This window comes from Amycolatopsis sp. NPDC051106, assembly GCF_040682775.1.
In the GTDB taxonomy this organism is placed as follows: domain Bacteria; phylum Actinomycetota; class Actinomycetes; order Mycobacteriales; family Pseudonocardiaceae; genus Amycolatopsis.
Genome location: NZ_JBFBBQ010000005.1, coordinates 167,286 through 216,490 on the forward strand (window position 1 = coordinate 167,286; position 49,205 = coordinate 216,490).

A 49,205-nucleotide genomic window follows, 5' to 3' on the forward strand; every position below is an offset into this window, starting at 1 on the left:
CCAGCACGCCCGTGAGCTGGCCGGCCTCGACCACGCCGAAGTGGCCTCGGCGGCGCGGGAGCTGCTGGCCGCTTCGGCGTTGTCCAGCACGGCGCTGGGAGCCGAGCTGGCGCGGCGGTGGCCGGACCGCGCTCCGGCGTCCCTCACGCACCTGGCGCGGGGCCGGCTGCCGCTGGTCCAGACGCCGCCGCGCGCGATCTGGGGCAAGGCGGGGCAGACGACGTACGCGTGTCTCGACGAGTGGGTGGGCGCGCCGCTTCCCCCGCCTTCGCCTGCTTCGCTCATTTCTCGGTACCTGCGGGCGTTCGGGCCGGCGACGGTGGCCGACGTGCAGGCGTGGGCGGGCATCACGCGCCTCGGCGAGGTGGCTTCGTCGATGGACCTCCGGCGGTATCGCGACGAGGACGGCCGGGAGCTGCTGGACCTGCCGGAGCTGTCCGTGCCGGACGAGGACGTCCCGGCGCCGCCCCGGCTGCTCGGGCCGTTCGACCAGCTGATCCTTTCGTACGCGGACCGGACGCGGGTGATCTCGGACGACTACCGCAAGCGCGTCATCACCCAGAACGGCCTGGTCAAGGGCACGCTGCTGGTCGGCGGCCAGGTACGCGGCTTCTGGGAGATCACGAAGACGAAGAAGACGGCGGCCGTCGACCTGTTGCCGTTCGAAAAGCTGGCGAAGCGCGACCTCACGGCGTTGGAAAGCACCGCCGGCCGCCTGCTGACCTGGGCGGAGCCCGGCGCGGAGACCCGGGAGGTGCGCGTTCACCCGCCGGCGTGACGGGCTGGCCGGAATTCTCGATCGAGTGACCGTTCGTGGCCTGTTGTCACAGGCGTCCGCTGCGTAGCTTTTTCGCATGAGCAGTTCGGCGAAGGGGCCATCGGTGCTGATCGTGGGCACCGGGTTCGGCGGTATCGGGACGGCGATCGAGCTGAAGCGCGCCGGGTTCACCGACTTCACGATCCTGGAGAGCGCGGCCGAGCCCGGCGGCGTCTGGCGGGACAACACCTACCCCGGTGCCGCATGCGACATCCCGTCGCCGCTCTATTCGTACTCGTTCGAGCCGAACCCGCGCTGGCCGAAGCGGTTCTCCTACCAGCCGGACATCCTGGCCTACCTGCGGCGCGTCATCACGAAGTACGGGCTCGAACCGCACATCCGGTACCGGACCGAGGTCACCGGGGCCGCGTTCGACGAGGAGCGCGGCGTCTGGCGCGTCGAGACCCACGGTGGCGAGACGTACGAGGCCACCGTCTTCGTGCCCGCCGTCGGCCAGCTGTCACGGCCGGTGCTGCCCGACATCCCGGGCCGCGAGAGCTTCGCCGGCGACGCGTTCCACTCGGCGCGCTGGGACCACGACGTCGAGTTGGCCGGCAAGCGCGTCGCCGTCATCGGGACCGGCGCCAGCGCGGTCCAGTTCGTGCCCGAGCTGCGCAAGCACGCGAAGCACGTCACGGTCTTCCAGCGCACGCCGCCGTACGTCATGGCGAAGTCCGACCCGGCCTACCGGCGCTGGCAGCACTGGCTGTTCGAGCACTTGCCGCCCACGCAGCTGCTCGGCCGGCTGCGGATCTTCCTGCTCGCCGAATACGCGACGTACGCGATGACCAAGCACCCAGTGCTGGCGAAGATGTTCGAGCTGCGGACGGCGCAGCTGCGGCATCGTCACATCAAGGACCCGGAGCTGCGCGCGAAGCTCAAGCCGGCCTATCCCCTGGGCTGCAAGCGGATCCTGTTCACCAACGAGTACCTGCCCGCGCTGGCGCAGCCGGACGTCGACGTCGAGACGCGGCGGATCTCGTCGATCACGCCGCGGGGCGTGCGCGTCGAGGACGGGACCGAGCTCGAGGCGGACGTCCTGGTCTACGGCACCGGGTTCGCCGCGACGGAGTTCCTCGGCCGGATGGACGTCACGGGCCTCGGCGGCCGGTCGCTGCGGGACGCCTGGGCCGGCGGCGCGCGGGCGTACCTGGGCATGGCCGTGCCCGGGTTCCCGAACATGTTCTGCGTCTACGGCCCCAACACCAACCTCGGCGCCGGGTCCATCATCTACATGATCGAGCGGCAGGCACGCTACATCCGCCAGGCGGCCGAACAGCTTTCGCGACCCGGCGTGTCCTATGTGGACGTGCGCGCCGACGTCGAAGAGCGTTACGACACCGAGGTGCAGAAGCGGCTGGGCGACAGCGTGTGGAGCGCCTGCACGAGCTGGTACCGGCAGGCCGACGGCCGGGTGACGACGAACTGGCCGGGCCTGGTCACCGAGTACGACCGCCGGACCCGGCGGCTCGACGTCGCGGACTTCCGGGTGGTGGCGTGATGGACTACGACGTCCTGGTGATCGGTTCGGGCTTCGGCGGGAGCGTCACGGCGCTGCGGCTGACCGAGAAGGGTTACCGCGTCGGCGTGCTCGAGACCGGCCGCCGGTTCGCCGACGACGAGTTCGCGAAGACGTCGTGGCGGCTGCGGAAGTACCTGTGGGCGCCCGCGCTGGGCTGCTTCGGCATCCAGCGGCTGACGCTGCTGAAGAACACGTTCGTGATGAGCGGCTCCGGCGTCGGCGGCGGTTCACTGGTGTACGCGAACACGCTGTACGAGCCGCCGGACAAGTTCTATGCCGACCCGCAGTGGGCGCACATCACGGACTGGAAGGACGAGCTGGCGCCGTACTACGACCAGGCGAAGCGGATGCTGGGCGTGGTCGAGAACCCGGCGACGACGGCCGCGGACCGCGTGCTCCAGGACGTCGCCGAGGACATGGGCATCGGGCACACGTACCGCCGCACGCCGGTCGGCGTCTACTTCGGACAGTCTGGGGTGGACCCGTTCTTCGGCGGCGCCGGTCCCCTGCGGTCCTCCTGCACGCTGTGCGGCGAATGCATGACCGGGTGCCGGGTGGGCGCGAAGAACACGACCGTGAAGAACTACCTGTACCTGGCGGAGAAGGCAGGTGCTTCGGTACACCCGCTGACGACGGCGATCTCGGTACGGCCGATTCCCGGCGGGTACGCGGTGGACACGCGGCGCACAGGCCGCCGTTCCCGCCGGACGTTCACGGCGACGCAGGTGGTGTTCTCGGCGGCGGCTCTGGGAACGCAACGGCTGCTGCACCGGATGCGGGACAACGGGACGCTGCCCGCGCTGTCACCCCGGCTGGGACTGCTGGCCCGCACGAACTCGGAGGCAGTGCTGGCGGCGCGGTCGTTGCGGCCGGACACGGATTACACGCGCGGGGTAGCGATCACGTCGTCGATTCACCCGGACGAGGTGACGCACGTGGAGCCGGTGCGGTACGGGCGCGGCAGCAACGTGATGGGCCTGATGGCGACGGTGCTGGTGGACGGGCAGCCGGGCCGCCGGCGCTGGGTGCTGGGGCTGCGGGAACTGTGGCGGTCCCGGCGTGACCTGCTGCGCATCCACAGTCCGCGGCACTGGTCGGAGCGGATGATCGGGCTGCTGGTGATGCAGACTTTGGACAACTCCGTGACGACGTACACGAAGCGGGGCTTGTTCGGCCGCCGGATGACGACCCGCCAGGGCGCGGGATCGCCGTCGCCGTCGTGGATCCCGGCGGGGCACGAGGTGACGCGCCGGGTGGCCGCGAAGATCGGCGGGCTGCCGCAGGGGGCGTGGACGGACCTGGCGAACATCCCGATCACGGGCCACTTCATCGGCGGCTGCACGATCGGGGACTCGGCTTCGTCGGGGGTGATCGATCCCTATCAGCGGGTGTACGGGTATCCGGGACTGCACGTGGTGGACGGGTCGGCGATCTCGGCGAACCTCGGGGTGAACCCGTCGTTGACGATCACGGCCCAGGCCGAGCGGGCGATGGCGTTCTGGCCGAATCTCGGTGAGGCGGATCCGCGGCCGGTGTTGGGGTCTCCGTACCAGCGGGTGGCGGCGGTGATGCCGAAGAACCCGGTGGTCCCGTCGGAGGCCTCGGGCGCCCTGCGGTTGCCGATCACGCCGGTGTAGCAGTTCGCGGTCTCCCGACGACTCAGGGCAGGTGAACCGGCCGGAAGGCCGTGGCCTGTCCCCGAGAAGACCGGAGGGCCGGAAAGTGACCGTCGCCCGTGACCGCAGAACCGAGAACCCACCGCCCCGCCGCTCCGAGGAGAAGTGGAAGACCGCCGGCCAGATCCTCGCAGTCGTGTCCGGCCTGCTGACGGTGGCCGCCAGCCTGCTGACCCTGCTCACGGTGAACGCCAACCACGAAAAGAGCCTCGCCCAGTCGACCGCCGCCGACCGAGGCAGCCAGCTGACTTCGGCACAGCAGGAGATCAGCAGCCTGCGGCAGCAGACGTCCCGGCCGAGCACCACCGCCGCATCCGTCACCGCCTCGGCACCGGCCGGTCAGCCGGAGCGGCACCACGGAAACGTCAGCATCGCGCGCGATTTCACGGTGGACCTCGACAGCCCCGCGTCGGATCCGCAGTGGGGCACCACCGGCTCCTTCACCGGGAAGAACGACCTGAGCTTCAACGGTCGCGACTTCGGCTACGTCGGCTGGAGCACGACCGTGAAGCTCCCCGCCTCGACCATCGGCAGCTACGACTCGTGCCGAGACGAGACCGGATACGAAAACGGCCGCTACCCACTCGACGACCTGACGGCCGGACAGGGCTACTGCGTCAAGACCTCCGACGGGCGATTCGCGGCAGTCGTCCTGACCTCGGCGAGCGCGACGAAGGTCAGCTTCGACGTCACGACTTACGAGAAGTGAAGAGCGACCGGCCACAATGTCCCCATGTGGAACGAGCCCGGGCTGACCGTGCTGGACAAGGACGACAAGATCGCGGTGACCGGCGCCGTCCCGCCGCAAGGGGTGGTCGCCGTGGCCCGGATCGATGGTGCCGCCGCACGCGGTGAGGACGACTTGTTCGGCCAGTTCTCGGACGCGCTGCGGTTCCCGGCGTACTTCGGCTGGAACTGGGACGCCCTCTCCGACTGCCTGCGCGACCTGAACTGGCTGCCGGCGGACCGGTACCTGGTCGTCATCGAGGAGCCGGCGAAGCTGCTTACCGGTGACGCGGAAGGCCGGCGAATCCTCTTCGAAATCCTCGGGCGGGCCTCACGGGAGTGGGCGAACCCGCTGGGCAAGCCGCGCAACGCCGGGATGCCGTTCCAGACGCTCCTGCTCGCGGCGGAAGCCGACGTCGAAGAGCTGCGGCGCGAGCTGAGCGCGTGAAGAGGCCCTCCCGGCCGCGCTTCCGGGAGGGCCTTCCTCAGCGCACGGTCACGGCAGGCCCGCGAGCCCCGCCGAGACCGTGTTGGCGAACGCGTACCCGTTCGACGCGTCCCAGTTGATCGACCACGTCATCGCGCCGCGGATGGCCGGGTACGTCGTCGACGGCTTGAACGAACCGCACGAGGTTCCGCGCGCCAGGCAGTTCAGCGCCGACACCGTGTTGGCCGGTGCCTGGTAGCCGCCGCCCGCTGCCTGCGAGGACGCCGGGAGGCCCAGGCCCACCTGGTCCGCGCGCAGGCCGCCTTGGAGCTGGATGCAGGCCAGCGCCGTCAGGAAGTCGACCGTGCCCTGGGCGTACACGCTGCCGTTGCAGCCGAGCATCGTGCCGGAGTTGTAGTACTGCATGTTGACGACCGTCAGGATGTCCTTGATGCCCAGCGCCAGCTGGAAGTAACCACCGGAAGTGGACTGCATGTCGATCGTCTGCGGTGCCATCGTGATGACCTTGCCGCCGCCGTTGTAGATGCTGCGCAGCGCCTGGCCCATGTACGTCGCGTTGATGCCGTTCTCGAGGTCGATGTCGACGCCGTCGAAGCCGTAGTTCGAGATCAGCGACTTGATGCTGTTGGCGAAGTTGTTCGCCGACGACGAGTCGCTCACGCTGATCGTGCCGTTCTGGCCGCCGACCGAGATGATGACCTTCTGGCCGCGCGCCTGGACCGTCTTCACGTCCGCCTTGAACTGCGCGTCCGTGTAGCCGCCGAGCTGCGACGACAGGCCCGAGTCGAGCGTGAAGCTCACCGCGCCCGGCGTGCCCGTCGCGTCCGCGAACGACACCGCGATGATGGTGTACTTCGTCGGGACGTCGGCCAGCTTCAGCGCCTTGGCGCCGTTGTAGAAGTTCTGCCAGTAGCCGGTCAGGACGTGCTTCGGCAGGTCACCCTGGGTCGGCGGCGTGGTGGTCGTCGTCGGTGGGGTGGTCGTGGTGGGCGGAGTCGTCGGAGTCGTCGGCGTGGTCGGCGTCGTCGTCGGCGGGGTGCCCGGGCCGTCGAGGCTGACGTCGTCCGCGTAGTACGTCGGCTGGCCGTACCAGCCGTGCAGGTACACCGTCAGCGACGTGCTCGAGCCGGTCGTGAAGCTCAGCGACAGCTGCGAATAGCCGCTGGTGCCCGGCGTCCACGTGCTGGTCGTCGCCGAACCGGAAACGCCCAGGTAGACGTAGCTGCCCTGGACCCACGCCGAGAGCTTGTACGCCGTGTTCGCCGAGACGGTGAGCGTCTGCGAGCACTGCGCGTTGTCCGACGACGTCGGCGTCGCGCTCAGGGCGCGGCTGCCGCTGTGGACCGGGGTGCTCACCGCGGTCGGCACCGCCGTGCACGTCCAGCCCGAGGCGCCGGACTCGAAGCCGGGATTGGCGAGGATGTTGGCCGCCGAGGCGCTCCCGGCGAGGACGAAGGTCACGCCGAGACACAGTGCGACCGCGGAAAGTAATGACAAGAGAGCGAGACGGGCTTTGGGGACCACGGGGCGACCTCCACTGGTCGTGAGGCAGGTCACCACAAAATGGACTAGACCAATCTGATTGTCAAGGAGCCCCATCCGAAAGTCGGGGTGGTCGGAACGGCAGAATGGGACGATCGGATCCACCAGAGGGCGAAGCAGGAGCGTGTTGCAGTGAGCGTGTCGGTCGAGCAGAAGATCGCCGAAGAACTGGGCGTGCGCGAAGGACAGGTCAAGGCCGCCGTCGACCTGCTCGACGGCGGCTCGACCGTGCCCTTCATCGCGCGGTACCGCAAGGAAGTCACCGGCATGCTCGACGACGCGCAGCTGCGCACGCTCGAAGAGCGCCTGCGCTACCTGCGGGAACTCGACGAGCGCCGGCTCGCCGTGCTCGAGTCCATCCGCAGCCAGGGCAAGCTGGACGAGGCCCTCGAGGCGTCGATCCTCGCCGCGGACACGAAGTCGCGGCTGGAGGACATCTACCTCCCGTTCAAGCCGAAGCGCCGCACGAAGGCCATGATCGCGCGCGAAGCGGGGCTCGAGCCGCTGGCCGACGGCCTGCTGAACGACCCGACGACGGACCCGCAGGCCGCGGCCGCCGTGTTCGTCGACGCGGACAAGGGCGTCGCGGACGCGCAGGCGGCCCTCGACGGCGCCCGCTCGATCCTCGTCGAGCGCTTCGCCGAAGACGCCGACCTCATCGGTGACCTGCGCGAGAAGATGTGGAGCCAGGGCCACCTGGTCGCCAAGGTCCGCGCGGGCAAGGAGGAGGAAGGGGCGAAGTTCTCCGACTACTTCGACTTCTCCGAGCCCTACACCAAGCTCCCCTCGCACCGGATCCTCGCGATGCTGCGCGGCGAGAAGGAGGAGGTCCTCGACCTCACCATGTCGCCGGACGAGCCCACCGACGAGCCGCAGGTCGGCCCGACCGACTACGAGACGCGCATCGCCGCGAAGTTCGGCATCACGCAGCAGGGCCGGCCGGGTGACAAGTGGCTCGGCGACACCGTCCGCTGGGCGTGGCGCACCAAGATCCTCCTGCACCTGGGCATCGACCTGCGGATGCGGCTGCGGCAGGCGGCCGAGGACGACGCCGTGCGCGTCTTCGCGGCCAACCTGCGCGACCTGCTGCTCGCCGCGCCGGCCGGCACCCGCGCCACGATGGGCCTGGACCCGGGCTTCCGCACCGGCGTCAAGGTGGCCGTCGTGGACGCGACCGGCAAGGTCGTCGACACCCACGTCATCTACCCGCACCAGCCGGCGAACAAGTGGGACCAGTCGATCGCCGAGCTCGCGGCGCTGGCGGCGCGGCACAAGGTCGACCTGATCTCGATCGGCAACGGCACGGCGTCACGCGAGACGGACAAGCTCGCGATCGAACTGATCAAGAAGCACCCCGAGCTGAAGCTGACGAAGGCGATCGTGTCCGAGGCGGGCGCGTCGGTGTACTCGGCGTCGGCGTTCGCTTCGGCCGAACTGCCGAACATGGACGTCTCCCTGCGCGGCGCGGTCTCGATCGCGCGGCGGCTGCAGGACCCGCTGGCCGAGCTGGTGAAGATCGACCCGAAGTCGATCGGCGTCGGGCAGTACCAGCACGACCTGTCCGAGGTCTCGCTGTCGCGTTCGCTCGACGCGGTGGTCGAAGACTGCGTGAACGCGGTCGGCGTCGACGTCAACACGGCGTCGGCTCCCCTGCTGACCCGGGTCTCGGGCATCACGACGGGGCTGGCCGAGAACATCGTCTCCCACCGCGACACGAACGGGCCGTTCCGCTCCCGGATGGCGCTGAAGGAGGTCGCGCGGCTCGGCCCGAAGGCGTTCGAGCAGTGCGCGGGCTTCCTGCGCATCCCGGACGGCGACGACCCGCTCGACTCGTCGTCGGTGCACCCGGAGGCGTACCCGGTGGTGCGCCGGATCCTGTCGAAGACGGGCACGGACCTGCGGTCGCTGATCGGCAACACGCGGACGCTGTCGTCTTTGAAGGCATCGGAGTTCGTGGACGAGACGTTCGGGCTCCCGACGGTGACGGACATCCTGGCCGAGCTGGACAAGCCGGGCCGCGACCCCCGCCCGGCGTTCAAGACGGCGACGTTCGCCGAGGGCGTGGACAAGATCGGCGACCTCAAGCCGGGGATGCGCCTGGAGGGCGTGGTCACGAACGTGGCGGCGTTCGGGGCGTTCATCGACGTCGGGGTGCACCAGGACGGTCTGGCGCACGTTTCGGCGCTGTCGAAGAACTTCGTGAAGGACCCGCGCGAGGTCGTGAAGCCCGGCGACATCGTGAAGGTGAAGGTGCTCGACGTCGACGTGCCGCGGAAGCGGATTTCGTTGACGCTGCGCCTGGACGACGAGCCGGGCGCGCCCGCCGGCAACCGCGGCGGTGGCGGTGGCGGTCGTGACCGCGGCCAGGGCGGCGGCGGTGGCGGCGGTCAGCGTCGCGGCGGTTCGGGCGGCGGCGGTCAGCGCGGCGGTTCCGGCGGCGGCGGTGGCCGGGGCGGCAACTCCGGCTCTGGCTCTGGCTCTGGCGGCAGCGGCTCCATGGCGGACGCGCTGCGGCGGGCGGGATTCGGCAAGTAGGACCTGGTTACCCACAGGCCGGCGGAGTTGTGGACAACTTCGCCGGCCTGTGGCTTTTCCCCGGGTTTCGTCAGCGGGCGGCGATAGACTGGAGCCGGGACGTCCCCCTGGGAGTGGCGGGGGTGGGGCAGGTCCCGGTTCAGCCGCCTGGCTTCTGCCGTTGCCGTGCAACGGATCCAGCCCACTTGACCGCGCCCGCGATCCGGACGTCGCGAATGACTCGTTCAGGACGCCAGGAGCGCCCGATGACTCCATTCGCGACACCCAACCCGGCGAAGCCGGGGTCGGTGTCGCCTCCGCCTCGGCAGAGGGCCGTCTCGATCGCCGCAGCGGGATTCGAATGTCTTGAATGAGTCATTCAGGTCTTGGGAGGTCTTGAATGACTCATTCAAGACGTTTGCCCAGGGCGCCACACCCATCGACCGGCGCCGGGAAGCCAGGCCGGGCGACTTTGCCGGACCCCTGCCTGGGAGTGGCGGGGGTGAGGCCGGTTGGCTGCCAGCTTCAAGCCGGTTTCGACGAGGAGCCAGCCGAGGCGTTGCCGTCGCGTTCCCGGGCGGCGGGGGCGGTTCACCCGGGCCGCTACCCCTCTCAGTTCGGTTTCTCGTTCGCGGACCAGGTCTTCCGCCATCAGGAAGTGCACCACGTTCGTCCCCCTCATTCGGACTTCGATGTGCCGGGTTCCTCGGGTTGCGCCTGCCACGGGAACGCCGACCAGTGCGCGATCACGTTGTGGTCGCCCGGCCGCGCGTCGCGGCGGTAGCGGTCGATCACCGCGTCGATCTCGTCGCTCATCGCCAGCGTTTCCTCGGGCGTGAGAGACAGCCTCGCGTCGCCGAAGACGGCCTTGTCGTACCACTGCTCCGTCCACCGCGGGAGCTCGCTCACGAACCGCGACTCCGCCTGGTAGCGCTGCTCGATCACGGACCGCAGGAACATGTCCAGGGGGCCGGCGAGGTCCGGGTCGCCGATGAAGTCGGCGGCCCGCATCCGCGTTGTCTCCTGCGCGGAGCGCCACCAGCGTTCGCGCTTGTTCCCGCGTTCGCTGTCTTCCTCGACCAAGCCGGCTTCGGCCAGCTGGCGCAGGTGCCAGCTCGTGGTTCCGGAACTTTCGCCGACCCGCTTCCCCAGCCCCGTCGCGGTGGCGGGGCCGTCCGCCTGCAGCAGGTCGAGCATGCGCATCCGCAGGGGGTGGGCCAGCGCCCGGAGCATCCGCGCGTCGATCGGGCTTGACGACTCGGTCCGGCGATCCCTGGGCATGCCGCCACCCTAGACCGCAGAGAGCCCTTTGCAAAGAGCCCTCTGCGGTTACCGCACGAGGAGGTGTCACCCGCACTGCAGCGTGCACCGCACGCGGTCGAAGCGCCCCGCCTCGAGGTCTTCGGCCCGGATCATCCAGTACAGCATTCCGGCGTCGCCCCAGATCATGTCGGCTTCGTCGTCGCTGTCGATCTGGGCGAGCAGCACCCAGCGGGCGGCCTCTTCGACCCGCAGCGGGTCCCGGTAGTCCCCCACCACCTCCGCGGCGATCTCGTTCTCCACCGCGCCCTGGATGGGCGCGGCGAACCCGCCGACCTGGTGGTGTGGACCCTTCTCGTGCAGCTTCCAGACGAGATCGTCGAACACGCCGGCACCGAGGAAGTCCGGCGGGCGATCCGCCGCCACGGCCGCCTCGGCGAGGGAGTCTCCGCTCGAGATCTCGGTCTGGTCGAGCAGGATGTGCTCACGTCCCGGGGCCGTGGCCACGACCTCGCCGTACAGGTCCCGGGCCGGATAGGGGTCGAGACCTTCGGGCGCCTTCCGCTCCACGACCGGCACCCCCGCCGGTACGAAGACGACCTGGGCGCCCTCGACATCTTCGAGCAACGGCCAGTCGTCGTCGGCTTCCCGGCGGAACCCATCGAAGTAGAAGAACAACAACGTGCCTGCCTCAGGCAGCGGGACGCTCAGGGATTCACGAGGCAGCGCCGCACAGTCCACCGCGGCCAGGAAGTCGAGCGGTCCCCGCCCGGGCCACTCGGGCCACTCCAACCCAGCGGGCATGACCGGAGCACCGCCGAGCCATCCCACGCGCGGCCCCGCCCCGGCGGAAACCAGCCGGATGCCCGGCCGGACCAGCTCGATCCACTTCGCCGCCACTTCGGCGGGCAGCCGTTCGTGGGCGAGGGTGCTTAGTCGATCTCTCCATGGCGTCACGGGCACATCGTGGCAGGGGGCACCGACAAAAACGGCTCAGCGCAGCGCGGCCAAACCGACCGCGAACAGCACGGCCGGCACCACCGCGGCCGCCGAGCTGATCAGCCCGGTGCCGCCGCGCCAGCCCACCGGGGACGTGTCGAGCACCATCCGGCGCACCAACGCCGCCTCGACCACCGCGGCCAGCAAAAACCCGAATCCCACACTGAAGATCGCCGACGCGCCGACGAAGAACAGGCCTGATGTCGACGCCGCGCCCAGTGGGGCCGCGATCTCCCAGCGGACCAGCCCCGCCGCCACCGCGAGCAGCGCCAGCAGCAGCACGAACGCCACCAGGAAGCCGATCCGCGCGGTCGTCTGGTGCTGGGCGTGCGCGAACCACCAGAACCCCGCGTCGAGGACCAGGACCACCGCGGCGAGCGCCAGGAACCCGGCGCGGAACTCACCCTGGCGAGGGCTCATGACGGCGGTGGCGTGGACCGTTCGCCGGCGAACCGCACCTCGACGCTGCCCAGCGCGCCGAAGTCCGCCATGACGTGGCCGCCCGCGTGGATCGGGCACGGTGGGGTCGCCGTCCCGGTCGTGACGACGTCGCCCGGGCGCAGCGAACGGCCGTGACGCGCGAGCTCCATCGCCAGCCAGTGCAGCGCCAGCCGCGGATCGCCGAGTACCAGGCTGCCGCTGCCGCGGGAAAACTCTTCGCCGTCGGCGTGCAGGACGACCGCCTGCCGCGGCAGCTCGAGGTCGCGCCAGCCCGGCACCGCGCGCCCCTCGACGAAGCGGCCCGCGCACGCCACGTCGGCCAGCAGCTGCGGCCCGCCCGCGTGCTGGTGGTCGGTGTAGCGGCTGTCCGGCATCTCCAGCGCGAGGAACATCGTGTCGACGGCGTCGAGCACTGCGGTCAGCGACGGCGACAGGCCCGGGTCGGCCTTGAGCCGGAAGGCGAACTCGGGCTCGGCGACACCCATGGTCATCGTGTCGGCCGGCACCGGCTCGCCCTCGGCGTGGCGGAACCGCTCGAACATCACGCCCGGCAGCGGGCCCGGGACGTCGAGGTACTGCCGGGCGTACGCGGTGGTCGCGGCGATCTTCCAGCCGGACACCGGGCCGGCCAGCTCGGCGAGCGCCGCCTGCGCGGCCATGCCCTCGGCGGCATCGCGCGGGCGGGCGTCGTCCGGCAGCCCCTCGAGGCGTTTCCCGGTCCGCCACGCGTCCCAGATCAGCTCCGCCGCCCGCTCTCGGTTCACGCTCCTGATCTTGCCAACCGGAAGACCGGGTGTCGATCGGCTTCCGCGGCGAAGGCTTCGGCCGCGTCGCTGAGCTTCGCGTCGAAGAACGGCGCCGTCACGGGGATCTTGCGGACGTACGCGCGCAGGACCGGGCCGGCCGTCGCGGCGTCGGCCTCCTCGACCGCCCACGTCTCGCGCGTGCGGCCGCGCCTCAGCCGGGCGGTGGCGTCGGCGCGCAGGTTGTGCACCCAGCCGACCTGCCCGTACGGCGAGACGAGCCAGCGGTCGCCGCCGACTTCGAGGACGTTGACCGGCGTGGTCCGGTTGCCGCCGCTCCGGCGCCCCCGGGTGGTCAGCAGGTACCCGGTGCTCCCGGTGATCGGGATCCCGCGCTCCAGCAACGCCTTCACGACCACGTTCGCGGCTTTCCGCGTCACGCCGAGCCGATATTTCCTGGCCATCACGGGTGCATAGCGTAGACCCCGGAGAGCTCCCGGACCCGCGTCCAGACGTTCTCGAAGCGCTCGGCGTCCACCACCGGCTTGCGCAGCGCGGCCAGCGCGATGGCCTGCTGGGCCTCCGTCGAGCTCGCCTTGCCGTTGAGATCGACCGCCGCGGCGCTGAAGTCCTGCACCAGCACGGCGAAGATCTGGTCGACGACTTCGGTGTCCAGGCCGGTGATCCGCGCCTGCTCCAAGATCAGCTGGCCGTACACGATGAGCGTGAACAGCTCGGTCAGCGCGAGCCCGAAGTCGAGGTCGGCCTGCTGCGCCTCGTCGGGCGCGGCCTCGGTCAGCAGCTTGACCAGGTAGCCCGCCTGCTCGGTGAACAGCGCGACGTTCGGGATGTCCGCGGCTTCGGCGTACGCGGTCTTCCAGTCGTGGAACCGGACCTTCGACAGCCCGCGCGCCGGGCCCTGGCGGAAGAGGAACTCGTCGTCCGCGGCGTCGGTGCGGGTGCCGACCGGCGCGTACTCCTGCGGCGCGAAGAGGTACGCGGGCATGAACTTGGCGATCAGCGCGAGGTTCACCGCCACCGTGCCCTCGAGCTTGGGCAGGCCGTCGATGTCGTTCTTGGACATCGCCAGGTAGGTGTCGGCCTCGAAGCCCTTGGCCGCGACGACGTCGGCGACCAAGCCGATCACCTTCTGCGCCTCGGTGGTCACCTTCATCTTGGTGATCGGGTTGAACAGCAGGTAGCGGCGGTCTTCGGGGTTGGCGCTGCGGAAGTAGTCGACGGCGCGGTCGGAGAACAGCTTCATCGCGGTCAGCCGCGCGTAGGCCTCGACGAACTCGCGGCGCACGTGCGGGAAGTCGGTGACGGGTTTGCCGTAGAGGACGCGGTTGTGCGCGTGCGTGATGGCCTCGTACAGCGAGTGCGTCGCCATGCCGATGCCGCCGAAGCACAGGTTGAACTTGCCGATGTTGACCGTGTTCAGCGCGGCGCTGAACGCCTCGGCGCCGACGTGCAGGATGTCGTCGGCGTGCACCGGGTAGTCCTCGAGCCGGAACTCGGCGACGTACATCTGCGACGGCACGACGTTCTTGACGACGTGGTAGTTCGGGTGCTCGGAGTCGGCGTAGAAGAAGACGTACTGGTCGGGGCCCTCGACGCCGTCGATGCGGCCGAAGACCGACACCGTGCGCGCGCAGTTGCCGTTGCCGATGTAGTACTTCGAGCCGGTCGCGCGGTAGCCGTCACCGTCGCGCGTGAGCACCAGGTCGGACGAGTAGATGTCGGCACCGTGGTCCTTTTCGGACAGTCCGAACGCGCCGACACCGCCGGCGTCGAGGGCGGCGGCCGCACGCTCACGCGCCGCGGAGTTGCCGCTCTGCCACACCGGGCCGAGCCCGAGGATCGTGACCTGCCACGGATACCAGTAGTTCAGGCCGTAGAACCCGAGGATTTCCGACAGCGCGGCGACGCGGGCGGTGTCCCAGCGCTTGTCCGGGTTGCCGCCGGCGTTCGCGGCCGGCGTCAGGAAGGTCGAGAACAGGCCTTCCTTGCCCGCGAACTCGAGGAAGTCCGCGTAGAAGGTGCGGGCGTGGTAGTCCTCGGTGAGCTTCGCCTTGCCCCGCTGCTCGAACCAGTCGATGGTCGCCCGCAGCAACCGGCGCGTTTCCGCGTCGAAGTGGGCCGGGTCGTACTCGTGCGGATTCAGCAGCATGGGGTGAGCCTCCTCGATTACCGACGGGTAACTTAGCAAGCCCCCTAGAGTGCGGGCAATCTCACTGGGGGTACGTCACCCCGACCGGCTACACTGATCTTGCGGGCCGCTCAGTTCTGCCTCGGCCCGCTGCTGTTGTCGACTACCACGCGCCGCGGCCGTTGACCGGTCTGCGCCGGGCAGGACAACCCTTCTCAGGTAACGGAGACCAGGGCGCGCGTGCGCCCGCATGCACTTATGACGACTTTCGCTGAACTCGGCCTGCCCACCACCATCGTGGACGCGCTGGCCGCCCAGGGCGTGACCGAGCCCTTCCCCATCCAGGCGGCGACCCTGCCGCACACCCTCGCCGGGCGTGACGTGCTCGGCCGCGGCCGGACCGGCTCCGGCAAGACCTACGGCTTCGTGCTGCCCCTGCTGGCCCGTCTCTCGGCGGGCCCGACGCGGCGCAAGCCGGGCCGTCCGCGCGCGCTGATCCTGGCGCCGACCCGTGAGCTCGCGACGCAGATCGAGGCGTCGATCCTGCCGCTGGCCAAGCCACTGGGCCTCAAGGCCACGACGATCTTCGGCGGTGTCTCGGCGAACCCGCAGATCACCCGGCTGCGCGACGGCGTCGACATCGTCGTCGCCTGCCCTGGCCGGCTCGCCGACCACATGCGCTCCGGGCACGTGAAGCTCGACGCGATCGAGATCACCGTCCTCGACGAGGCCGACCACATGGCCGACCTGGGCTTCCTGCCCGAGGTGCGCCGGATCATGGACGCCACGCCGTCGCGCGGGCAGCGGATGCTGTTCTCCGCGACCCTGGACAACGGCGTCGACGTGCTGGTCAAGCGCTTCATGAACGACCCGATCACGCACAGCGTCGACTCGGCGCAGTCGCCGGTCTCGACGATGGAGCACCACGTGCTGCACCTCGAGGAGACCCACCGGCTGCCGGTGCTGGTCGACCTGACCGCGGCCCCCGGCCGCACGCTGGTCTTCACGCGGACGAAGAGCCGCGCGAAGGCGCTGACGCGCAAGCTCGTGGCGTCCGGCGTCCCGGCGGTGGAGCTGCACGGCAACCTCGGCCAGAACGCGCGGACGCGCAACCTCGAGGCGTTCTCCTCGGGCGCGGCGAAGACGCTGGTCGCGACGGACATCGCGGCGCGGGGCATCCACGTCGACGACGTCCGCCTGGTCATCCACGCGGACCCGCCGGTGGAGCACAAGGCGTACCTGCACCGCTCGGGCCGCACGGCACGCGCGGGCGCGTCCGGCACGGTCGTGACGCTGATGACGGACGCGCAGGTCCGCGACGTGCGCGACCTGACGCGCAAGGCCGGCATCAAGCCGACGACAACCCAGCTCGGCCCGGGTCACCCGCTGCTGGCGGAGCTGGCCCCGGGTGAGCGCTCGTTCACGGCGTCGCCGAAGCGGCCGCCGGTGGACGACCGGCCGAAGAAGGTCTCGGCGACCGGCGCGGCACCGGGTTCGGGCCGCGGCCGGCGGGGCGCTCCCGCCACGCCGAAGGAGAACCGCGGCGGACAGCGCTCCCGGGCAAACGGCCAGGCGCGGCGCGACGAGTCGCAGCAGCCGCGGTCGGAGCGTCAGGGTTCGGGCCGGTCGGGAGCCGCTTCGGGCGGTTCACGGCGGTCCGGTGCTCCGGCGGCTACGGGCGGCGCTCGCCGCTCCGGTGCCCCGGCCGCTTCGGGCGGTCGCCGCGCGGGCTCCGGCTCGAGCGGTGGCGCCGCGGCGTTTTCGTCCGGCACCCGCGCGGGCGGGCGCCGGGGCCGCTGATCTGTCCTGCGAACGAACGAACGACGCGACCCCGGGCCCACGGTCCGGGGTCGCGTCGTCTCCGGACTCCGCCAAGGGGGCGGGTCCGCGGAGCCCGTGCCATGCTCTCGTGATGGAAGACACTGACCTGGTGCAGACCGGCATCGGCCTGCTGGCGTCGGTCTACCGGCTTCGCCAGAACCTCGAAGAGGGCGGCGAGCCGGGCACGAGCGGCTACCCCGAGCTGCTCGAAGGCGCGCTCGAGTACACCTCGACGACCGTCGGCGAGCTGGCCCAGCGCCAGGAGGCGATCACGCGGGGGCTGCTGATGGGGTTCGTCAAGGTCGTCGAGGCCTACGAACGGGAGAACCCCGGGCCGGACGTCCTGCAGCTGCTCCAGCAGCTCTCGCTCGAGGTCGCGGTGGAGTGAGCTAGAGCGACGCGGTCAGCCCGCGGGCTCGCAGCACCGCGCGCTCCAGGGGCCGGAACACCAGCAGTTCGATCCCGATGCCGACCAGCAGGATCAGGAAGATCGCCGCGATCACCGTCTCGATGCTGTTCAGCGACGACCCCTGGTTCAGGTACGCGCCGAGCCCCACGCCCAGCTGCGGCGACAACGCGATCAGTTCCGCGGCCATCAGCGAGCGCCACGAGAACGCCCAGCCCTGCTTCAGCCCGGCCAGGAACCCCGGCAGCGCCGCGGGCAGCAGGATGTGCCGGGCCGACGAGAACCGGTTCGCACCCATCACCTGCCCGACGCGCGGCAGGATCGGCGGGATCTGGTCGATGCCGGACACCAGGCCGTTGGCGATCGACGGCACCGAGCCGAGCAGGACGACGAAGTAGATCGCGCCGTCGTTGATGCCGAACCACAGGATCGCGGCCGGCACCCACGCCACCGACGGCAGGCTCTGCAGCCCGGTCAGCAGCGGCCCGATCGCCGCCCGGACCACGCGGACCTTCGCCACGACCAGGCCCAGCGGCGTGCCGATCACGACGCCGGCGACGAAGCCGAGCGCGGCGCGGTGGACCGACGTCCAGACGAAGCCGAACACCTGGCCGTCGACGACGCGGCTCCAGAACTCGTCCCACACCGCGAGGGGCGCGGGCAGCTGGGCCTCCGACCAGAACGCCGCCGCCCACAGGACCTGCCAGACGACGATCAGCAGGACGAGCGCGCCGACGGGCGGCAGGAAGCCCCACGCGAACCGGTTCCAGAAGCCCGGGCGGCGGTCGCCGGCCGGGGCGTCGAGCGAGTCCAGTCCGGCGCCGACCGCGTCGAGATCGGCTTCTGCGGGCCGGTCAAGCTGCGGCATGGGTGCTGATCACCTCGCGCAAGTGTCCGACGATTTCTTCGGTGAGCTCCTCCGCGTCGGCCAGCGGCACGTCCGTCCACTCGCGCACGACCTTGCCCGGCCGCGACGACAGCAGGACGACGCGCTGCCCGAGCCGGACCGCCTCGCGCACGTCGTGGGTCACGAACAGCACCGACGTGCCGGTGCTGCGGTAGACGCGCAGCAGCTCGCCCTGCAGGACGTCGCGGGTGATGGCGTCGAGCGCGGCGAACGGTTCGTCCATCAGCAGCAGCGCCTGCTCCGGGTCGCCGCCGACGCGCAGGGTCGCGGCGAGCGCGCGGGCCAGCGCGACCCGCTGCCGCATCCCGCCGGACAGCTCGTGCGGCCGCTTGCCGCCCGCGTCGGTGAGCCGGACGAGTTCCAGCAGCTCGGCGGCCTTTTCGCGGCGCTCGGCGCGGCCGAAACCCGCCAGCCGCAGCGGCAATTCCACGTTGCGGGCCGCGGTCAGCCACGGCATCAGCGCGGCCTCCTGGAACATGACCGCGGGCCGCGAGGTGTTCAGCGTGATCTTCCCCGCCGACGGCGCGTCGAGCCCCGCGACCAGGTTCAGCAGCGTGCTCTTGCCGCAGCCGGACGCGCCGAGCAGGCAGACGAACTCGCCGGGCGCGACGGTGAGGTCGACGCCGTCGAGCGCGACGACCGCGCGGCCGGCCGGGCCGAACGTCTTGCGGACGCCGTCGAGCCGGACCGCGGTCGCGCCGGTGAAGCTGCTCCGGCCGGTCGGGAGGGTCGTGGTCATCGCGGGCTGCCTCTCCGGATCACTTGGCGAGTTCGGGAGCGTTCACGGCGGGCTGGTTCTTCTCCTTGAGGACCTCGTTCAGCGGACCGAAGTCGGCGAAGCCCTTCAACGCTACCGCCGACTTGACCACGCCCGCCGTCACCGAGTCCTGCGCGAGCTGCGGGAACTCGGCCGGGATCGGGTCGGTGGTCAGCTCGATGCCGGAGAACGCGCGGTCGATGACCCCCTGGCTGAGGCTGCTGCCGGCCAGCTCCTTGAGGGCGCCGTTGACGACGGTCTTCGCGTCCGCCGGGTTGGCCTTCGCCCAGTCGATCGCGGCCAGCTGGCCCTTCAGGACGGCCTTGACGGTGTCCGGGTGCTGCTGCAGGAACTCGCTGCGCACGATCACGACGGTGGTCGGGAAGCGGCCGCCCGGCCACAGGCTCTTCTCGTCGACGAGGACCTTCGCGCCGGCGTCGAGCACCAGCCGCGAGGACCACGGCTCGGGCAGCCAGCCGCCGTCGAGCTCGCCCTTCTTGAAGGCGTCGAGCGTCTTGGAGTTGTCCAGGTTGGTGATCTTGACCTGGTCGGTCAGCTGCTTGCCGGCCAGGAACTTCTTGAGCGCGACGTCCTGGGTGTTGGCCAGCTGCGGCGTGGCGACCGTCTTGCCCTTGAGCCCCTCGACGCTGGTGATGTCCGGCTTGACGACCAGCTGCGCGCCGCCCGAGACGGCGCCCGAGACCAGCTGGATGGTGCCCTTGGACTTGGTGAAGGCGTTGATCGCCGGGCCGGAGCCGATGAAGGCGATGTCGAGCGAGTTGCCCAGCAGCGCGTTGACCTCGTCGGGGCCCGCGTTGAACGTCTGGGTGGTGAGCTTGGTCGAGCCCAGTTCCTGTTTGAAGAAGTCTTTCTTGACGCCGATCAGCGCGGGCGCGTGGGTGACGTTCGGGAAGAACCCGAGCCGCACCTCACCGGCCGCGCCGGCGTTCGCGGCCGGGGCCGTGGTGCTCTCCGCGGCGCGGGAACAGCCCGCGAGCACGCCCACGACGGTCAGGGCGGCCAGCGCCGAGGCCAGGAAGCGGGTTCTGTGGTGGGTGCGCACGTCGGCGTCGCCTTTCGGAGGTCGGTGTCGGGGCGAGGTTCGCACGGTCACCCACTAGGGCGCATAGCCATCCGCATCTCGGGAAATCCGGTGAGATTTCTTGACATCGGAAGCCGCTTGCGCCTATGGGCGACGCGGGATGGTCCCGGCATCTGAAACGACTGGGCGGTTTGGGCAACCCGCCGCGTCACCCGGACGTGGTACAGGTGACGACGGATTCGGGAGGGAACATGACGAGCCGACGGGGCCAGGGAGCCACCGGCGTCCGCGTGGCGCTGGTCGTGCTGTTCATCGGAATGGGCCAGGCGACGTTCGAGTGGTTCAGGTCGCTCGGGATGGACACGGTGACCAGCCTGGTGGTCTGGGCGATCCCGGTCTTCACGGGAGCGGCGGTGACGCTGGTGCTGTGGCTGGCGTCGGACCGCGCGTTCTCCCTGCGGAACTGGCTGCCGGTGGCGGTGAGCATCCCGGTGTACCTGGGCGGGGCGTTCGGCCTGGTCACGGGCGAGGCGACCCTGGTGGCTTCGATCGTGACGGGGGTCGGGCTGGGGATCGCGGTGGTGGCGGTGACGGGATTGCTCCGGTCACGGCGGCGCGAGGAGCCGGTGCGCCGCTAGCGCCCCAATGTGGCGTTCGGTGCGTTCAACGCACCCAATGTGGCGTTCGGTGCGTTCAACGCACCCAATGTGGCGTTCGGTGCGTTCAACGCACCCAATGTGGCGTTCGGTGCGCTGGACGCAACCAACGCCACATTGGGGTTGTTTCATCGTGGTTTGTGCTGGTCGGGCGCGTTTGGTGAAGTGTGGTAATGCTCAGGCCCGACCGGGCCGGGCACTGTCGCGCACGCTCTGCTCGTGCTGGGTCAGCACGAGCAGAGCCCGCAACAACGTCGTGGCGTGACGGGTGTCGAGACGGAGCCTGTCGAGGATCCGCCAGGACTTGAGGGCGGCGAAGCCGCCCTCCACCGCGCACCGCATCGCCGCGAACACCGCGTTCGCCTGCTTCTGAGCCTCGGTCAACGACCGGCGAGCCTCGGCCTTATAGGGCGTGAGCACGATCTGTTCACACCGACCACCACACAGGTCACACGCGCGGGTGGTACGGACGTCTTTGTGCCAGCCCTGGAAGCCCTTGTCCCCAGCCGGGGACAGACCGTGGACGTGCAGACGTTCCCGGATGCCTAGCCGGCGGCCGGCGGTGATGTCGGCGGTCCTGCCGGGCAACGCCGCCGAGACCCACAACAACCGGCCGTTCTCATCAGTCAATGCCAGCGCGAGCAGACCGTGCTGTTTGTGTTTGCCGCTGTAGTTGGCGCGGTTGGCCCGGCCGGTGCGGCGGCGGGTGCGGATCAGGGTGCCGTCCACCAGCACCACCGCCGCGCCCCGGGCGGCCAGGCGGCGCAGTACACGACCCAGCCGCGCTGAGCGGGCGGCGAGCAGACCGATGACTTCCAGCACCCAGCGTCGCACCGTGGCGGCCGAGACACCCATACCGGCTCCGAGGTGGGCCAGGCGTGGGTCGTGGCGCAGCACCGCCAGCACCACCAGCGCCTGCTCGGCCGGGCTGGCTTTGCGCCAGCGGGACCGCAGTCGTGCCCGGTGGGCGCGGACGAGTTCGGCGACCATGGCCAGGGTCTGTCGGGAGAGGGGAAGGGTGACCTGGTAGGAAAGGGAGCTGAAGCCCTCGGCGGGTTGTTGACTCACATCTCGATCGTGCCGAGGGCTTCACCTGTTTCCGGGTCACCACGCTGGTCCCGCCGTCACGTCCTCCCGCACCAACCGAACCGGCCCTGTCGCACCGCCCCGACCAGCCACAACCACGATGAAACAACCCCATTGGGGCGCTCGGTCAGCGGCGCAGGAGCAGGGACACGTCGCCGAACTCGTGCCACAAGTAGCGGCGCTCCACCGCCGCGTCGTACGCGCGCTGGACCAGGTTCCTTCCCGCCACCGCCTCCAGCAACAGCAGGTGGGATGCGTCCGGTGCGTGCAGGCCCGTGATGATTCCGTCCACCACTCGCGCCGGGCGGTCCGGGCCCAGGACCAGGTTCGTCCAGCCCTCGGCCGCGCCGTCCGGGGCTGACTCCAGGGCCCGGGCCACCGTCGTGCCCACCGCGATCACGCGGCCGCCTCGCGACCGCACCCAGGACACCAGCGCCGCCGTCGTCGGCGGGACCCGGAACCGCTCCGCCTGCGGTGGCTCGCCCGCCTCCGGCGAAGACACCCCCGTGTGCAGTACCAACGGCGCGAACAGCACGCCGTCCGTGACCAGGCGGGTCACCAGCGACGCAGAAAACGGCCGCGCCGCCGAGGGCATCTCCGCGCTGCCCGGTTCGCGGGCGAACACCGTCTGGTAGTCCGACAACGGCCACTCACGCGGCACGTACCCGTACCGGATCGGCCGACCCGCCGCCGAGAGGAAAGCCAACCCCTCGACCGACACCTCCGCCCGCCACAGCCGCGCGTTGCCCGGCGCGGCCGGAGCCACCAGCGTCAGCGACGCTCCCCCGGGCAGCTCCAGCCGCTCCCCCGGCCGGCCGTCGAGCAACGGCCCCCCGGGCGCGCGCAGCTCGACGACCCACGAGCCGTCGTCCAGCGCCGTCGAGAAGTGGACGACCACCGGGCGTCCCCCGCGCACCGCGTCGACCGCCGCCGGCAGCGTCCCCGATGTGTTCACCACCAGCAGGTCCCCGGGGCGCAGGTGCGAACCCAGGGAAGAGAACACCGTGTGGTGGACGCCCGCAGGCGACGCGACCAGCAAGCGGACCTCGTCCCGCGCCAGGCCGCGCGCCTCCGGTGGGGCCGAGGCCGACAGCTCGTCCGGCAGGTCGAACCGGATGTTCATGCGCTCACCAGCAGGTCCGCCGCCCGGTAGCGGCCGCTGGGCGGACGTTCGTCCAGCAACCGGAGGAACGCCGGGACCGCGGACGACGGCAGCGGCCGGTCGGAGATGTCCTCGCCCGGGAACGCGCGCTGGTGCATCGCCGTGCGCAGGTCACCCGGGTCGACCGCGTACACCGCGAGGTCCGGGTTCTCCGCGCCGAGCACCGCCGTGACCTGGTCGAGCGCGGCCTTCGCCGAGCCGTAGCCGCCCCAGCCTTCGTACGCTTCGACGGCGGCGTCCGAGCTGACGTTGATGATCGCGCCGCGAGAAAGAGCCGGCAGCAGCAGCTGCGTCAAAGCGAGCGGCGCGAAGACGTTCACGCGGTAGACGTCTTCCAGGTCCGCCAAGGGATAGCTCACCAACGGCGGCAGCGGGCTGACGCCCAGGGAACTCGCGTTGTTGACGAGCAGGTCCAGGGAAGGACAGGCGTCGGCCAGTGCAGCGCGGTGGGCCGGGTCGGTGACGTCGCCGGGGACGGCCGTGAAGCCGATCTCGTGCGCGGCCGAACCCAAAGCGGCCGCGTCCCGGCCGTCGCCGATGACTGTCCACTTGCGACTCACCAGCGCGGCGGCCAGGGCTCGGCCCAGACCCGCGGACGCACCGGTGACGAGTGCGGTTGGCATGGTTCCTCCTTCGAGGGGTACCACGCCATCGTCAAACCTCTACATTACTCGATGTCAACCGAAGCCCGGCCGCGCAGCAGGAAGTACGCTGCCAGCGAAACGACCAGCCCGACGTAGTACGCGAGATCCGCGCCGTGCAGCGCCGACGCGACCGGTCCGGTGTAGAGGGACGTGTTCATGAACGGCACCGCCGCCCCGAACCCCACGACGAACGCCACGAGCGCGGCCCAGGGACGCACGGAAACGGCCGCCAGGACGTCGACGCGCCGGCCGCGGCGGGTCCGCGCGAGCCAGTCCGGGATGACGACGCCGAGGAACGGCGGGATCCAGTAGCTGACGAACAGCAGCACGTTCTGGAACTTGGCCGCCAGGTCGCCGCTGTGCATCCAGAGGATCAGCGCGAACGCGAGCACCGTGACGACCACCGCCGACACCGGGCGCCGCAGCCGGACCCCGACGGTCTGCAGGGCCAGCGAGCCGCTGTAGTCGTTCATCGCGTTCGACGACACCGCCGCGAGCGCGATCACCGCCAGCGCGAGCGCGCCCAGGAATCCGCCGCCGAGCAAGGCGGCGACCCCGGGCGCCGTCTGGTCACCCAGCGACGAACCCAACGCGAGCCCGAGGCCTTCGCCGATCGCGTACGACGCCGTCAGGCCGAGCAGCGTCGCCCAGAACACCGAGCGCGACGACGTCGCGGCCGGCAGGTAGCGGCTGAAGTCCGAGGCGTAGGGCGCCCAGGAGATCGCCAAGGACAGCGTGATCGTCGTGAACAGCACGACACTGCCCGCCAGGTCGGCGCCCGAGGCCGTGTCGGCGGTCGCGATCGGGTGTCCGGAAAGGACCTTCACGGCGAGCGCGGCGAACGCGAGCACCAGCAGCACGCTCATCACCGCCTGGACGCGGTGGATCAGGGCGTACCCGAAGACGCCGAGCGCGCACTGCAGCACCAGCACGATCAGCACCGCGGCCCAGAACGGCAGCCCGGTCAGCTCGGCCAGCGCCTCGCCGCCGAACAGGCCGACCAGCGCGTCCCAGGCGATCGAGCCGAGCCACTGGACGAGCCCCGGCAGCACGACGCCGCCGCCGAAGGGCAGCCGGGCGAGCGGCAGCTGGCCGGTGCCGGTGCGCGGTCCCCAGGTGGACAGGTACGCCACCGGCAGCGACCCGAGCACGGTGCCGGCGAGCATCGCGGCCAGGCCCGTCCAGAACCCGAGGCCGTACGCCGCGGCGAGCGTGCCGGTGAACACCGCCGTCATGGTCAGGTTCGGCGCGAACCACACGCTGAACAGGCGCCACGGCCGCCCGAACCGGTTGCCCTCCGGCACCGGCGCGATGCCGTGGGTTTCGATCGCCAGGTCACGACCGCCGGTGGGCATGCGCCCGCCGAAGACCTCCGCACCCAGTCCGTTCATGTGCTGCCTCCTGTCCTGATCACCCTAAAGCGCGCCCGCGTGGTGTAACGCGACGGCCCGAACGGGCGAATCACGGTTGGCCGTTGCCGGACCGCGTTGCTCACCCGCCAGGATTGCCCGGCGAGGCCACCGGGAGGGTTGCGTGGTCCAGCATCCGCGGACGCTCGCGATGACCGGCCTGCTGGCCGCCGGTTTCGCGCTCGGCGTCACGACGTCGACCCTCAAGGCGGCCGACGGGTCCCACTCCGCGCTCGACACGGCGCTCAGCACCGCGACGGGGTTCCTGTTCCTGCTCGCCGGCGCGGTCGCGCACGTGCGGCGCCCGGCGAACCCGATCGGCGTGCTCATCGCGCTCGCCGGCGTCGCGGTCTTCCTCGAAGACCTGCAGTTCGCTCGGGACCCGGTGCTGCACGCGATCGCCGTGCCGCTGCGCGCCGCGGCCGGCCCGGTGATCGCGCACCTCGTGCTCGCCTTCCCCCACGGGAAGCTCCGGTCGCGGTCGGAACGGCTGCTCGTCGCCGCGTCCTACCTGGTGGCGTTCGGCTTGGGGTTGCTCGGACTCCTGGCCCGCGACGACCCGCGTGGCCTGCCGGCGGTTTCCGCCCGCGTGCTGGAGCTCGCGGCCACGGCGATCGGCGCCGGGGTGATCGCCGTGCTGCTCCACCGGTGGCTGACCGGAGGGGCGCCGCAGCGGCGGCTGCTGTCGCCGGTGCTCGTCATCGCGCTGTCCGGCGCGCTCGCGTCGGGGGCCGGCACCGCGCTCGGCGACGGCCACCCGCTGTCGGAACCGCTGCTGCAGGTGTACCGGGTCCTGTTCTGCCTGTGGCCGCTGGCGTTCCTGGCCGGCGTGCTGCGGGCCCACGTCGGCAACGCGGAGATGATCCGGCTGCTGCTGGAGCGCGACGGCACCGGGCTGGCGGCGCTGGTGCAGGACGACGAGGTGTGGAAGGACAGCCGGTCGATCGACGCGCTGAACGCGGCGGCCGGGCTGGTGCTGGACAACCAGCGGCTGACGGCGGAGCTGGAGCAGCGGCTGGCCGAGGTGCGGGCGTCGCGGGCCCGGCTCGTCGCGGCGGGCGACGAGGAGCGCCGCCGCCTGGAGCGCGACCTGCACGACGGCGCTCAGCAGCGGCTGGTCAGCGTGGTGCTGCTGCTGCGGATGGCGGGCCGGCGGTACGGCGCCGCGCTGCCGGCGGAGGTCCGGGCGCTGCTGTCCGGCACGGTCGACGAGCTGCAGACCGCGATCACCGAGCTGCGCGAACTGGCCCGCGGCATCCGCCCGGCGATCCTCACCGAAGCGGGCCTGGTCCCGGCGGTGCGCTCGCTGGCCGACCGGATCCCGATGGAAGTGGCGCTCGCGGTGGGCACGGTGCCCCGGCTGGACGCGGCCGTCGAGGCGACGGCGTACTTCGTGGCGTCCGAGGCGCTGACGAACGCGTTGAAGCACGCGGAGGCGGACCACGTGGACGTGCGGATCGCGGTCGAGGGGACGGAGCTGCGGGTCGAGGTGACCGACCCGGGCGTCGGTGGCGCCGACGTCGAGGGCGGCACGGGCCTGGCCGGGCTCCGCGACCGCGTCCAGGCCCTCGGCGGCGAGCTCGAGGTCCGCAGTGACGCCGGCGGGACGACGGTCCGCGCGGTCATCCCGCTCGCCGAGACCCCCGGAAAGCCGTGAAGGCCTCCTTACCGGCCGACGAAGCCGGTAAGGAGGCCTTCACGGACCTTGCTGCTAGACGAGCAACAGGAACAGCAGCCCGTTGGGCGTGCCGAGACCCGTCACGTCGTCGTAGCCCGGGGTCGTGTGGATGGTCAGACCCTGGTAGTCGAGCGTGCGCACCGAGGTGAGCAGGCCGTCCGAAGCGTCGACCGAGTTCGCGTAGTCGACGCGCTCCACGGCGGCGTCCACGTGCTTCACGTCGCTGATCGCCGGGGTGCGGGAGGTCAGCTTGTAGATCACGGGGTTGATGAAGCCGTGGTGGAAGTGGTCGAAGCTGTCGGCCACCGCCATGATGCCGGCGAACACCGGCGACGCGAGGCTCGTGCCGCCGATCCGGTACTGGTCGTAGTAGGCGCCGTCCGGGAAGGTCTGCGTCTGGCCGACCAGGAAGCCGGTGTTCGGGTCACCGATCGCCGAGATGTCCGGCACCACGCGGCCCTTGTTGTTCCCCGTCTGGTTCTTCTTCGCCAGCGCGTCCGGCACGACGCCCTTCTGGTAGAAGGGCTGCGCGAACAGGCGGCTCGTGCCGCCACCGGAACCGCTGGTGTAGGCCGCCGGGCCGTAGACGCCGTTGGTCAGCGTCGACTTGCTGGTCTCCCAGCCGGTCTCGAAGATCCGCTTGCCGTCCTTGCCGATCGCGATGGACGTGCCGCCGACCGCGGTGATCCACGGCGCCGAGGCGGAGAAGTCCGGCGACGGCGTGCCGAGGCGCGCGACCTCGTCACCGTTGTCACCCGAGGAGAAGTAGACGCCGATGCCCTCGAGCACCGCCTGCAGCGAGATCTGGTTGAACACCTTGACCTCGTCGGCCGGGATGTCCTCGCCGGTGTCGCCGTAGGAGTTCGACACGATGTCGGCCTTGTGACCGGCGATCACGTAGTTCAGCGCCACGTCGAGGGCGTTGTCCTCGCAGGACTCCCCGCCGACGTACAGGATGTCGGCGCCCGGCGCGAGACCGTGGGCGGCCTCGACGTCGAGGGTCTCCTCGCCGTACCAGCCCGCCGCGTCACACTGGTCCGGCGGCTCGAGGACCGGGTTCGCCGGGAAGACGTGCTGCTTGAACTGGCTCTGCTTCAGCGGGTGCTGCGGGTCGTTCTTCTTCGCGTAGGTGCTCGCGTCGGCGTAGATCGTCGGCGAGGCGAACGCGTCCACGATGGCGATCGTGGTGCCCTTGCCGTCCGCGCCGACCTTGTCGACGCCGTAGGCCGACCGCAGCTGCGCCGGGGTGTAGCCGCACGGGGCGTACGGCAGGTGCTGGCCGTTGTAGGCGGGGTCGGTGGTGTCGACCTTCTCGCCGTAGTAGGCGCTGCACGGCCGCGCGTTGCGGAAGCCGGGGCCGGGCGCGACGTCGGACGGCGTCCCGGAACCGGTGGCGTGGTCCGGCTTGAACAGGTTGGTCGCCTGGTCGACGCCGACGACACCGAGGACGTCGGCCGCCAGGTTCGCGGGCACCGACAGGTTCTTGTCGGCGGCGCGGAGGGTCTGGCCCTTGACCTTGTACTTGCCCAGCTTGACGCCGAACGCGTTCTGCGTCTGGCCGGCGGTGCCGGTGGCCTCGACGTAGGCGCGGTTCGACGGGACGTCACCGATGCTGAACCCGCTGCCGGTCAGCCACGACTTGACGGCGTTCACCGTCGCGTCGCTGGCGGCGAACCGGTCCCGCACCTGGTCGGGGCTGAGGTACTGCCGGTAGGTCTTGCTGTCCGGGTCGGACACGGCCTGCGCCAGCGCCTCGGCGCCGGCGTTGTCGCGCTGGTTCAGGTAGACCCGGAAGCTCAGCTTGGACGCGGGCGCCGTGTCGGCGACCTTCGCCTGCGCGTTCGCCCACAACGGGTGCGACTGCGGAATGTCCTGACGCCCCTGCGCGGACGCCGTCGCCGGCAGGGCGCCGGTCAGGCCGCCCACCACCGCGAGCGAAAGGAGCAGGGTGGAGCTTCTTCGCACAGAAATCTCCCTCTTCGAAAGCGGCCCCCAGGAAATGGGCCTGGAACACCGGACGAGACTAGATCGGTGTTCCGCTCGCGGGGAAGTACTTGCGGAACCGTTATCTGGTCGCGAATTCACGGGTCCCGGCGCGTGGTACGGAAATCCGATTTGTCACTCGGATTACGCGAGGATTAATGCTCGATGAGAGGTAAGTCCGATTCGTGCCCGTATTGCGGAACACGAGGACTGGGCGGCCACCACCTACGAAAGTCGGTTGCTCCGTCCACTCGGGACAGTCCGCCGGTGACGGCAGTTCGGCCGTCAAGCGCGCGCTTCGAGCCGCCGGTCCACCGCCGCGGGCGCGAACTCGGCCTCGACGACCATCGCCACCGCCCCGGCGAGCGCTTCGCCGCGGCCGCCGATTTCGACGCGCAGGTTCCGCGTCGATCGGGGTAGTGCGCGGCGGTAGAGCACTTCGCGGACGCCGGCCACGAAATGCGGCTCGGCGAGGTCGCCGGCGATCACCAGCACGCCCGGGTTGACCACGCAGACCAGCGTCGCGAGCACCTCCCCCACCTCGCGGCCGGCCTCCTCGGCGAGCCGCACCGCCGCCGGTTCGCCCGCCAGGATCCGCTCCCGGACGCCCGAACCCGACGTCGTCGGCAGGCCCAGCTCCGTCAGCCGGGCGGCCAGCGCGCCGCCGCCGGCGACCGCCGCCAGGCAGCCGAGCGAGCCGCACAGGCAGCGCGCGTCGGGGTGCCCCGGCAGCCGGACGTGCCCGATGTCGCCCGCGCCGCCGTCGATGCCGCGGTACACCTCGCCGCCGATCACCATCCCGGCGCCGATCCCGGTGGACGCCTTGACCACGACCAGCGCGGCCGTGCTCGGGTACCGGGCGCGGTGCTCGCCCAGCGCCATCAGGTTCGCGTCGTTGTCGACCAGCACCGGGGCGCCGAAGCGGGCCTCGAGGTGGGCGTCGATCGGGTAGCCGTCCCAGCCGGGCATGATCGGCGGCTGCGTGACGCGGCCGCGCCCGGGCTCCACCGGGCCCGGCACGGAAATCCCCACCCCGCACACCGGCCGGTCCACCCCGGCCAGCATCTCCCCGAACCACTCCGCGATCCGGCCGAGCACCGGCTCCGGCCCGTCGGCGACGCGCAAGTCGCCCGCGCGGTGGGCCAGCCGGCGCCCCGCCAGGTCGGTGAGCGCGGCCTCGGCGTGCATCGTGTCGACGCTCGCGGCGAGGACGACGGCGTGCCGCTCGTCGAACCGCAGCTGCCGGGCCGGGCGGCCGCCGGTCGAATCCTCCTGACCACCCTCGGCCAGCAGGCCTGCCACCTGGAGCCGGTCCAGCCGCGCGGTGAGCGTCGTACGAGACAGCCCGCTGCGCGTGAGCAGGGCTTTGCGCGTGGTCGCCTGCCCGGTCCTGACCAGCTGCAACAGCTCGCCGGCACTGGTCGTCATCGCCCTCCCTCGGACTTTTGTCCATTGACAATACACAAGTCGGAGATAGATTGGACACATGGACGTAACATGGGGACGTGCTGCGGCTGTCCTGGACGGCAACTGGCTCGGCTCGTCGACCGTGCCGTCTCGCTCGCTCTACCCGCACCAGTGGAGCTGGGATTCGGCGTTCATCGCCCTCGGCCTGCGGCACCTGTCCCCCGCGCGAGCGCGTCGCGAACTGCTGACGCTGTTCTCCGCGCAGTGGCGCGACGGCCGCGTCCCGCACATCCTCTTCAACCCCGACACCCCGCCCGAGGCGTATTTCCCGGGCCCGGACTTCTGGCGCGCGCGGCGGACGTCCGGGCTGGTCCAGCCGCCGGTGCACGCGCGGGCGGTGCTGGCGGTCCACGAGACCGAGCCCGATCGCACGTTCCTCGCCACGCTGTACCCGAAGCTGCGGGCCTGGCACGAGTACCTGCGGGTGTCACGGGACGCAGGCGGGCGCGGGCTCGCGGCGATCGTGCACCCGTGGGAATCCGGGATGGACAACAGCCCGGCCTGGGACGGCCCGCTCGCCCGCGTCACGCCGTCGGCCGGGTTCGTCCGCCGCGACCTGCAGCACGGTGACGCCGCCGACCGGCCGAGCGACGAGGACTACGGCCGGTACGTCCGGCTCGCCGCGGACTACCGCGACCGGGGCTACCAGGGCTTCGGCGACTTCGTCGTGGAGGATCCCGGCTTCAACGCGATCCTGGCCGACGCCGAACTGGCACTGGCCGAGATCGCCGACGCGCTGGGCCTGCCCGCGGCCGCCGCCACCCACCGCGAGTCCGCGGCGCGCGTCGCGAAGGCGATGCAGGAAACGTCGTGGGACAACGACTTCTTCTTCGCCCGCGACGTCCGGACCGGCTCGCTGACCCGCGCACACACGTGCGCGGGCCTGCTGCCACTGCTGCTGCCGGACCTGGCCGTCGCCCCGGCCCTGCTGGCGACGGCCACCGGGCCGCGGTTCCGGCTCGGGCGCGGGCACGGCGTCCCGAGCCACGACCTGACCGCGCCGGACTTCGACCCGGGCCGCTACTGGCGCGGCCCGTCGTGGGCCAACGTGGGCTGGCTGGTCCGCCAGGGACTGCTGCGCCACGGCGAGCACGCGCTGGCCGACCACTTGCGTGACGACCTCGTCTCGACGGCCGCGCGGACGGACTTCGCGGAGTACGTCGACCCGCTGACCGGCGCCGGGCACGGTGCCCGGTCGTTCGGCTGGACCGCGGCGCTGACCCTGGACCTCCTCGCTCAGCCCGCCGCCGTCGCGCCGAGTCACGTGAATCTTTGACACTTCCACCAAACCGGATTCGACTTGACAGATTCTGGACAATTTGAGTCCATAATCGCCCAGATCAATTAGCATCACTCATCTAGTCGATTGTCTCCAGCTTTGACTCCGGGAAGTATTCAATACTCCGGAACCAGTCGTCGCAGCCGAGGGGGCACGCCGATGTCGGTCGAAGCCAGTTCAAGCGAGTGGCTTCGGGTGCTGCTTCCCGGAACGATCACCACCATGGCCGCCGCCGCACAGGTTTCCCAGCTGAGCGACACCAACTGGCAGACACCCCTGGATCTCGACCTGGCCGATGTCACCCGGGTCGACATGGCCGGGCTGACGACCCTGCTTTCCGTGCTCAACGAACGCAGCGCGACCGGCCACGAAACCCGGATCTCGATGCCTCGGGATCCCGCGGTGACCGAACTGCTCCTGGAATCCGCTTTTCCCTCCGCGGCCGCAATGGTGTCGCGTCCACAGTTCCGATCACTCATTTGGGGCGCCGACGTCCTGCCGATCCAAGACCGGGTACGGCTTTTGCGTCCCTCTCCCAGCCAGCCTTCGAGCACTGCCTACCAGCGGCTCCGCGACGAGCGCTTTTTTGGTTTCGTGACCTACTCGTTCCAAGCCGAGCCGCAGATCGCCTCGGTCGTCGCCACCGAGCGGTCGCGGTGGCGCGGCCCGCTCGTGCTCAGCTTCCTCGACTCCGCGCTCGCGCACGACGGGGCCGAGATCGCCCGCGTCGTGATCCACGAACTGCTGACGAACGCGATCCTGCACCCAGGCGGTGACGTGGTCACGATCAGCTCCTGGGTGACACCCACCGGATCCGGCCGAGCAGAGCTCACCATCTCAGTGTGGGACAACGGCGACTGCATGATCCGGGCACTTCGCACCGGCTTGTCCGCCCAACGGTCCCTGCGCGTCGCGGACGCGGTCGTCGACGACACCTTCGCCGTCGAATCCTCGGGCTGGCAGCCACGTTCGGCGAAGTACGCCGCGAACTGGACGCCCGACGATACGTCGACGGACGAGGAACTTCTGTTGGCTGCGATCTTCCCCGGGATATCTCATCGTCCTGCAGAAGCGACACCCCACCGTCGGGTGTTCCCGCAGGGCTACGGTCTGCACGCGTTGTACCGGTGCGTCGTCGACCTGTTCGGGGGTTCCCTTGAGATCCGCACCGGGCGCCAGCAACTCAATCTGGTCGGCAACCGCCTCCGTCGGCAACGCGGAACCCACCGATACCGGGCTCACCTCGCCCGGCTCACCGGTCGTCCCCTCCACGGGAACCTGCTGACAGTGCGCCTTCCCATGCGCCATGCCCAGTAGCCCGCGAGGTCCCTGGCAAGTCGAAACGGAAGTGGTGCGAGTCGGCACCCTGGTGTCCGAACCGGTCGACGAAAAACGCCGTAAGTTCCACGAGTGGCTGGCGAAGCGGCTGGTCAAAACGGTTACGATGCGCCGAGCCGCACAATTCACACGATACGTCCCGGCCGACGACATCCAGAACTCGGTTCTCCCCTCGACCGAGATCCTCGGCTTCACCACTTCGGAGACGGATCGAGAGCTCAAGATCATAGATTGCTCGGGGAACCGGTACGGAGATCTCGGCGAGAACTTCCTGCAATGGGTCGCATCCTGCGCCACCAAGTTTGCCACGAGAGCAGAGCAGGTCAGCGTGATACTGCTACCCAGCTTCCCCAACACGGAGTTCAGCCCGTTCTGGAATCCCATCATCGACCTCCCAGCGGATTCCGGCACGGTCATCGTGATGAACAAGGCCGGCGACCTGGAACGGCGAGGTGCGCCTCGCCAGTTCGAACCTCCTTCGCGAAAGATCTTCCAAGCCAAATACCGTGAGCTCAACGGGGGCCCCGGGCAGGACTTCGAGGACAAAGTCATCCGCCGCATCGGGCACTTCAACATCAGCGAGCAGTACTGCAGCCACTTCTTCTTCGACGGTTCGCGCGCCGTGGCCGAACTGGCGGACCTGCTCCACGAAAAGATTACCAGCGTCGCCGGCAAAGCCGCCGCGAGGACGACTCTCATCGTCCCGGCGAGGACCGACCCGTGGATGGAACAAGCCGTCACCGCGACCGCCGGCCGACTCACCGTTCCCTGGATCAAATGGCCGATGGACGCAGCGGAGATACCGCGCGCCAACGAGGGGACGAGCTACATGTTCCTCGTAGACTTCATCAACACCGGAGCGACCTACACGACCGTCGCCCAGCAGGCGCGAGAGGCGGGATACCGACTGCACCGGTATTCGGTCGCGGCGTTCATGTCACGGGACTGTCACGTCGAGGCGAACGGCCTCCCAGCGGTGCAAGCCATCAAACAGGTCGCCGCCGAGCGCGTCGCCCGGGACCACTGTGACCAGTGCAAGCTGGCGCTTCCCCACACCGACAAGTACCGCGACGAATTCGCCGAGCTCCGATCGTACGACGCGTGGCACATCCTCACGAGCGTTGGCTGGGACGCCGAAAGCTACGGCCCGCCCGTCCCCAAGCGGCTACGGCACTTCCCGCCGTTCACGGAGATCTTCGACAAGTTCGGCGATTGCCTGGCCTACAAGCTGGAGCTGATCATGCAGGAAGTGGCGCCGGGCGCCGTGATCGTGTGTCCCGAAGAGCCCGCGGTCCAGATGCTGGTCCGCCGGATGCAGCCGTGGGCGGAGGACCGGATGGTCGCCGTGCCCCTTCCCCGCGAGGCGCTGACCAGGGCCGAAGGTGTCAATCCGTCCGGCGTGAAGCGGATCGCCGCCGGTACCGGCTGGGGACGGCAGCTGGATCACCTGTCACAACGGCAAGCCCGGGTGGTAGTGCTGGACGAGATCAACGCGTCGAACGAGACCGCGCAGCAAATGCTTCACATTCTCAAGGCGTTCCACATCCACCCGCGCGCGTATACCCCAGTCTTCAACTTCGTTCCGGCCGAGCAGCTCGACGAGGTGCCGATCCGCGCGCTCTACGAGCTCCCGAGCCCACGGCGGGTGTGGACGTGACGAGCCCGACGTCACCACGCCGGAGCCGCGAACGCCCCGAGGAATCGATGGCGTCGATAGCCCACTTCCTCAATCGGGAGGACGACGTGTTCCGACGCACCTTGATGGTGCGCGACTACGCGAACCGGGCGAAACCTCTGTCGGAGCGAGACAGAGCAGGGTTCGACGTCGCCGTGGTCGAGTCGTTCCTCCCGCCGATGACAGGCAGCCCCGCGCGGCGCAGCCGTCCGGCTCCGGCCGAGCAGGTGCGCGAGGTCGACGTCATGATATTCACCGTGCAACCGATCGAGCTCAAGGCGGCTCGAGCGGCGTTGAAGATCGACGGTCCGCCGGATGTCCTGCCCAGCGGCAGGCCTTTCTACCGCACCCGGATCCCGCTCACCGCAGCCGGGCTCGCCGACCCACCGGGTCACCTGACTGTCGCGGTGACGACGATCGGCCAGCCGTACAGCCTGCACGCCCAGCAAGCCGTCGACGAGATTTCCATCTTCTACCGCGCGAGCGTATGGATCCTCGTCGGAATGGCCGCCGGCCTGGCCGGGCACACTAGGAGGGCCGACGTTTACCTCCCGCGAACAGTCTGGTGGTACGAGCCCGGCCGGTTGACACCCGACCGCTTCGAGCCGCGGCCGGCGGTCGCCAGCCGCGGTCAGATGAACATGCAGCTCACGCGGTTCGACCCCGCGGGCCCTCGGCTGCGTGAACGGCTCGCGACCGCGATTGCCGAGCTGCCGGCCGAGGACCGGCCGCCGGACCTGCCATCGGACTTCCGGCCCCGGATCTCGGTGCTGTCGGACGCGGTCGCCTCCGGCGACAAGCTGCTTGGCGACGGTGAGCGCTTGGTCAAGCTCCACGAGGTCAACCAGCACATTCTCCTCGGTGATCAAGAATCGTACGGCTTCGCTTTCGCCTGCCGAGACATGGATTGGATCATCGCTCGGGGCATCGCCGATTTCGGGAACGCGGAGAAGGATTCTTCCTACCAGTACCTCGCGACCCTCCTGGCGATGCACACCGTCCTGGAGTTCTTGGAGAGCGACTACATCCCACCCAGCTTCGTGATCCCGAGCCGGGCGGCCGACGAGAGCTGATCCAAAGAATGCGAGACACCGCGCGGGATCTGTGGTGTGCTGGGGACCATGAACGCCGATTCGTTCAAGGCCGACGTGACCTACGACGACGTGTACGTTCTGTTCCTCGACGCCGCGGGCTATTCGAGCATCGTCGGTCGCAACCCCCGTGATCGCGCGGCGCACGCGTTCGACCTGATGCGCGAGCGGCTGACCGCCAGGGTCGAGAAGTCAGCACGAGACAGGGGTTGCGCCCGCGCCGAGTTGTGGAGCTGGCGCGGCGACGGCGGCTTCTTCATCCTGCACGACGACAACGAGAGCGTGGCGAGGGATGTCGCCCTCAGCGTGGGGCACGCCATCTTGAACGAGGACGTCCCTCGGCTGAGGGAAGAGCTCGCCGACGCGGAGTTCGCCGGCGAACTCCGGCTCCGGCTCGCCGTGCACAAGGGGCCCGTTCGGCTTCCCAGCGAGCGCCTGGCTTCGATCCACTCGCCGCACATCAACTTCGCGGCACATCTCGAAGAAGCGGTCCCACCGGACCGGCTGGCGGTATCCGGTGCGGTACACCGGGTGGCCGGTCCATTCGCCAACCAGCTCGAATGGGTCGGCGTGTTCGAGGAACAGGACATCTACCTCATGCCGAGCGACGGCGACGCGGAACCCGGCAAGCGAGCTTGGCTGCGCGCCACCGGGCTGTCCGGCGATGTACGCGTCCACGCCTATCCTCGCCGCCCGAGCCAACACGAGAAGGCGCAGCTGGTTCGCGCCGCGACTCGAGAGGTGCTGGACCTCGGTACCACGCTCAACTCGTGCTCAAACCGCCTGACCACGACCGACCGGCCCGCCGTCTACCGGGACGCTGTTCTCGGATTCCTCAGGCGTGGGGGAACGTACCGCTGCGTCCTGCTCGATCCGGCCGGTGAAGCGACCGCGATCTTCTCCCGGCTGCGCGGCGAAGCGCTGGCGCCCAAGACGAAGGAGTCGCTGACGAAGTTCGCGCGGTTCAAGGAGCGTCACGCCCAGGACACCGACCGCTTCGAAGTCCACCAAGCTTCCGAGTTCCCCGGCATGGCCGCCCTGTGCGCCGACCCAGGGCCGCAAGGCTTGATCCTCTACTCTCCCTACTTGCTCGGCATCGGACCCGCCGCGTCAGTACTCGACCGCGCCGACATGCCGCACTACTTCGCGACTCCTGACTCCGGCGACCTGCACCGGACCCTCGACGCCGCCATAGCCCGGGCGACACGGCCGGAGGCACTGGAAAGAGTCTTGTAGTCGCACCGGTCAGGCATCGTCCGCGACCGCGTAGTCCGAGCCCAGCCAGGTCTCGTCGATCCGGAGCCGCTTGTAGCGCGTGCTGTCGCTCGATGCCGCGTACGTGCTTGTCACGCGGAGACGGACGTACCTGGCCGTCACCGCGGTCAGGTCGACGAACTGGACGCCGCGGTGGCTCGGGAGGGTGCCGGACTTCACCGCGCTGCCCCAGTTCTTGCCGTCGCTCGACACGAACACCTGGTACGCCTTGATGCGCGCGGACTGTTCGGTGTCCGACCGGGCGTAGCTGACCGAGTCCTCGCGCTGGTTGATGCCGAGGTACTGGACCTTCTTCGCCGATCCGAGATCGTAGTCGAGGTTGACCGGGAGAGTCTTGTTGCTGTCGAAGTACGTCAGGTAGTCGCCGTCGCTCGCCGTCTGTCCACTGTGGCCGCTCGTGGACGCACTTGCCTTGAGTGTCACCGTTTTTGGGTCGTAGGTGCCGGTGCGGCCGGCCGTCTCGACCTTGAAGACCGTGTCGTAGGTGTCCCAGCCGGACAGTCCTGTCAACGTCAGGCTGCCGCCGCCCTGGGTGAACGCGATCGCCGCCCCGGTGCGGAGGTTCGTGACGCCGCGGACGCGGTAGCCGTTGTCGCGGATCTTCAGGGTGCTGCCCGACGGCTTGGTCAGGACGTGCACGTACTGCGTCGCACCCTTGATGGTGATGACGCCGTGCGCGCCGTCGTTCCAGAAGCCCGGCTGCATGCCGCCGTACATGTACCCGGCTCCTTCCGTGCCACCGAGGGATTCCCAGATCGCGCTCAGGTAAGTGTCGGCGAAGTTGTTGAACGCTTCCTGGTTCGGCGGGAACCTGCCGTTCACCATTGCCGTCTCGGCCATCAGCGACTTGATCGACGAGCCCGAGTTCGTCACCAGACGTCCGATGTTCAGCGCCTTGTTCACCGCCGAGTTCGAGCCGCCGTACCACCACGAACCGGTGTCCGGCAGCTTGAAGCACGCCTCGGTCAGGCGCGGCATCGCCGTGTAGGTCGCCTGCGGGTAGTCGTACGAGGGCGACATGCCGGTCTTCTGCTCGTTGCTGATCGTGTCCATGATCGGGGTGTCTTCGTTGTTGTTGCTCAGCAGGTAGTCCGGCCGCTGCTGGTAGATCTGCCGGTAGAGGTCATGCGACTCCCAGTAGGCGTTGTCGTTGTCGATCCAGAAGCCGCCGAGGTTGGGGTAGTTCTTCATGACCTCGAAGAAGTTGTCGTAGCTGAACTGGCCGAAGCCGTCCTGGCTGTCGAGGTCCACGGTCTTGCCCTTGTACTTGGAGTAGCCGATGGAGTCGAGCCACTCGTGACCGCCCTCGTCGTGCCACTGGGCGTCGTTGGTCATGTAGAGGATGACCTTGAGGCCCTGGGGTTTCGCCGCGGCGATCAGCTCTCCGAGGAAGTCCCGCTGGGTGGTGCAGCTGCCGGGGATCTTCGACGGCCAGGCGCGCGAGTAGCCCAGCCGGCTGTGGAACGACGCCAGCACGAGGTACGACGCGTGCAGCTTCTTGGCCTCGGTGACCCAGTAGGCGGGACTCCACCCGCCGTCGGTGATCGCCTTTTCCCAGGCACCGCAACTGGTGTAGCCGGGCGAGGTGCGCATGCCCCAGTGCAGGAACAGCCCCGCCTGGCTGTCCCGCAGCCACTGCTGGGACGGCTTCTGCAGATCGGCCGACGCCGGCGCGGCGACAAGCCCGGCCACCACCAGCATCGAAGCGCACGCGGCGAGCGCCCGGCGCAGGAACTTGGCTGACATCAGCGACCTCCAAGTGGTCTGGTCCACTCGGTGGTGTACTCCTGGCTTGCGGGCACGGTCAATACTGAGATCCGACCTTTTCGCGAAGTCCCAGCGGCCGGTACATCGCGACAGCGGCCAACCGAGTGGGATATCTGATATATGACACGAGAGATCCGATCTCTCTTGACTCGGCGGTGCGGAGGCGAGTAGAAGTTCTTCTCTGAGAACGCTTTCGCTCTCCCCACCGCTCCGGCGACACGGGCCGCACGCCGCGCCCCCAGAGCCGGCCGGGATGCCGACGGACGGCGGATCGGCATCCCGGCCGCCTTCTTCCGGTGCGGGGCACCGTCCTTCCACGGCGCCCCGCACCGGAACGGCCCGCTCCACCGGGGCCCGTGCACGAAAGGACGTCGAATGTCCGAGCACCCCCTTCGCCCGACCCGGCGCGCGGTCCTGGCCGGCACCTTGGGCGCGCTGGGCGCCCTCGCCGCGGCGGGTCCCGTCGCACGCGCGGCCCTCCCGATCGGCGAGGCGGCGGCACCGCCGGACTGGTCCCGGGCCGTGATCGACTCGACGATGAAGCGCTACTCCCCGGCCACGATCGGCGGCTGGGGCTACACGCTCGGGCTGTACCTCTACGGCCAGTACCTCTTCTACAGGCGCACCGGCGAGCGGAAGTACCTCGACTTCATCGTCGCGTGGTACGACCGTTTCATCACCGACAGCGGGATCTCGAACAGCTTCACCAACCTCGACTCGATGCGCTCGTGCCAGATGCTGCCGCTGCTGTACGCCGAAACGGGCCGCACGAAGTACAAGACGGCGGCCGACCAGCTGCGCAAGCGGTTCCCGGCCTACCCGCGCACGTCCGACGGCGGGATGTTCCACGCGACGAGCAAGGTCGGCCAGCTGTGGGGCGACGGCGTCTACATGGCCCAGCCGTTCCTCGCGCTGTACGGGGCGGCGTTCGACGACGGCGGCTACTGCTTCGAGGAGTCGGCGAAGAACCTCGCCGTCTACTTCGGCCACCTGCGCGAGCCGGCGAAGGGCCTGCTGTACCACGCGTACGACGAGGATGGCTCCGAGTCGTGGGAGTCCGGCACCGGGCACCACTCGAAGTACCACTGGGCGCGCGCGATCGGCTGGTTCGGCATGGCGGCCATCGACCTCCTCGAGGTGCTCCCGGCGAACCACCCGCGCCGGCCGGCGTTGATCGACATGGTCCGGTTCCTGGCCGCGGGCTACGAGCGCTACCAGGACACGTCGACCGGCCGCTGGTACCAGGTCGTCGACCGCGGCGGCGACGCGAAGAACTGGCTGGAGACGTCGGCGTCGTCGATGTACACGTTCACCCTGGCCCGGGGCGTCGAGCGCGGCTACCTGCCGGCGTCGTACCAGGCGGTGGCGGATCGCGGGTACGCCGGCGTCCTGAAGAAGGTGTCGGTGGGCTCGGACGGGCTCACGACCATCAAGGACATTTGCGAGGGAACGAACGTCGGCGACCTGTCGTACTACTACGGCCGGGCCCGCAAGACGAACGACTTCCACGGCCTGGGGGCGTTCCTGATCATGAACGAGCAGTATTCGCACTGACTTCGAGGCGCGCCGCAGAAGGGGCCCCGGCTCACGAGCCGGGGCCCCTTCGTTCGCGAGAGTCAGCAGTTCGAGGTCGAACCTGAGGTGTTCAGCCGCAGAGGCGAGCCTGACGTGGTCGCCGAGTCCTTGACGCAGTAGCCCGTCACCGTCTGGAACCCCACGTCGAACGGGCTCTTCGAGCCCTTCTCCGCCCTGAAGTGGTCGAACGTGATGTCCGAGCTGTTGTTCACGATGCTCGCCGGGCGGCCGTCGTCCTTCGCGAACTCCAGCGAGCTGTCCGTGAACCGGATGCCGGACGCGTAGTGCACGTACCAGCCGTACGACGGCCGCGTGCCGATGCTCTTCGGGTTGTAGTCCGTCGCGTCGTTGCTCGGGACTCCCGTGCCCATCGTCCCGTTGCCGCCCGGGACGTCCAGGTGGACGCCGGTGAACGTGACGTCGGAGACGCGGTGCGTGCTGTCCGCGCCCCAGAGCGTCGGGCTGAAGTTCGTGCCCGTGTGCATACCGGTCACGTTGTCGAACGTGATCCCGCTGATCGAGCCCACGCCCGGCTTGTTCCCGCACCGCTTGCGCGTGCCGATCTTCATCATGATCGGCGAGTACGTGCCGGACATCGTGATGTTGCGGTAATGCACGTCCGAGATCTTCGCGCCGTCCATCGAAACGATGCCGATGCCCGATTTGTGCGCGCCGGTGATCGTGATGTCCGAGAACTGGTAACCGGTGAAGTCACCACACGTCTCGGAACCGAACATCAGCGCGTTGCAGCAGACCGCCGACAGTTTCGCGCCGGTCACCGTGACGTTCCCGTTCGGCAGTTTCGCGCCGAGCGCGTAGTCGCTCTTGAACACGAGCGCGTCGTCGTTCGCCGCGATGGTCGCGTTCGTGATCGTGACGTTCGTCGTGCTGATGATGTTCCAGCCGTCGCGGTCGCTCGCCGTGTCGATCGTCAGCTTGTCCGAGACGACGTTCTTGCAGCCGTTGATCAGCGCCGCGAAGTGGCCGCCGCGGCGCAGCTTGATCCCGGACAGCGTGAGCCCGTCACAGCGGGTGAGCGAGAGGATCTTGTCGGCCTCGCCGGACTTCGGGTTGCCGGTGATGAGGTTGCCGCCGCCGTCGATCGTGCCGGCGCCGGTGAAACCGATGTTCGTCAGCTTGTCCCCGAAGAACATCGCGTTGTGGAAGTGGCTGTGGCCGTAGTCCTGGTAGTCGTCCCACTGGTTCGGCTCGGGTTTGTCGTAACTGTCCGCGCTCGACCCGGTGATCGTCGCGCCCGCGTCGAGCTGGATCGTCACGTTGCTCTTCAGGTGGACGGTGGTGGCCGACTTGTAGTTCCCCGAGGTGAAACGGACGGTGCCGCCGCCCGCCGCGTTGGCGGCGGCGATCGCCTTGTCGATGGCGCCGGAATCGTCGGCCGATCCGTTTCCCTTGGCGCCGTAGTCCTTGACGTCGTAAACGCCGCCGGGCGCGGAGGTGGCGACGCCGGAACCGGCCACCACCAGTCCCACGACCGCGCAGGAGATCAGCAGGAATCTTTTCACCGTGAACCGCCTTCGTCATGAATCGAGAAATGCTCGGCATGACGGCGGAACACTCAGCCTACGAGTCCCGCGAACGGGGTGTCAAGATCGCCGGAAAAGCCGGAAGGCACCGTAACCCGGGGGACCCGCGCCACCCCCAGTGGGACGCGGGTCCCCCCGGCGTTCGTGTGGACGGAAAGCGGTGGGGACACCGGGCGGACACCGGTGTCCTTTCGGGATTTTCGCAGTCTACCTTCGAGGAGCCCGCCGAAAACGTGCGTTCGTCATGGTCCGGACCATGAATCCGGCATGATCCGGGCGGCTCAAGCGAACCCTACGCCGGACGTCAGCAGGTGGAACGCCCGTTCGGCCGCCGCGACGGCCTCCGGGTGCCGCCGGGCCGCGGTGACGCCGGCCGCGACCGCGTCCATGTTCGCCGTGGCCAGCGTCCGGCGGACGGCCGCGATCTGCGCGGCGGCCAGCCCGGCGTCGAGGGCCGGGACACCGGCCTCGGCGAGCGCCTCGGCCAGCGCCGCCTCCCCCGCGGACGTGAACTCCGCCAGCCGCGCCACCAGCGCCGGCGTGCCGGTGACCAGCCGGAACACCTCGAGCACCGCGGGCTCGTCGCACAGGCCCGTCACCGGCGACCGCTCTTCGAGCCCCCGCAGGAACGCCTCCCGCAGCGCCGACAGGGCGCCCTGCCCGGGCCGCCGGGCGCGGACGACATCCGCCGCGTCCGTCTCGTGGTCGGCGAACCGGTGCAGCACCAGGTCCTCCTTCGTCGGGAAGTAGGCGAAGAGGGTCCGCTTGGACACCTCGGCCACCCGCGCCACCTCGGCGACCCCGACGGCGTCGAACCCGCGCTCGGTGAAGAGCCCGATGGCCGCCGTCGAGATCGCCGCTCGCGTGCGGAGCTTCTTGCGCTCCCGCAGGCCCAGTTCTTCGGTCACGTCACTCAGCGTAGCGCCCCGGTGTCAGGCCTTCTGCAGGCCAGGCCGTCCTGCTTGCACTACGTAGCTGACATCGTTCTTGATCACGACCTTCGCCGGGTCGTAGACGCTCGTGTCGGAGGTGGTCATGAAGTCCGCCCGCATCTGCGCCGGCGTGGTCGTGACGCGGACGTAGCCGCGCTCGCCCTTGCAGTACTTGACGTGCGGGTTGTTCGCCAGCCAGGCCGCGCTCGGCGGGCTCGCGGTGTCGCTGTTGCTCGTCACCGACGTCGTGACCAGCTCCGAGCCGATGAGCGGGTCGCTGTGGTCGAAGTAGTCGAGCCGCAGATCGGCGGCCCAGTGCCGGTGGACGTCGCCGGTGAGCACGACCGGGTTGGCGACCTTCCGGTCGACCCAGCCCTGCTGGATCCGGTTCCGGGAGGCCTCGTAGCCCTGCCAGGAGTCGGGGCTTTCGCAGGTGGCCTTGTTGCCGTCGCCGTCCCGCGTGGCGAAGAAGACCTGCTGGCCGAGGAAGTCCCAGGTGGCCGGGTGCGACTCGAATTGCTTGAGCAGCCAGGCTTCCTCCGTGCTGCCGAGGATGCTGCGCGACGTGCTGCGCATGTCCGTGCAGGACGGGCCGGCGTCGCCGGACGGGTCGGCGACCTGGGCGTTGCGGTACTGGCGCGTGTCGAGCATGTGGAACCGGGCCAGGTTGCCCCAGACGAACTGCCGGTACAGCTGGATCGACGAGCCGTTCGGCTTCGCGGTCGAGCGGATCGGGGTGTGCTCGTAGAACGCCTGGAACCCGGCGGCCTTGCGCGTGGCGGGCGCGGGCGAGGTGGTGCCGTTCCAGTTGTTCATCACCTCGTGGTCGTCGAAGACGACGATCCACGGCGCGATCGCGTGCGCGGCCTGCAGGTCGGCGTCGGTCTTGTGCTGGCCGTGGCGGGCGCGGTAGAGCGCGAGGGTGGTCGCGTCGTCGGCGACGGCGAGACTGCGCGGGTTGCGCTCCGCCGCGGCGCGGCCCGACTTCTTCTCGTAGATGTAGTCGCCGAGGAACAGCACCAGGTCCGGGTCGTCGGCCACGACGCCCTTGTACGCGTGGTAGTAGCCCTCCTCCCAGTGCTGGCAGGAGGTGAAGCAGTACTTGAGCTGGTTGACGGTGGCCCCGGCGGCGGGCGCGGTGCGCGTGCGGCCGACCGGCGAGATGTAGCCGGAGCTCTTGAAGCGGTAGAAGTACTCGCGCGCCGGCTGCAGGCCCACCGGTTCGATGTGGACGCTGTGCGCGGACGCGCGGACCGCGTCGACCGAGCCGCTCTGCACGACCGAGCTGAACGCCTCGTCGTTCGCGATCTCCCACTCGACCGCGTAGGTGGCGTCCGGCATGCCGCCGTAGCCGTCGGCGTTGAGCGGCGCCGGCGCGAGTCTCGTCCAGAGCACCACGCTGTCGGGAAGCGGATCGCCGGAGGCGACGCCGAGCTGGAAGGGGTCGTGGACGGCGGGGGCGGCCGCCGTGGTGCGGGCGTTCGCCCAGGACGGCAGCGCCGCCGACGCCGCGGTGGCGGTGACCGCGGCGAGCCCGCCGAGCAGGACCTTGCGCCGGTTGACCTGAACCATGTCGGAAATGCCTTTCGGGGAAGGGGAGCCGCGGTCAGGCCGCGAAGTCGGTGATGCCGTCGGAGCAGGACTTCAGGTCCGGTTTGGCGGTCGTGTAGTTCGCGACGCAGACCTTGTAGAACACCCAGCCGCCGTGCGGGACCGTGACGGCCTTGTCGACCTTCGTGCCCTCGCCGGTGGAGTTCCAGACGTAGAACGGCCCGGCGCCGCCCTTGAGCCAGTACGCGACGACGGCGGAGTAACCGTCGGCGTCGGTGTCGTAGACCAGGAAGTGCGAGTCGGACGAGCGGTACTGCCCTTCGCCCGCGCAGGCGTCGGCGCACTGGCCGCTGCCCGAGCCGACGCCGCAGTCGGGCGCGATCCGCTGGTCCGAACCGGTGTAGACGTAGGTGTCGGAGATGTACCCGCCGAGCGCGGGCACGTAGTCCCACAACGTGCTCGTGCCGTAGGTCCCGGTCACCGAGGAACCGGTGATCTGGCAGTCGATGGTGACCGACGCGCCGTTCGCGACGGTCTTGACGGCCGTGGCTCCCGCGGTGGGTGCCCGGCGGACGTTGAGCGGGTCGCCGGCGGTCTTGACGGTGCCGGTCGCCGCGGCGGACGCCTCGATCGCGCCGCCCACCGCCAGCGCGCCGACCGCCGCCAGGACGATCACTGATCCGGCCATCCGCCGGAGGTTCGAACGCTTCATGGCGGGAGCGTGACCCCGGCTCGTACACGACGCGTACAAAGCGCCCCGGCGTGCGCAGACACTCCGAATGGATCTAGCCCGCGAGGTCGGACCGGCCATAGCATCCGGCTATGGGGGAACTCATCGGGCAGGTTGAGGCCACCTCGCTTACCATCCGCGTCCTCGGTCCGCTGGAGGTCACCGCTTCCGGGCGGGTGATCCCGCTCGGCGGGCCGAAGCCCCGGCTGCTGCTGGCCGCGCTGGCGCTGCAGCCGAACGTCGTCGTGTCCGCCGACGTGCTGGTCGAGGTGCTGTGGCCCGAATCGGCGCCGCGCTCGGCCGCGGCGAACATCCGCACGTACGTCCATTCGCTGCGAAGACGCTTCGCCGAGATCGACCCCGGCCTCGGCGACCGGATCAGCAGCCGGGCCTCCGGCTACCTGCTGACCGCGGCGCCGGAAGAACTGGACCACCTCGCGTTCACGGCCTTGGCCGGTGAGGCGCGCGAAGCGTTCGATCGAGGCGACGCCGAAAGCGCTCTCAAGCTGCTCGATCGCGCCGAAGCGCTGTGGCGCGGCGAAGTCCTCGAAGGACTCCCGCACGACCACAGCTGGGGCGCGAGCGTCGCCCGGCTCGCCGAACTCCGCCTGTCGGTGCAGGAACAGCGCCTGCGGGCGCGGATCGACCTCGGCCGCGGCGGCGAGGCCGTCGCCGAACTCCGCGGCCTGGTCACCGAACACCCGCTGCGCGAAGAGCTGTGGGCACAGCTGATCGTCGCGTTGCGCGCCGCCGGCCGGACCGCGGACGCCGTCGAGGCGTACGAATCGGCCGAGCGGGTGCTGCGCGAGGAGCTCGGCGCCGAACCGGGCGCCCGGCTGCGGGAGCTGCGCGCGACGCTCGTGACCGAAAGCGTGCCCGCCGGGCGGCCGGCGGAGTTCGTCCCGGTCTGCCAGCTGCCGCTCGACCTGCCGGACTTCACCGGCCGCGACGACGTCATCCGCGAGGTCGTCGGGCTGATGCGCGAGCGCGCGGATTCGGGCACGCCCGCGGTGGTCGTGCTCTCCGGCGCCCCCGGCGTCGGGAAGTCGGCGGTCGCGATCCGGGTCGCGCACGCCGTGCGCGACGGCTTCCCCGACGGCCAGCTGCACGTCGACCTGGCCGGCACGTCGTCGTCGCCGCGGGCGCCGATGGGCGTGCTCGCGGAACTGCTGCGGGCACTGGGCATCCCGGACGCCGGCCTGCCGCGGGAACCGGCCGAACGCTCGGCGCTGCTGCGCTCGCGGCTGGCCGGGCGCCGGATGTGCATCGTGCTCGACGACGCCGGCAGCGCCGCCCAGGTCCGGCCGCTGCTGCCCGGGGCGGGCGCGTGCGCGGTGCTGGTGACCAGCCGGCTGCGGCTGCCCGGGCTCCCCGGGGCGACGCCGGTCGACGTCGATCTCCTGCCCGAAGCCGATGCCGCGCGGCTGCTGCAGGGCATCGTCGGCGCCGAACGGGTGGCCGCCGAACCGGAGAGCGCCGCGGCGATCCTGCGTCAGTGCGGGCACCTGCCGCTGGCGATCCGGGTGGCCGGCGCGAAGCTGACGAACCGGCCGGGCTGGACCCTGCGGCTGCTGGCCGACCGGCTGCGCGACGAGCGCCGGCGGCTCGACGAGCTGCGCGTCGGCGACCTCGCCGTCCGCGCGAGCGTGACCCTGTCCTACGACCTGCTGCCGATGTCGGCGGCCACGGCGTTCCGCGGGCTCGGGCTGCTCGGGCCGGTCCAGTTCCCGGCGTGGGCGGTCGCGGCCGTGCTGGGCCGCCGTGAGGCGGAGGACGTCCTCGACGTGCTGGTCGACGGCCACCTCGTCGAGCTCGTCGGGTCCGATTCGGCCGGGCAGCCGCGCTACCGGCTTCACGACCTCTTGCGCGTGTACGCGGTGGAACTGGCGGAGCAGAGTGACGCGGCGAAGACGCGTGCGGCGCTTCGGCGTGTCCTCGAGGGATACCTGGCGCTCGCGTTGGAAGCCGCGCGCCGGATGCCCCTGCACTTCTTCGGCATGTACTGCGACGAGGAGCTGCCGCGGCCGGCGGTGCCCGCGCACGTGCTGCCGGACGACCCCGCGGTGTGGTTCGCCGCCGAGCGGCACACGAGCGTCGCGGCGGTTTCACTGGCCGCCGAGCACGGCTTCGACGACCTGGCCTGGCAGCTGGCGTCGGCGTTGACGCCGTACTTCGACCTGCGCGGGCACCAGGACGACTGGCACAGCACGCACACGATCGCCCTGGCGGCGGCCCGCCGGACGGGTTCGCTGCGCGCCGAGGCGATCGTGCAGCGCAACCTCGGCCAGTACCTGCTCTACCAGGACGAATACGCCGGTTCGCGGGTGGCGTTCGCCGAGTCGAAGGCGCTGTTCGAGCGGGTCGGCGACGCGCAGGGCGTGGCGATCGCGCTGACCGGCCTGGCCACGATCCTGCGCATCAACGGTGAGGACGGCCTCGCGCTCGACCACTGTCACGAGGCGCTGAAGCTGTTCGCGGAGGAAGGCGACCCGAACGGCGAAGCGGTGGCTCGTCTCGGCGCGGGGGCGGTCTGGATGTCGCGCGGCTGCTACGCGGCGGCGAAGCGCTGGTTCACCGACGCGCTGGAGCTGTCGGCGGCGATCGGCGACCGCCACCGCGAGGCGCACGCGTACAAGCGGCTGGGGTTGCTGTTCCAGCACCAGGGCAACCTGGCCGCGGCCCGCGAGCACGTCGACCAGGCGATCGCGATCTTCACCGAGCTGGGCGACGACCACTGCGTCGGGTACGCGAACCAGAACCTCGGCGAGCTGTGCCTGCACAGCGGGGACTTCGCGCACGCTCAGCTGCTGTTGGTGAACTCGCTTTCGGTGCACCGCCGGAACGGTGACCGGCGGTCGGAAGCGGAGGTGTCGCAGCTGCTCGGTGAGCTGCACCGGGCGTTGTCGCAGCCGGAACGGTCCCGGGACTACTCGGAGCGCGCGCTGGCGATCTGGCGCGAGCTTTCGTCACGGCCGCCGGAGCCCGTGACCTCGGTGGAGGAGCCGCCGCACATCGTTTCGGCCTGATGCTTGTACGGATCATGTACGCCGCCCCGCCAGTCTTTCGCCACGTTCGAGTGAACGAGTGCGAGAGGAGAACCGGGGATGATCCGGATCAAGAAAGCCGGCCGCGTGACCGCGGCGGTTCTGGCCGCCGGGGCGGTGACGGCGCTGGCCGGAGCCCCCGCCGAGGCCGCCACCGACACCGGCGCGAACTGGACCGCCGATCTGTCCATTGTGGACACCGATGACGTCAACGTCGCCGCCGCCGGCGGAACGCTGACGTTGGCCGACGCCGCGTGGCACAGAACCACGCGGGTGGTGGCCGGCAGCGAAGGCAGCCTCATCACCGCCGAGCACGCGCTGGCCACGCCGGCCAAGCGCGTCAGCGCGGACCTGACCGCCGACGCGCCGAAGGGCACCAGCGTCGAGGTCGACGTCCGCGGCCGGACCGGCGCGGACGACTGGACCGAGTGGACGCCCGCGGGTACCACGTTCAAGACGACGGTCAGTTCCGTGCAGGTGCGCGTCAGCCTGCACAGCACCACCGACGGCGTCCGCCCGTCGGTCCGCGGCGTCGCGCTCAGCGCGGACAGCGCTCCGCAGGTCAACGCGCTGGCCGCGACGACGCCGCTGACCTACAAGGTCTACGGCACCCGCGAAGGGCTCGTCGGCGGCACCACCGCCAACGGCCACAAGATCGTCAGCCACGACCACTTCGTCTCGTTCCCGTCGGGCAAGTCCGTGTCCCCCAAGGGCACCGGCAACTACACCGCGAAGGTGTGCCGCACCGACGGCAGCAAGTGCGAGTACGCGCCGGTGTGGGAGATCGGCCCGTGGAACGAGCGCGACGACTACTGGAACCCGGCGTCGGTCCGGTCGGAGTTCAAGGACCTGCCGCAGGGCACGCCCGAAGCGCAGGCCGCGTACCTGCAGGGCTACAACGGCAAGAAGGACGACTCCGGCCGCACGGTCCAGAACCCGGCGGGCATCGACCTCGCCGACGGCGTGTTCTGGGACGGCCTCGGCATGTCGGACAACGGCTACGTGAACGTCACGTACCTGTGGACCGGCACCGGCCCGACGGGCACGGTGAAGACCGCGGGCGACCCGATGAACGTCCGGGCGAGCGCGAGCACCTCGGCCGCGATCAAGGGCATCGCGGCGAACTACGCCAAGGTGAACATCGAGTGCTACGTCCTGGGCGACAGCGTCACCGGCACGTTCGGCACCAGCACGATCTGGGACCGGATCGGCCCGGGCAACTACGTGTCGGACACGTACCTGCAGACGGGTTCCGACCAACCGGTCGCGCCCCTGTGCTGACCAGCGGCTCGAGTGAGCCCCGAGGTTCGCGTGGTTGACTGCCCTCACCCCCGCGAAAAAAGCGAAGGCCCGGCGTCCCCCGCCGGGCCTTCGCCCTTTCCCGCGCCCGACCTGGATCCACCGACAGGCGTGGGCTGAAGGGCCCCTTCAGTTCGCCGTCCCCCGACAGGTGACTCACCCGGCCCGGTACTCCAGACCTCCGCTGGGGCCCAGGGTCGTGAGTGTTCAGTCGGGTTCTAACCCGACTGAACACTCACGACCAGCCGCG

General features: G+C 70.1%; 40 protein-coding genes (1 of these 40 only partly in view). 19 read left to right on the plus strand and 21 right to left on the minus strand.

The window, feature by feature from the left end:
* The 5 genes from AB0M83_RS06545 to AB0M83_RS06565 form a co-directional block, all read left to right on the plus strand.
* Positions 1-778 carry the 3' portion of a winged helix DNA-binding domain-containing protein gene (locus AB0M83_RS06545; RefSeq protein ID WP_364513366.1) on the plus strand. Its footprint begins 320 nt before the window's first position, so 778 of the gene's 1,098 nt are visible here — the last part of the coding sequence; its start codon lies off the left edge, out of view; its stop codon occupies positions 776-778.
* A gap of 76 nt (positions 779-854) precedes the next feature.
* On the plus strand, positions 855-2,318 hold the full coding sequence (locus AB0M83_RS06550) for an NAD(P)/FAD-dependent oxidoreductase (RefSeq protein WP_364513369.1): 1,464 nt from the start codon (positions 855-857) through the stop codon (positions 2,316-2,318).
* Positions 2,318-3,976 carry a GMC family oxidoreductase gene (locus AB0M83_RS06555; protein WP_364513372.1) on the plus strand — a complete coding sequence of 553 codons (1,659 nt, stop codon included), beginning with the start codon at positions 2,318-2,320 and terminating at the stop codon, positions 3,974-3,976. The genes AB0M83_RS06550 and AB0M83_RS06555 overlap by 1 nt, the downstream gene beginning before the upstream one ends.
* Positions 3,977-4,061: 85 nt before the next feature.
* Positions 4,062-4,724, plus strand: a complete 663-nt coding sequence (locus AB0M83_RS06560) for a hypothetical protein (protein ID WP_364513375.1) — start codon at positions 4,062-4,064, stop codon at positions 4,722-4,724.
* A gap of 24 nt (positions 4,725-4,748) precedes the next feature.
* On the plus strand, positions 4,749-5,189 hold the full coding sequence (locus tag AB0M83_RS06565) for a barstar family protein (protein ID WP_364513378.1): 441 nt from the start codon (positions 4,749-4,751) through the stop codon (positions 5,187-5,189).
* A gap of 48 nt (positions 5,190-5,237) precedes the next feature.
* On the opposite strand, the gene AB0M83_RS06570 is transcribed toward AB0M83_RS06565, so the two are convergent.
* The gene (locus tag AB0M83_RS06570) at positions 5,238-6,713 is read right to left on the minus strand and encodes a glycosyl hydrolase family 18 protein (RefSeq protein ID WP_364513381.1); all 1,476 of its coding nucleotides are present in this window, start codon (positions 6,711-6,713) and stop codon (positions 5,238-5,240) included.
* 150 nt (positions 6,714-6,863) lie between these two features.
* Between AB0M83_RS06570 and AB0M83_RS06575 the strand changes: the two genes are divergently transcribed.
* Positions 6,864-9,266, plus strand: a complete 2,403-nt coding sequence (locus AB0M83_RS06575; protein ID WP_364513384.1) for a Tex family protein — start codon at positions 6,864-6,866, stop codon at positions 9,264-9,266.
* Between the two features lie 657 nt (positions 9,267-9,923).
* Here the strand turns inward: AB0M83_RS06575 and AB0M83_RS06580 are convergent.
* The 6 genes from AB0M83_RS06580 to AB0M83_RS06605 form a co-directional block, all read right to left on the minus strand.
* Positions 9,924-10,526 carry a helix-turn-helix domain-containing protein gene (locus AB0M83_RS06580; RefSeq protein WP_364513387.1) on the minus strand — a complete coding sequence of 201 codons (603 nt, stop codon included), beginning with the start codon at positions 10,524-10,526 and terminating at the stop codon, positions 9,924-9,926.
* 66 nt (positions 10,527-10,592) lie between these two features.
* Positions 10,593-11,462 (minus strand): YwqG family protein, encoded by an 870-nt coding sequence (locus AB0M83_RS06585; protein ID WP_364513390.1) that lies wholly within the window; start codon positions 11,460-11,462, stop codon positions 10,593-10,595.
* Between the two features lie 36 nt (positions 11,463-11,498).
* Positions 11,499-11,924, minus strand: coding sequence for a hypothetical protein (locus tag AB0M83_RS06590; RefSeq protein ID WP_364513393.1), 426 nt, complete (start codon positions 11,922-11,924; stop codon positions 11,499-11,501).
* Entirely contained in the window at positions 11,921-12,709 is a 789-nt protein-coding gene (locus tag AB0M83_RS06595) for a fumarylacetoacetate hydrolase family protein (RefSeq protein WP_364513396.1), read from the minus strand. Before AB0M83_RS06595 ends, AB0M83_RS06590 begins: the two co-directional genes overlap by 4 nt.
* A complete protein-coding gene (locus tag AB0M83_RS06600) occupies positions 12,706-13,152 on the minus strand; it encodes a nitroreductase family deazaflavin-dependent oxidoreductase (RefSeq protein ID WP_364513399.1) in 447 nt (148 codons plus the stop codon). Before AB0M83_RS06600 ends, AB0M83_RS06595 begins: the two co-directional genes overlap by 4 nt.
* Positions 13,152-14,858, minus strand: coding sequence for an acyl-CoA dehydrogenase (locus AB0M83_RS06605; protein WP_364513401.1), 1,707 nt, complete (start codon positions 14,856-14,858; stop codon positions 13,152-13,154). The genes AB0M83_RS06600 and AB0M83_RS06605 overlap by 1 nt, the downstream gene beginning before the upstream one ends.
* Before the next feature lie 237 nt (positions 14,859-15,095).
* On the opposite strand from AB0M83_RS06605, the gene AB0M83_RS06610 reads away from it, so the two are divergent.
* Both AB0M83_RS06610 and AB0M83_RS06615 read left to right on the plus strand, forming a co-directional pair.
* Positions 15,096-16,637, plus strand: a complete 1,542-nt coding sequence (locus tag AB0M83_RS06610) for a DEAD/DEAH box helicase (protein WP_364513404.1) — start codon at positions 15,096-15,098, stop codon at positions 16,635-16,637.
* Positions 16,638-16,749: 112 nt separating this feature from the next.
* The gene (locus AB0M83_RS06615; RefSeq protein WP_364513406.1) at positions 16,750-17,046 is read left to right on the plus strand and encodes a hypothetical protein; all 297 of its coding nucleotides are present in this window, start codon (positions 16,750-16,752) and stop codon (positions 17,044-17,046) included.
* 1 nt (position 17,047) lies between these two features.
* Here AB0M83_RS06615 and AB0M83_RS06620 read toward each other — a convergent pair whose 3' ends face one another.
* The 3 genes from AB0M83_RS06620 to AB0M83_RS06630 are packed head-to-tail and all read right to left on the minus strand — an operon-like array spanning position 17,048 to position 19,791.
* The gene (locus AB0M83_RS06620; RefSeq protein ID WP_364513408.1) at positions 17,048-17,932 is read right to left on the minus strand and encodes an ABC transporter permease; all 885 of its coding nucleotides are present in this window, start codon (positions 17,930-17,932) and stop codon (positions 17,048-17,050) included.
* On the minus strand, positions 17,919-18,710 hold the full coding sequence (locus AB0M83_RS06625) for an ABC transporter ATP-binding protein (protein WP_364513410.1): 792 nt from the start codon (positions 18,708-18,710) through the stop codon (positions 17,919-17,921). Before AB0M83_RS06625 ends, AB0M83_RS06620 begins: the two co-directional genes overlap by 14 nt.
* A 19-nt stretch (positions 18,711-18,729) precedes the next feature.
* Positions 18,730-19,791 carry an ABC transporter substrate-binding protein gene (locus AB0M83_RS06630; protein WP_364513413.1) on the minus strand — a complete coding sequence of 354 codons (1,062 nt, stop codon included), beginning with the start codon at positions 19,789-19,791 and terminating at the stop codon, positions 18,730-18,732.
* A 230-nt stretch (positions 19,792-20,021) separates the two neighbouring features.
* On the opposite strand from AB0M83_RS06630, the gene AB0M83_RS06635 reads away from it, so the two are divergent.
* Together AB0M83_RS06635 and AB0M83_RS06640 are read left to right on the plus strand one after the other, a co-directional pair.
* Positions 20,022-20,408: a hypothetical protein gene (locus tag AB0M83_RS06635; RefSeq protein ID WP_364513416.1), complete on the plus strand. Its 387-nt coding sequence runs from the start codon at positions 20,022-20,024 to the stop codon at positions 20,406-20,408.
* A 9-nt stretch (positions 20,409-20,417) separates the two neighbouring features.
* Complete coding sequence (locus AB0M83_RS06640; protein WP_364513418.1) at positions 20,418-20,600, plus strand: hypothetical protein; 183 nt, start codon at positions 20,418-20,420, stop codon at positions 20,598-20,600.
* A 3-nt stretch (positions 20,601-20,603) separates the two neighbouring features.
* On the opposite strand, the gene AB0M83_RS06645 is transcribed toward AB0M83_RS06640, so the two are convergent.
* The 4 genes from AB0M83_RS06645 to AB0M83_RS06660 form a co-directional block, all read right to left on the minus strand.
* Complete coding sequence (locus AB0M83_RS06645; protein ID WP_364513421.1) at positions 20,604-21,494, minus strand: transposase family protein; 891 nt, start codon at positions 21,492-21,494, stop codon at positions 20,604-20,606.
* Between the two features lie 145 nt (positions 21,495-21,639).
* Positions 21,640-22,635 carry an S-adenosylmethionine:tRNA ribosyltransferase-isomerase gene (locus tag AB0M83_RS06650; RefSeq protein ID WP_364513424.1) on the minus strand — a complete coding sequence of 332 codons (996 nt, stop codon included), beginning with the start codon at positions 22,633-22,635 and terminating at the stop codon, positions 21,640-21,642.
* On the minus strand, positions 22,632-23,297 hold the full coding sequence (locus AB0M83_RS06655; RefSeq protein ID WP_364513427.1) for an SDR family NAD(P)-dependent oxidoreductase: 666 nt from the start codon (positions 23,295-23,297) through the stop codon (positions 22,632-22,634). The genes AB0M83_RS06650 and AB0M83_RS06655 overlap by 4 nt, the downstream gene beginning before the upstream one ends.
* 44 nt (positions 23,298-23,341) lie before the next feature.
* Positions 23,342-24,709 (minus strand): cytosine permease, encoded by a 1,368-nt coding sequence (locus AB0M83_RS06660; protein WP_364513430.1) that lies wholly within the window; start codon positions 24,707-24,709, stop codon positions 23,342-23,344.
* Positions 24,710-24,878: 169 nt separating this feature from the next.
* Between AB0M83_RS06660 and AB0M83_RS06665 the strand changes: the two genes are divergently transcribed.
* Positions 24,879-26,384: a sensor histidine kinase gene (locus AB0M83_RS06665; RefSeq protein ID WP_364513489.1), complete on the plus strand. Its 1,506-nt coding sequence runs from the start codon at positions 24,879-24,881 to the stop codon at positions 26,382-26,384.
* Between the two features lie 54 nt (positions 26,385-26,438).
* Here the strand turns inward: AB0M83_RS06665 and AB0M83_RS06670 are convergent, their stop codons facing one another.
* Entirely contained in the window at positions 26,439-28,370 is a 1,932-nt protein-coding gene (locus AB0M83_RS06670) for a S53 family peptidase (RefSeq protein ID WP_364513433.1), read from the minus strand.
* A gap of 303 nt (positions 28,371-28,673) precedes the next feature.
* On the minus strand, positions 28,674-29,816 hold the full coding sequence (locus AB0M83_RS06675; protein ID WP_364513435.1) for an ROK family protein: 1,143 nt from the start codon (positions 29,814-29,816) through the stop codon (positions 28,674-28,676).
* Positions 29,817-29,874: 58 nt separating this feature from the next.
* Here AB0M83_RS06675 and AB0M83_RS06680 point away from each other — a divergent pair, with 58 nt between their 5' ends.
* The 5 genes from AB0M83_RS06680 (at position 29,875) to AB0M83_RS06700 (ending at position 36,474) form a co-directional block, all read left to right on the plus strand.
* On the plus strand, positions 29,875-31,131 hold the full coding sequence (locus AB0M83_RS06680; RefSeq protein ID WP_364513438.1) for a trehalase family glycosidase: 1,257 nt from the start codon (positions 29,875-29,877) through the stop codon (positions 31,129-31,131).
* 162 nt (positions 31,132-31,293) lie between these two features.
* Positions 31,294-32,451, plus strand: coding sequence for a hypothetical protein (locus AB0M83_RS06685; protein ID WP_364513441.1), 1,158 nt, complete (start codon positions 31,294-31,296; stop codon positions 32,449-32,451).
* A gap of 34 nt (positions 32,452-32,485) precedes the next feature.
* Entirely contained in the window at positions 32,486-34,129 is a 1,644-nt protein-coding gene (locus AB0M83_RS06690; protein WP_364513444.1) for a hypothetical protein, read from the plus strand.
* Positions 34,126-35,220 carry a hypothetical protein gene (locus AB0M83_RS06695; protein ID WP_364513447.1) on the plus strand — a complete coding sequence of 365 codons (1,095 nt, stop codon included), beginning with the start codon at positions 34,126-34,128 and terminating at the stop codon, positions 35,218-35,220. Before AB0M83_RS06690 ends, AB0M83_RS06695 begins: the two co-directional genes overlap by 4 nt.
* A gap of 48 nt (positions 35,221-35,268) precedes the next feature.
* The gene (locus tag AB0M83_RS06700; RefSeq protein WP_364513450.1) at positions 35,269-36,474 is read left to right on the plus strand and encodes a hypothetical protein; all 1,206 of its coding nucleotides are present in this window, start codon (positions 35,269-35,271) and stop codon (positions 36,472-36,474) included.
* Positions 36,475-36,483: 9 nt separating this feature from the next.
* On the opposite strand, the gene AB0M83_RS06705 is transcribed toward AB0M83_RS06700, so the two are convergent.
* Positions 36,484-38,259, minus strand: coding sequence for a discoidin domain-containing protein (locus AB0M83_RS06705; RefSeq protein ID WP_364513453.1), 1,776 nt, complete (start codon positions 38,257-38,259; stop codon positions 36,484-36,486).
* A 396-nt stretch (positions 38,260-38,655) separates the two neighbouring features.
* Between AB0M83_RS06705 and AB0M83_RS06710 the strand changes: the two genes are divergently transcribed.
* Positions 38,656-39,834 carry a glycoside hydrolase family 88 protein gene (locus AB0M83_RS06710; protein WP_364513455.1) on the plus strand — a complete coding sequence of 393 codons (1,179 nt, stop codon included), beginning with the start codon at positions 38,656-38,658 and terminating at the stop codon, positions 39,832-39,834.
* A gap of 62 nt (positions 39,835-39,896) precedes the next feature.
* Here the strand turns inward: AB0M83_RS06710 and AB0M83_RS06715 are convergent, their stop codons facing one another.
* From AB0M83_RS06715 to AB0M83_RS06730, 4 genes are all read right to left on the minus strand, one after another.
* Positions 39,897-41,378: a glycosyl hydrolase family 28 protein gene (locus AB0M83_RS06715; RefSeq protein WP_364513458.1), complete on the minus strand. Its 1,482-nt coding sequence runs from the start codon at positions 41,376-41,378 to the stop codon at positions 39,897-39,899.
* Between the two features lie 302 nt (positions 41,379-41,680).
* The gene (locus AB0M83_RS06720) at positions 41,681-42,307 is read right to left on the minus strand and encodes a TetR family transcriptional regulator (protein WP_364513460.1); all 627 of its coding nucleotides are present in this window, start codon (positions 42,305-42,307) and stop codon (positions 41,681-41,683) included.
* Between the two features lie 24 nt (positions 42,308-42,331).
* Positions 42,332-43,903 carry an alkaline phosphatase D family protein gene (locus AB0M83_RS06725; RefSeq protein WP_364513462.1) on the minus strand — a complete coding sequence of 524 codons (1,572 nt, stop codon included), beginning with the start codon at positions 43,901-43,903 and terminating at the stop codon, positions 42,332-42,334.
* A gap of 34 nt (positions 43,904-43,937) precedes the next feature.
* Positions 43,938-44,594, minus strand: coding sequence for a hypothetical protein (locus AB0M83_RS06730; protein WP_364513465.1), 657 nt, complete (start codon positions 44,592-44,594; stop codon positions 43,938-43,940).
* Positions 44,595-44,704: 110 nt separating this feature from the next.
* Here AB0M83_RS06730 and AB0M83_RS06735 point away from each other — a divergent pair, with 110 nt between their 5' ends.
* Together AB0M83_RS06735 and AB0M83_RS06740 are read left to right on the plus strand one after the other, a co-directional pair.
* Complete coding sequence (locus AB0M83_RS06735; protein WP_364513466.1) at positions 44,705-47,638, plus strand: BTAD domain-containing putative transcriptional regulator; 2,934 nt, start codon at positions 44,705-44,707, stop codon at positions 47,636-47,638.
* A gap of 78 nt (positions 47,639-47,716) precedes the next feature.
* Entirely contained in the window at positions 47,717-48,937 is a 1,221-nt protein-coding gene (locus AB0M83_RS06740) for a hypothetical protein (RefSeq protein ID WP_364513468.1), read from the plus strand.
* The last annotated feature ends 268 nt before the right edge of the window (positions 48,938-49,205 follow it).

Coding starts and splice junctions, on each gene's coding strand:
- AB0M83_RS06700 (WP_364513450.1), top strand. CDS start 35,269: ATGAACGCCGATTCGTTCAAGGCCGACGTGACCTACGACGACGTGTAC.
- AB0M83_RS06675 (WP_364513435.1), bottom strand. CDS start 29,816: ATGACGACCAGTGCCGGCGAGCTGTTGCAGCTGGTCAGGACCGGGCAG.
- AB0M83_RS06580 (WP_364513387.1), bottom strand. CDS start 10,526: ATGCCCAGGGATCGCCGGACCGAGTCGTCAAGCCCGATCGACGCGCGG.
- AB0M83_RS06565 (WP_364513378.1), top strand. CDS start 4,749: ATGTGGAACGAGCCCGGGCTGACCGTGCTGGACAAGGACGACAAGATC.
- AB0M83_RS06600 (WP_364513399.1), bottom strand. CDS start 13,152: ATGGCCAGGAAATATCGGCTCGGCGTGACGCGGAAAGCCGCGAACGTG.
- AB0M83_RS06740 (WP_364513468.1), top strand. CDS start 47,717: ATGATCCGGATCAAGAAAGCCGGCCGCGTGACCGCGGCGGTTCTGGCC.
- AB0M83_RS06655 (WP_364513427.1), bottom strand. CDS start 23,297: ATGCCAACCGCACTCGTCACCGGTGCGTCCGCGGGTCTGGGCCGAGCC.
- AB0M83_RS06660 (WP_364513430.1), bottom strand. CDS start 24,709: ATGAACGGACTGGGTGCGGAGGTCTTCGGCGGGCGCATGCCCACCGGC.
- AB0M83_RS06590 (WP_364513393.1), bottom strand. CDS start 11,924: ATGAGCCCTCGCCAGGGTGAGTTCCGCGCCGGGTTCCTGGCGCTCGCC.
- AB0M83_RS06665 (WP_364513489.1), top strand. CDS start 24,879: ATGACCGGCCTGCTGGCCGCCGGTTTCGCGCTCGGCGTCACGACGTCG.
- AB0M83_RS06705 (WP_364513453.1), bottom strand. CDS start 38,259: ATGTCAGCCAAGTTCCTGCGCCGGGCGCTCGCCGCGTGCGCTTCGATG.
- AB0M83_RS06625 (WP_364513410.1), bottom strand. CDS start 18,710: ATGACCACGACCCTCCCGACCGGCCGGAGCAGCTTCACCGGCGCGACC.
- AB0M83_RS06730 (WP_364513465.1), bottom strand. CDS start 44,594: ATGAAGCGTTCGAACCTCCGGCGGATGGCCGGATCAGTGATCGTCCTG.
- AB0M83_RS06620 (WP_364513408.1), bottom strand. CDS start 17,932: ATGCCGCAGCTTGACCGGCCCGCAGAAGCCGATCTCGACGCGGTCGGC.
- AB0M83_RS06650 (WP_364513424.1), bottom strand. CDS start 22,635: ATGAACATCCGGTTCGACCTGCCGGACGAGCTGTCGGCCTCGGCCCCA.
- AB0M83_RS06610 (WP_364513404.1), top strand. CDS start 15,096: ATGACGACTTTCGCTGAACTCGGCCTGCCCACCACCATCGTGGACGCG.
- AB0M83_RS06685 (WP_364513441.1), top strand. CDS start 31,294: ATGTCGGTCGAAGCCAGTTCAAGCGAGTGGCTTCGGGTGCTGCTTCCC.
- AB0M83_RS06555 (WP_364513372.1), top strand. CDS start 2,318: ATGGACTACGACGTCCTGGTGATCGGTTCGGGCTTCGGCGGGAGCGTC.
- AB0M83_RS06735 (WP_364513466.1), top strand. CDS start 44,705: ATGGGGGAACTCATCGGGCAGGTTGAGGCCACCTCGCTTACCATCCGC.
- AB0M83_RS06680 (WP_364513438.1), top strand. CDS start 29,875: ATGGACGTAACATGGGGACGTGCTGCGGCTGTCCTGGACGGCAACTGG.
- AB0M83_RS06710 (WP_364513455.1), top strand. CDS start 38,656: ATGTCCGAGCACCCCCTTCGCCCGACCCGGCGCGCGGTCCTGGCCGGC.
- AB0M83_RS06615 (WP_364513406.1), top strand. CDS start 16,750: ATGGAAGACACTGACCTGGTGCAGACCGGCATCGGCCTGCTGGCGTCG.
- AB0M83_RS06605 (WP_364513401.1), bottom strand. CDS start 14,858: ATGCTGCTGAATCCGCACGAGTACGACCCGGCCCACTTCGACGCGGAA.
- AB0M83_RS06635 (WP_364513416.1), top strand. CDS start 20,022: ATGACGAGCCGACGGGGCCAGGGAGCCACCGGCGTCCGCGTGGCGCTG.
- AB0M83_RS06725 (WP_364513462.1), bottom strand. CDS start 43,903: ATGGTTCAGGTCAACCGGCGCAAGGTCCTGCTCGGCGGGCTCGCCGCG.
- AB0M83_RS06550 (WP_364513369.1), top strand. CDS start 855: ATGAGCAGTTCGGCGAAGGGGCCATCGGTGCTGATCGTGGGCACCGGG.